The organism is Microcoleus sp. bin48.metabat.b7b8b9.023 (genome assembly GCF_013299185.1).
Taxonomy (GTDB): Bacteria; Cyanobacteriota; Cyanobacteriia; order Cyanobacteriales; family Microcoleaceae; genus Microcoleus.
On the sequence record NZ_JAAFKG010000010.1, the window covers coordinates 1 to 57,671 of the forward strand.

The 57,671-nt window shown below is 45.6% G+C and carries 47 protein-coding genes and 1 pseudogene (1 of these 48 running past the window's edge); 38 read left to right on the forward strand and 10 right to left on the reverse strand.

Annotated elements, in window-relative coordinates:
- The first annotated feature begins 167 nt into the window (after positions 1–167).
- Positions 168–689 (forward strand): tetratricopeptide repeat protein, encoded by a 522-nt coding sequence (locus QZW82_RS08125; RefSeq protein WP_293146880.1) that lies wholly within the window; start codon positions 168–170, stop codon positions 687–689.
- Positions 690–829: 140 nt separating this feature from the next.
- On the opposite strand, the gene QZW82_RS08130 is transcribed toward QZW82_RS08125, so the two are convergent.
- Positions 830–1,432, reverse strand: a complete 603-nt coding sequence (locus QZW82_RS08130; RefSeq protein WP_293146882.1) for a hypothetical protein — start codon at positions 1,430–1,432, stop codon at positions 830–832.
- Positions 1,433–1,575: 143 nt separating this feature from the next.
- Between QZW82_RS08130 and QZW82_RS08135 the strand changes: the two are divergent.
- The 10 genes and pseudogenes from QZW82_RS08135 to QZW82_RS08180 form a co-directional block, all read left to right on the forward strand.
- Positions 1,576–1,794: pseudogene (locus tag QZW82_RS08135) on the forward strand (FAD-dependent oxidoreductase); the annotation flags it as partial.
- Between the two features lie 536 nt (positions 1,795–2,330).
- Positions 2,331–4,130 carry an NFACT RNA binding domain-containing protein gene (locus QZW82_RS08140; RefSeq protein ID WP_293146884.1) on the forward strand — a complete coding sequence of 600 codons (1,800 nt, stop codon included), beginning with the start codon at positions 2,331–2,333 and terminating at the stop codon, positions 4,128–4,130.
- Between the two features lie 856 nt (positions 4,131–4,986).
- Positions 4,987–6,909: a response regulator gene (locus tag QZW82_RS08145; RefSeq protein WP_293146886.1), complete on the forward strand. Its 1,923-nt coding sequence runs from the start codon at positions 4,987–4,989 to the stop codon at positions 6,907–6,909.
- A gap of 119 nt (positions 6,910–7,028) precedes the next feature.
- Complete coding sequence (locus QZW82_RS08150) at positions 7,029–7,151, forward strand: hypothetical protein (protein WP_293146888.1); 123 nt, start codon at positions 7,029–7,031, stop codon at positions 7,149–7,151.
- A 179-nt stretch (positions 7,152–7,330) separates the two neighbouring features.
- On the forward strand, positions 7,331–12,484 hold the full coding sequence (locus QZW82_RS08155; RefSeq protein WP_293146890.1) for a PAS domain S-box protein: 5,154 nt from the start codon (positions 7,331–7,333) through the stop codon (positions 12,482–12,484).
- A 423-nt stretch (positions 12,485–12,907) separates the two neighbouring features.
- Positions 12,908–13,294, forward strand: a complete 387-nt coding sequence (locus QZW82_RS08160; RefSeq protein WP_293146892.1) for a response regulator — start codon at positions 12,908–12,910, stop codon at positions 13,292–13,294.
- Positions 13,295–13,399: 105 nt separating this feature from the next.
- Complete coding sequence (locus QZW82_RS08165) at positions 13,400–13,693, forward strand: hypothetical protein (RefSeq protein WP_293146894.1); 294 nt, start codon at positions 13,400–13,402, stop codon at positions 13,691–13,693.
- Positions 13,694–13,836: 143 nt separating this feature from the next.
- Complete coding sequence (locus tag QZW82_RS08170) at positions 13,837–14,226, forward strand: response regulator (RefSeq protein WP_293146896.1); 390 nt, start codon at positions 13,837–13,839, stop codon at positions 14,224–14,226.
- Between the two features lie 338 nt (positions 14,227–14,564).
- Complete coding sequence (locus tag QZW82_RS08175) at positions 14,565–14,747, forward strand: hypothetical protein (RefSeq protein ID WP_293146898.1); 183 nt, start codon at positions 14,565–14,567, stop codon at positions 14,745–14,747.
- 235 nt (positions 14,748–14,982) lie between these two features.
- Positions 14,983–15,237, forward strand: a complete 255-nt coding sequence (locus QZW82_RS08180; protein ID WP_293146900.1) for a hypothetical protein — start codon at positions 14,983–14,985, stop codon at positions 15,235–15,237.
- A gap of 65 nt (positions 15,238–15,302) precedes the next feature.
- Here QZW82_RS08180 and QZW82_RS08185 read toward each other — a convergent pair whose 3' ends face one another.
- Positions 15,303–17,555, reverse strand: coding sequence for an iron uptake porin (locus QZW82_RS08185; RefSeq protein WP_363318786.1), 2,253 nt, complete (start codon positions 17,553–17,555; stop codon positions 15,303–15,305).
- 231 nt (positions 17,556–17,786) lie between these two features.
- Between QZW82_RS08185 and QZW82_RS08190 the strand changes: the two genes are divergently transcribed.
- The 7 genes from QZW82_RS08190 (at position 17,787) to QZW82_RS08220 (ending at position 25,187) form a co-directional block, all read left to right on the forward strand.
- Positions 17,787–18,950, forward strand: coding sequence for a glycosyltransferase (locus QZW82_RS08190; RefSeq protein WP_293146902.1), 1,164 nt, complete (start codon positions 17,787–17,789; stop codon positions 18,948–18,950).
- 471 nt (positions 18,951–19,421) lie between these two features.
- Positions 19,422–20,153: a sugar transferase gene (locus QZW82_RS08195; RefSeq protein WP_293146904.1), complete on the forward strand. Its 732-nt coding sequence runs from the start codon at positions 19,422–19,424 to the stop codon at positions 20,151–20,153.
- Positions 20,154–20,379: 226 nt separating this feature from the next.
- On the forward strand, positions 20,380–21,411 hold the full coding sequence (gene gmd, locus QZW82_RS08200; RefSeq protein WP_293146906.1) for a GDP-mannose 4,6-dehydratase: 1,032 nt from the start codon (positions 20,380–20,382) through the stop codon (positions 21,409–21,411).
- A gap of 535 nt (positions 21,412–21,946) precedes the next feature.
- Positions 21,947–22,891, forward strand: a complete 945-nt coding sequence (locus tag QZW82_RS08205; protein WP_293146908.1) for a GDP-L-fucose synthase — start codon at positions 21,947–21,949, stop codon at positions 22,889–22,891.
- Positions 22,892–23,252: 361 nt separating this feature from the next.
- Entirely contained in the window at positions 23,253–23,747 is a 495-nt protein-coding gene (locus tag QZW82_RS08210) for a DUF4365 domain-containing protein (protein ID WP_293146910.1), read from the forward strand.
- Complete coding sequence (locus QZW82_RS08215) at positions 23,744–24,289, forward strand: hypothetical protein (protein ID WP_293146912.1); 546 nt, start codon at positions 23,744–23,746, stop codon at positions 24,287–24,289. The genes QZW82_RS08210 and QZW82_RS08215 overlap by 4 nt, the downstream gene beginning before the upstream one ends.
- Before the next feature lie 73 nt (positions 24,290–24,362).
- Complete coding sequence (locus QZW82_RS08220; protein ID WP_293146914.1) at positions 24,363–25,187, forward strand: peptidoglycan-binding protein; 825 nt, start codon at positions 24,363–24,365, stop codon at positions 25,185–25,187.
- A 488-nt stretch (positions 25,188–25,675) separates the two neighbouring features.
- Here QZW82_RS08220 and QZW82_RS08225 read toward each other — a convergent pair whose 3' ends face one another.
- Positions 25,676–26,536, reverse strand: a complete 861-nt coding sequence (locus QZW82_RS08225; RefSeq protein WP_293146916.1) for a fatty acid desaturase — start codon at positions 26,534–26,536, stop codon at positions 25,676–25,678.
- Positions 26,537–26,722: 186 nt separating this feature from the next.
- Here QZW82_RS08225 and QZW82_RS08230 point away from each other — a divergent pair, with 186 nt between their 5' ends.
- The 3 genes from QZW82_RS08230 to QZW82_RS08240 all read left to right on the forward strand — a co-directional run bounded on the left by QZW82_RS08230 (position 26,723) and on the right by QZW82_RS08240 (position 29,811).
- Complete coding sequence (locus tag QZW82_RS08230) at positions 26,723–28,114, forward strand: TetR family transcriptional regulator (RefSeq protein WP_293146918.1); 1,392 nt, start codon at positions 26,723–26,725, stop codon at positions 28,112–28,114.
- A gap of 105 nt (positions 28,115–28,219) precedes the next feature.
- Positions 28,220–28,819, forward strand: a complete 600-nt coding sequence (locus QZW82_RS08235) for a 5-formyltetrahydrofolate cyclo-ligase (RefSeq protein ID WP_293147123.1) — start codon at positions 28,220–28,222, stop codon at positions 28,817–28,819.
- Between the two features lie 218 nt (positions 28,820–29,037).
- Positions 29,038–29,811, forward strand: a complete 774-nt coding sequence (locus tag QZW82_RS08240; RefSeq protein ID WP_293146920.1) for a fumarylacetoacetate hydrolase family protein — start codon at positions 29,038–29,040, stop codon at positions 29,809–29,811.
- 240 nt (positions 29,812–30,051) lie between these two features.
- Here QZW82_RS08240 and QZW82_RS08245 read toward each other — a convergent pair whose 3' ends face one another.
- Together QZW82_RS08245 and QZW82_RS08250 are read right to left on the reverse strand one after the other, a co-directional pair.
- Positions 30,052–30,522 (reverse strand): Tic20 family protein, encoded by a 471-nt coding sequence (locus tag QZW82_RS08245; RefSeq protein ID WP_293146922.1) that lies wholly within the window; start codon positions 30,520–30,522, stop codon positions 30,052–30,054.
- 234 nt (positions 30,523–30,756) lie between these two features.
- Positions 30,757–30,954 (reverse strand): hypothetical protein, encoded by a 198-nt coding sequence (locus tag QZW82_RS08250; RefSeq protein WP_293133771.1) that lies wholly within the window; start codon positions 30,952–30,954, stop codon positions 30,757–30,759.
- A 168-nt stretch (positions 30,955–31,122) separates the two neighbouring features.
- Here QZW82_RS08250 and glyA point away from each other — a divergent pair, with 168 nt between their 5' ends.
- Positions 31,123–32,406 carry a serine hydroxymethyltransferase gene (glyA, locus tag QZW82_RS08255; protein ID WP_293146924.1) on the forward strand — a complete coding sequence of 428 codons (1,284 nt, stop codon included), beginning with the start codon at positions 31,123–31,125 and terminating at the stop codon, positions 32,404–32,406.
- A 237-nt stretch (positions 32,407–32,643) separates the two neighbouring features.
- Here the strand turns inward: glyA and QZW82_RS08260 are convergent, their stop codons facing one another.
- Complete coding sequence (locus tag QZW82_RS08260; RefSeq protein ID WP_293146926.1) at positions 32,644–32,958, reverse strand: hypothetical protein; 315 nt, start codon at positions 32,956–32,958, stop codon at positions 32,644–32,646.
- A gap of 35 nt (positions 32,959–32,993) precedes the next feature.
- On the opposite strand from QZW82_RS08260, the gene QZW82_RS08265 reads away from it, so the two are divergent.
- The 6 genes from QZW82_RS08265 to QZW82_RS08290 all read left to right on the forward strand — a co-directional run bounded on the left by QZW82_RS08265 (position 32,994) and on the right by QZW82_RS08290 (position 39,627).
- Positions 32,994–34,049 carry a glycosyltransferase family 4 protein gene (locus QZW82_RS08265; RefSeq protein ID WP_293146928.1) on the forward strand — a complete coding sequence of 352 codons (1,056 nt, stop codon included), beginning with the start codon at positions 32,994–32,996 and terminating at the stop codon, positions 34,047–34,049.
- A gap of 168 nt (positions 34,050–34,217) precedes the next feature.
- Positions 34,218–35,474 (forward strand): competence/damage-inducible protein A, encoded by a 1,257-nt coding sequence (locus tag QZW82_RS08270; RefSeq protein ID WP_293146930.1) that lies wholly within the window; start codon positions 34,218–34,220, stop codon positions 35,472–35,474.
- Between the two features lie 311 nt (positions 35,475–35,785).
- On the forward strand, positions 35,786–35,923 hold the full coding sequence (locus QZW82_RS08275) for a hypothetical protein (protein WP_293146932.1): 138 nt from the start codon (positions 35,786–35,788) through the stop codon (positions 35,921–35,923).
- A gap of 114 nt (positions 35,924–36,037) precedes the next feature.
- A complete protein-coding gene (gene aroQ / locus QZW82_RS08280; protein WP_293146934.1) occupies positions 36,038–36,478 on the forward strand; it encodes a type II 3-dehydroquinate dehydratase in 441 nt (146 codons plus the stop codon).
- Between the two features lie 248 nt (positions 36,479–36,726).
- Entirely contained in the window at positions 36,727–38,022 is a 1,296-nt protein-coding gene (gene iscB, locus QZW82_RS08285) for an RNA-guided endonuclease IscB (RefSeq protein ID WP_293146936.1), read from the forward strand.
- Positions 38,023–38,484: 462 nt separating this feature from the next.
- The gene (locus QZW82_RS08290) at positions 38,485–39,627 is read left to right on the forward strand and encodes an ADP-ribosylglycohydrolase family protein (protein ID WP_293146938.1); all 1,143 of its coding nucleotides are present in this window, start codon (positions 38,485–38,487) and stop codon (positions 39,625–39,627) included.
- A gap of 170 nt (positions 39,628–39,797) precedes the next feature.
- Here the strand turns inward: QZW82_RS08290 and QZW82_RS08295 are convergent, their stop codons facing one another.
- Entirely contained in the window at positions 39,798–40,139 is a 342-nt protein-coding gene (locus QZW82_RS08295; RefSeq protein ID WP_293146940.1) for a hypothetical protein, read from the reverse strand.
- A gap of 64 nt (positions 40,140–40,203) precedes the next feature.
- On the opposite strand from QZW82_RS08295, the gene QZW82_RS08300 reads away from it, so the two are divergent.
- Positions 40,204–42,753: an HDIG domain-containing metalloprotein gene (locus QZW82_RS08300; protein WP_293146941.1), complete on the forward strand. Its 2,550-nt coding sequence runs from the start codon at positions 40,204–40,206 to the stop codon at positions 42,751–42,753.
- 324 nt (positions 42,754–43,077) lie between these two features.
- Here QZW82_RS08300 and QZW82_RS08305 read toward each other — a convergent pair whose 3' ends face one another.
- Both QZW82_RS08305 and QZW82_RS08310 read right to left on the reverse strand, forming a co-directional pair.
- Positions 43,078–43,554 carry a nuclear transport factor 2 family protein gene (locus tag QZW82_RS08305; protein ID WP_293146942.1) on the reverse strand — a complete coding sequence of 159 codons (477 nt, stop codon included), beginning with the start codon at positions 43,552–43,554 and terminating at the stop codon, positions 43,078–43,080.
- Positions 43,555–43,697: 143 nt separating this feature from the next.
- The gene (locus QZW82_RS08310; RefSeq protein ID WP_293147125.1) at positions 43,698–44,564 is read right to left on the reverse strand and encodes a carbohydrate ABC transporter permease; all 867 of its coding nucleotides are present in this window, start codon (positions 44,562–44,564) and stop codon (positions 43,698–43,700) included.
- A 66-nt stretch (positions 44,565–44,630) separates the two neighbouring features.
- On the opposite strand from QZW82_RS08310, the gene rpsF reads away from it, so the two are divergent.
- On the forward strand, positions 44,631–44,966 hold the full coding sequence (gene rpsF / locus QZW82_RS08315; RefSeq protein ID WP_293146945.1) for a 30S ribosomal protein S6: 336 nt from the start codon (positions 44,631–44,633) through the stop codon (positions 44,964–44,966).
- A gap of 323 nt (positions 44,967–45,289) precedes the next feature.
- Here rpsF and QZW82_RS08320 read toward each other — a convergent pair whose 3' ends face one another.
- Positions 45,290–46,036, reverse strand: coding sequence for a creatininase family protein (locus tag QZW82_RS08320; RefSeq protein ID WP_293146947.1), 747 nt, complete (start codon positions 46,034–46,036; stop codon positions 45,290–45,292).
- Positions 46,037–46,791: 755 nt separating this feature from the next.
- Between QZW82_RS08320 and QZW82_RS08325 the strand changes: the two genes are divergently transcribed.
- From QZW82_RS08325 to QZW82_RS08360, 8 genes are all read left to right on the forward strand, one after another.
- Positions 46,792–47,532 (forward strand): response regulator transcription factor, encoded by a 741-nt coding sequence (locus QZW82_RS08325; protein ID WP_293146949.1) that lies wholly within the window; start codon positions 46,792–46,794, stop codon positions 47,530–47,532.
- A 386-nt stretch (positions 47,533–47,918) separates the two neighbouring features.
- Positions 47,919–50,177, forward strand: coding sequence for an alkaline phosphatase PhoX (locus QZW82_RS08330; protein WP_293146951.1), 2,259 nt, complete (start codon positions 47,919–47,921; stop codon positions 50,175–50,177).
- 434 nt (positions 50,178–50,611) lie between these two features.
- Entirely contained in the window at positions 50,612–50,767 is a 156-nt protein-coding gene (locus tag QZW82_RS08335) for a hypothetical protein (RefSeq protein ID WP_293146953.1), read from the forward strand.
- Positions 50,768–50,921: 154 nt separating this feature from the next.
- On the forward strand, positions 50,922–53,675 hold the full coding sequence (locus QZW82_RS08340) for an ATP-binding protein (RefSeq protein WP_293146955.1): 2,754 nt from the start codon (positions 50,922–50,924) through the stop codon (positions 53,673–53,675).
- A 20-nt stretch (positions 53,676–53,695) separates the two neighbouring features.
- Positions 53,696–54,088, forward strand: coding sequence for a response regulator (locus QZW82_RS08345; protein ID WP_293146959.1), 393 nt, complete (start codon positions 53,696–53,698; stop codon positions 54,086–54,088).
- Positions 54,085–55,395 (forward strand): adenylate/guanylate cyclase domain-containing protein, encoded by a 1,311-nt coding sequence (locus QZW82_RS08350; protein WP_293146961.1) that lies wholly within the window; start codon positions 54,085–54,087, stop codon positions 55,393–55,395. The genes QZW82_RS08345 and QZW82_RS08350 overlap by 4 nt, the downstream gene beginning before the upstream one ends.
- Positions 55,396–55,856: 461 nt before the next feature.
- Positions 55,857–57,302 carry a response regulator gene (locus tag QZW82_RS08355; RefSeq protein ID WP_293146963.1) on the forward strand — a complete coding sequence of 482 codons (1,446 nt, stop codon included), beginning with the start codon at positions 55,857–55,859 and terminating at the stop codon, positions 57,300–57,302.
- 228 nt (positions 57,303–57,530) lie between these two features.
- A protein-coding gene (locus QZW82_RS08360) for a response regulator (protein WP_293146965.1) crosses the window boundary here: on the forward strand, positions 57,531–57,671 show its beginning. 255 nt of this gene lie beyond the right edge of the window; the window shows 141 of its 396 coding nt (coding positions 1–141); its start codon is at positions 57,531–57,533; its stop codon lies off the right edge, out of view.

Genomic DNA, 57,671 nt, shown 5'->3' on the forward strand with positions numbered 1-57,671 from the left:
AATATCTCGCTACTTTTGAGCTTGGGAGATTCTAATAATAATTTTTTGTACGGCACTATACTTGATTTACTTTTTTATACATCATACCTAGTGTACCACTTGTTCGACCTTAAGTAAACCGTATTGATATATACTCTATTAATCCTCTATAGCGAATTATCAAAAACATGAAACAAATTCTCAGTATTATTTTAGTTTTGGGTGCGTGTTTGAGTCCTCTGACTGTGCCGGTGATGGTGCAACCTAGTTGGGCACAAAGTCAAGATGCACAGAGTGAAGAACTTCTGAAACTGATAGAGGAAGCAGATCGACTGCAAAAGCAAGAAAAACACCAACAGGCGATCGAAATATGGCAGCAAATTTTAGCCACTGCACAAAAACTTAAAAATAGAGAACTTGAAGGCATAGCACTCAATGCTATTGGTCTTAACTACTACGTTATTTCTAGGCTGGAAGAAGCTTTGAAATACTTTAACCAAGCTTTGCCGATCGCCCGAGAAGTCGGCGATCGCTCTGAGGAAGCTGATATTTTGGATAGTATCGGTTCAGTATACCAGACTATGGGACAGCCGCCTGAAGCTTTGAAATACTATAACCAAGCTTTGGCAATTGCGCGACAAATAGGCGATCGCGCGCTGGAATCTAGTATTTTGGAGAATATCAAAGAAGTCAACAAAACCAGTAAATAAGTCAGAGTTCACCAAGAAGAATGGGTTTAAAGCCTCCTCCTTCGAGGGGGGAAATAAAACAAAATTATTCACTGTTTCATTCCTCGGACTTAAGGGTAGAGGGCGGGCACGGGGGCACCGCCCCTACAACGGATCGACTGTCAACTGTCAACTGTTGAAACTCTCTGCCACAAAGCCAATCCGCCGCCCCTTCCCCTAGCAGCAATTATCCCAGGTTCTACCAGAAAATATGCAAAAAATGCCTGTTTCCCCACACTCAAACTAAAAAATTCCGCTTCCCGCGCTTCACCACCGCGAATAAATCCTTGATACACGGTTTTACCCAACAATTTCACCCTAATTCTGGTAAAATCAAATGCTAATATATTCTGATTGACCAAAAACTTCGTCGGCCCGGAAAGAGTTAATTCGATCGCACCAACGAGCACCGAATTCTCCACTCTGCCGGTTTCACTAGGCTTTTCGCCTTCAGCAACAGGTTCAACTGAGTAAGCAATTTGAATTTTCGCCACCCATTCGGGGATGTAACGTCCGGCGCCTAGCACAATTCCCGCTTTTTGTCGAGTCTTTTTGGTGCCAGTTATAAAGCACAAGCGCCAATTACCGATTAGTTGCTCTAAGGAATAGCGAGTTTTATTTTTTTTGGCGTTTTTCTCAGCTTCTAGGAGGGCTGCGACTACGGTGGTGGATGATGGTTTAGGATTGGATTTGGCGGCTTGTTCTAGAATTGATATGTTTTCCATTTAACTAACAGTAATATAGGAAGGTTCGTTTGCTATTGGATTTTTTTGAGGTAATGAACCGCAGAGGCCGCAGAGGCCGCAGAGGGAGAGGGAAAGAGAGGGGTTTGTAATAATATTAGGGGATGTAGGTAGCGGAGAACAACATGGTGACGATCGCCCCCACGGATACAGAAATCATCATCATCGGCAGCGGTATCGGTGGGTTGAGTTGCGGTGCAATGCTTGCCAGCTATGGCTTTGATGTGATTGTCTGCGAAAGCCATTCGATCGCGGGCGGGGCAGCACACGGGTTCAAAGATAGTCGAGGAGTGTCAACCTACAGCCCCTCTGCGAATCCGCTGCGACAAGTTCTTGATGCGCTGTTGCTGCTAGCGGGGCGATCGCAGCTAATACGATCGCACCCCTGCACAAACATTTAGAAATGCTGCGGGATCTCGGTCTAAAATCTTAGACTTATTGCATGAAATACCGCAAATAAACGTAGATAGGTTCGTAGTGAGGACTTTAGTCCGCATCCAAATCAGAGGACTCGCATTCCGAACGATCAAACCAGATAACCAATAGGTTCGTAGTGAGGACTTTAGTCCGCATCAAATTTAGATAGGACTAAAGTCCGAACGATCAAACCTATGTGTTGTGTCCTGTATTTGCTAAAATGCGATCGCACATTCTTGTGCTCGGATTTGCGATCGGCGGATTTTCAAAATATATCAAATCCGGTTGCATCGTCCTATATTAATCTCTTTATTCTCTCTCTGTGTCCTCTGCGTCCTCTGCGGTTAAATCATTCCGATCCAACCAGAAACGATATTAGGTTACAAAACTTTGATAGAATTTGTTAAATACGACCAATATCTGTCAGCATAGAAATACATAGATCGATCGCAAAGAGGCCACCGTGCAACCCGTAGACTTTACAACATTAACCGCAGCTTGCAGCGAACTGCGAGCCCAATGGCTGCCAGCGCGCTTAGAACAAGTCTACCAGCGCGATCGATTCACCGTGTCCCTGGCCCTGCGAACCATGAACCAACGCGGCTGGATCGACATTTCATCCCATCCAGCAGCCGCCCGCATCTGCGTCGGCGACTCCCCGCCACGAATTCCCGACACCTTCACCTTCAGCGAACAACTGCGGCACCAACTCAGCGGTTTAGCCTTAGTTTCCATCGCCCCCGTGTCGCCTTGGGAAAGAGTCATCGACTTGCAATTCGCCAAACGTCCCGGCGAACCCGCCCTCTGGCATCTCTACGCCGAAATCATGGGTAAGTACAGCAACGTCATCCTCACCGCCGAAGATAATCTCGTTGTCACCTGCGCCCACCAAGTCAGCGCCAAACAGTCCAGCGTGCGTCCCATCCAAACCGGGCAACCCTACGAATTGCCCCCATCTTTGACCGATGCAGTGCCAAGCGCGATCGAATCTCTCGATCGCTGGCAAGAACGAATTAGCCTGGTTCCCGGGCAAATAAAGACCAATCTGTTGAAGAATTACCGAGGGTTGAGTAAGGTCTTAGTTGTATCGATGATTCGATCGGCAAATCTCGACCCCGAACAATCCACCGACAGCCTAAATCCCCACCAATGGCAGCAACTATTTCAGCGCTGGCTGTACTGGTTGCAATGCCTAGAAAACTCCAAATTTCAACCGAGTTTTACCCCCGAAGGCTACAGCGTCATCGACTGGCCAAAACCAGACGAAAAACAGCCCGAATCTGAATCTGAAAACGAATCTAATTCCCCCAATCCGTTACATCCAGAACAAAATCCGCTGCCGAACCCTTCCGTCCAACAATTACTCAACATTTATTACACAGGCGAAATCAACCAACAAGTATTTTCCCAACTGCGACATCAGCTTACCCAAAAACTCAACAACGTTCTAGCAAAACTGCGCCTCAAAGCCAACACATTTAAAGAACGCTTGCAGCAATCGGCAGATGCAGATACTCACAAATCCCAAGCCGACTTGTTAATGGCAAACTTGCAGCATTGGGAACCGGGAATGAAATCAATTTCCCTCCCAGACTTTGAAACCGAAAAACCAGTTGTCATTCCGCTAAACGTGGAAAAAAACGCCGTTCAAAACGCTCAAGCAATCTACAAAAAACACCAAAAACTTAAAAGAGCTCGCATTGCAGTAGAACCTTTATTAGCCGCCGTACAAGAAGAAATCGACTATTTAGAACAAGTCGAAGCCGCACTTTCGGTATTGGAAACCTACCGCAACACCCAAGATTTGCAAACCCTCGCCGAAATCCGCGAAGAACTAATCCAGCAAAAATATCTAGTTGTATCAGATTACCGTGGCAGTGACAAAAATGCTGCGATCGAATTTCACCGCTACCAAACCCCCAGCGGCTTTGAACTATTAATCGGGCGCAACAACCGCCAAAACGACCAACTCACCTTTCGTACAGCCAACGACTACGATTTGTGGTTTCACACCCTAGAGATTCCCGGAAGTCACGCCTTGCTGCGCCTCACACCCGGTACAGTTGCTGAAGAAACCGATTTGCAATATGCGGCAGACATGACTGCATACTACAGTCGCGCCCGTCACAGCGAACAAGTTCCGGTGGTTTATACCGAACCGAAATATGTTTACAAGCCCAAGGGTGCTAAGCCTGGTATGGTTGTGTACAAGCAAGAGCGCATTGTCTGGGGTCGGCCGCAGCAAGCCCCAGCAAGTTCGTAGTGAGGACGAAGAGTCCGCATCCAATAACGGAGGACTGAAGTCCGAACCATCGAAGATAAAAATCTGTCTCCCATGTAACGTTTTATTGCAAAAAATAAATTTTCTTGCTAAAATACCGCTGAAGAGGGATGATATTGCTCTTGTAACCCGCTGCAAAGAAACGTGCAACTTGGGTTTCCTCACTGTGAGAAAAACACTGTGGGAAAAAACACAACGGATTTAACTATTTTGCAGACCAGCTTTGCTAAAGCTGGTCGTTTCTGTTTAAACTTGAAACTCAAGGTCGCATTCTACAACAGACTTGAATACCTCTTCATTCGCTTTATCTTCTAGAAATTATTTGCCTTAATCCGCGGTTTTCTCTTCCTGCATCAAAGATTTACGCAACTCAAATCTAAATTTTATGTAATTTGCCGTCATTTTTTCCTATCTAATCGCTGCTGCCCTTCTTGCCGCCGATACTAGCTAAACTACAATTAGTGCGATCGCTTTTTCTAAAAAAATTCGCCCTAAAAAAGAATTATTACCTATTGACTTTGCTCGACTTCCGGGGTATATTTTAGATAATGGAAGTGGTGACTTAAAATTTAATTTTGCCAATATTTCCATTATTTAATTATACTTGATTGAATGCTCGCAGTCAAGGTGTGAACCCTAAAAAAAAGGCAATTTTTTTTAATACAATCAATTAAAATTAATCTGACCCACAACTAATTCTCTCTTAGCATGAATAAATTGTCAATAAGTCCGATCGCCCGAAATATTCTAAAATTCAAACCTACGATTGAATGAGAAGACAGGCCTATACCTTACACAACAAGCCTTGAGCGCATCGGAATTGCACCCTACAACCACAATGAACAAGTCTCCGATCAGAATTCTGCTAGTAGAAGATGATACATTACTGAGTGCGACACTGGCAAAGGTGTTGGAAGCAAATGACTACACGATCGATCGCGCCAGCGACGGACAAGCGGGCTTAGACTTGGCAACATTGATTGAGTATGACCTGATTTTGCTCGACGTGCAGGTTCCAAAACTAGATGGAATTAGTCTGTGCCGGCAACTGCGATCGCAAAACTACCGCAAACCAATCTTGTTACTGACAGCAAACGATTCAGATGCCGATGTGGTAGCAGGGTTCGACGCCGGAGCCGATGATTACATCAACAAGCCTTGCGGTACGGAAGTATTGCTAGCAAGAATCCGCACATTATTGCGGCGCTCTAAAGCAGTTTCTCCTGGGAGTTTTGCTAAAGACTCATCCACTACATTGACTTGGGGAAATCTTTGTTTAGACATGGATTCAGGCCGAGTAACCTTTGGCGAACAACTTATTTCACTGACAGCGAAAGAATACAACCTGCTGGAATTGTTTATGCGAAATCCCGATCGCATCTTCAGCCGCAGCGCCATTCTCGATCGCCTGTGGGGATTTGACGATGCACCAACCGATCGCGCCATAAACACTCATATTAAGGATATCCGAAAAAAACTCAAAGCAGGCGGCTTGACTGAAGAAATGATCGAAACAGTTTATGGCATGGGCTATCGACTCAAGACACGTCCCCAACCCGCACCGCTGCTTTCAAACAATTCTAGCACCAACAGCACCAACAAACAGAAATCTCGCGCTGGAGATCCGTCTGCGCTCGACAAAGTGCTAGAGCGGTTTCGAGGAGTATTTCAGCAACAAATTGCCGTCTTGTCGGAAGCAAAAACCGCTCTGATTGCCGGAAATTTGGAACTCGAATTATATCGAGCGGCTAAGCAAGAAGCGCATAAATTAGCAGGCTCTATGGCATCCTTTGGATATCCAGAAGGATCGAAATTAGCGCGATCGGCAGAGCATTTACTAATCTCCGTTAGCCCAGTCAACCCCTCTGGTGTTCTTCGCCCTTTCACTGCTGAAGAAATCACACGATTTTCGGAACTGGTGACAGGATTAGAGCAGGAATTAGCCAAACCAACAGTTACGTCAACCACTTCACCAGTGCCTACCGCAGTATCTCATCGAGTGCTAGTAGTTGACGATGATACTGCTTTGACGGAATGCTTAAAAGCAGAATCCGAAAGTTGGAAAATTCGGATGAAAATTGCTCCGAATGTTGCTACTGCCCGATCGCGCTTGGCTATGTCAATGCCCGATCTGATTTTAATAGATTTAAGCTTTCCCGACACCGAAGAAGATGGATTAACCCTGCTGCGAGAGCTCAACGAGCGATCGCCCAACCTACCCGTAATTGTATTTACAGGGCGCGACAGTTTGGGCGATCGGCTAGCAGTATCTCGCCTAGGTGCCAAACAATTTTTACACAAACCTGCCACCACCGACCAAATTTTTCAAGCCATATCCCGTATCTTAACCAAAACAGAAGCATTACAAGCCAAAGTATTAATTGTTGACGACGATCCTGCGATTTTAGCTCACTTATCTGCACTGCTAACACCTTGGGGTTTGGACGTGGTAAAATTAACCGATCCTCAAGGATTTTGGGAAGTGCTGGTTACAACTTCACCCAACTTAGTCATACTCGATTTGGAGATGCCACAAATTAGCGGGCTAGACTTGTGCCAGGTGGTGCGGCAGGATACGCAGTGGGGAGATTTGCCAATCTTAGTTGTAACTGCTCGCACCGATGCAGATTCCCTCAGCCAAGCCTTTGTAGCCGGAGCCGATGACTTCATTACCAAACCAGTGCTAGGGCCAGAACTCGTGACACGGGTACTCAGCCGCATCAAACGCACCGCTCCGAACCTGAAGTCGCGAAATAATTAAACTTACTAAAACCATTCATTCTAACATTTTTCGACTTTCTCAGTAATACCAACATGAAAAAATCATGCAACATTATTAGTAGGGTAAACGACTGTTGACAATTCACCAGAAATAATTGGTTGCAAGCCTCTGGGTTTGGCGTAGAAATTAAAAGAAGAGGATTCATTACTCCAATCCTCGGAATTCCAGGTAGAGGTTGCTGTCAACTGTCAACTGTCAACTGTCAACTGTCAACTGAATGAACTAGACTTACCTAGATGCTACAAACAAGGGGCGAATGGTTATATTTTGAAACAAATGGGGATCTCTGCTTTGACCGAGACGATACACACTTTATTTCGATATTGGTTTGAATTTCTCATTTGACCGGAATTATCATAATTTGATTTATTTATCACCACTTTAAAAAACAGCAAGTAATATGCAAGATCGGGACAAAACTAAAGACGAACTGATTGCTGAATTAGAGTTGTTGCGCTCAGAAGTGGCGGCTCTCCAGCAGGCTGGACGATCGCAATCCGCAACTGGGCTACCGCAGATAGCATCGGGAGTGGCAACCTTAACCCTCCCGGACTCTCTGGGTTTAGCCACCCGCCCTGAAGCAACCGGCCAATACACCATTCTGTTCGTAGACGACTCAGAAGTCGATCGCGCTACCTACCGCCGATTTTTGTTGCAAGATAGCGATCGCACCTACAATATTGTGGAATTTAATAACGGTGAAGATGCGCTGCAATGGTGCCAGCACCAGATCCCAGATATTTTGCTACTAGATTACTATTTACCCGATATAGATGGGTTAGAGTTGTTGGAGGAACTGCTGCAACAGAGTGGGCGAAATACCCTTCCCGCGATCGTGCTTACAGGGCAGGGAAATCTCCAAATTGCCGTTGATTTACTCAAAAGCGGCGCTCAGGATTATTTAGAAAAAAGCCAGATTACCCCAGAAGTTTTGCAGCGTTCCATTAGCTATGTCCTGCGACACAGCCAACTAATGAGAGAGCGGGAATGGCAGCGACAGCAACAGCAAATCCTGGCTAAAACAGCACTTGCTATCCGCGATTCCCTGAAATTAGAAGATATTCTCAACACCACGGTAACAGAAATTAGAAATATTCTGCTCTGCGATCGCGTCATTATCTTTCAATTAGCCCCAGACTGGAGCGGCAGGGTTGTGGTAGAGTCAGTTGGTTCAGAAGCGACACCAATCCTATCCACTCAGATACACGATCCTTGCCTTAGTGAAAGCTATTTTGAACCCTTCAGACAAGGCTTAGTCACTGCTAAATCAGATATTTATAAGGCACAAATTGCAGCCTGTCACCTAGAATTGCTGACAAATCTCCAAGTCAGGGCAAACTTAGTCGTGCCGATTCTCCAAGGTGAAAATCTTTGGGGTTTGCTAATTGCTCATCACTGCGTCGCGCCGCGAGAATGGCAAGCTTCAGAAATAGAATTGCTGCGACAGTTGTCTGCACAAGCTAGTATTGCCATCCAACAAGCTGATTTATTGGAACAGCTACAAACCGAACTTAGAGATCGCAAACAAGCAGAACTAACATTACAGGAGACTCAGGAAAAACTGCAATTGTTCATCAAATATGCTCCCGCCAGTATTGTGATGTTCGATCGCTCCATGTGTTACCTAGCCGCCAGCCAGCGATGGGTTGATGAATTTCAGATGGATGACCTAGGATCGATAATTGGGCGATCGCACTACGAGCTTTTTCCGAATATTCCAGACGAGTGGAAGCAATTCCACCAGCGCGGTTTAGCAGGTTTCATTGAAAAATGCGATGAAGATCGGTTTGTGCACTCAGATGGCTCGCAGCAATGGTTGCGGTGGGAAATTCACCCTTGGTATCGCAGCAATGGCGATGTTGGTGGCATCATTCTCTTCACTGAAGATATTACCGATCGCAAACAAGCACAAATTGCCCTCCAACAAATCAATACCGAACTCGAAAAACGGGTAGCATCAAGAACAACTGAACTCACCGAAGTCAACGATCGCCTGCTAGTTACCTTACTCGAAAAAGACCACGCCTATCAACTGCTCAAAGAACAAGCACAACTGCTCGATCTCGCCCACGACAGTATTATCACCTGGGATTTAAACTCAGTCATCAGCTTTTGGAATCAGGGAGCCGAGTTGATGTATGGCTGGACAAAAGCCGAGGTCTTCGGACAAGAGTTGCACAGTTTGTTCAAAACCCAATTTCCCCAGCCCTTGGCAGAAATTAAAGCAGAACTGTTTGAAACAGGTTACTGGGAAGGAGAACTAATTCATTGCACTAGGGACAAGCACCAAATTACTGTATCTAGCCGTTGGGTCGTCCAAAAAGATGATGCAGGTAGACCAATTAAAATCCTAGAAATCAATCATGATGTTACCCCAAAAAAACAAGCAGAATTAGTCTTACAGCAATATATCCATGAAATAGAAGACCTCTACAATCAAGCTCCATGCGGCTATCACTCCCTAGACGCAGTAGGAACTATAGTTCGGATTAACGATACGGAACTGAAATGGTTGGGCTATGACCGCGATGAAATCGTGAATAAAAAGAATTTTTTAGATTTACTTAAGCAAGATAGCAAAAAGATTTTTTACGATAACTTTCCCTTATTCAAAAAACAGGGATGGATCGATAATTTGGAGTTTGAGATCTTGAATAAAGACGGCTCGACGCGCTGGATCAGCCTAAATGCCAGCGCCATCAAAGATGATGCAGGTAACTTTTTAATGAGTCGCTCCAGTATGTTTGACATTAGCGATCGCAAACAGATCGAAATCGAGCGAAAACAAGCCGAATTAGCTCTAAGAGAAAGCGAAGAAAGCCGCCGACTAGCACTAGATTTAACTAATACTGGCTTTTGGGATATGGACACAGCCACCAAAAGCCAAATCTGGAATGATAATCTCTTTAAATTACTGGGTTTTACTAATGATAGGGAAGCAACCTATCAGCTTTGGCGCGAGCGCGTACATCCAGAAGATTTGAGTTGGGTCGAACAAAAGTTTTTAGAATCGTTGGAAAACCGTACTTATTATGAAGCCGAATATCGAGTGGTGCATCCCGATGGCTCTGTTCATTGGATACTGGGGCGCGGCAAAGGCATCTATGATGAATTGGGGAAACCCGTGCGATCTCTAGGCGTGCTCCTCGATATTAGCGATCGCAAACGTGCTGAAGAAGCCCTCCGAAAATACGAGCGCATTGTATCCAATACCAAAGATGGGATTGCGTTGATAAATCGCAACTATATTTATCAGATAGCTAATCAAGGTTATTTGACTTGGTGCAACAAATCCGCAAGCGAAGTTGTGGGAAATTTCGTTAAGAATATCCTGGGTGCGGACTTGTTCGATAACTTCATTCAACCTTTGTTAGATCGATGTTTAGCGGGAGAAACAATTCAGTATGAAAGATGGTTTGACTCTCCCAATTTAGTCCCGCAATTTTTGAGCGTTACCTACACGCCTTTCTGCGATGCAGGCGAAAAAAATTCCGGCGTTATCATCAGTCTGCGCGATCTAACTCAACTCAAACAGGTACAACAAACGCTAGAGCTTCAGGCTGTGATTACCCGCAATATGGCGGAAGGTATTTGCTTGGTGAGAACCGATAATGCAGCCATTGTTTATGCTAATCCTAAATTTGAGCAGATGTTTGGCTATGACTGCGAGGAACTCAACGGTAAGCACGTTTCGATTCTCAACTATGCCCGCGAATCGCTAAGTCCTGAAGATGTATATCAAGCCATTAGATCTGCTGTTTTACACGGCGGTGAATTTAGCTATGAAGTCGAAAATGTCAAGAAAGATGGTACTTTGCTTTGGTGCAGTGCAACTTGCTCTGTATTCAAGCATCCCGAATACGGGGATGTTTTGGTTGCAGTGCAACAAGATATCACTGAAAGCAAACAAGCCCAAGCAGCATTACTACAGAAATCTCGCCAGGAAAATTTGCTCTGGACTATTACTCAAGCGATTCGCCAATCTTTAGACCTCAATGACATTCTGAATACTGCCGTCACAGAAGTCAAGCAAACATTACAAGTCGATCGCGCTGCGATTTATCGTTTCACTCCCGATTGGAGTGGAGATTTTGTGGTGGAGTCAGTCGATCCGCAGTGGGTAAAACTGGTGGAATGCAATATTCAAAAAGCTTGTGAAGATGTCTACCTGCAAGAAACCAAAGGAGGTCGCTTCCGCAATCACGAAACCTTTGCGATCGCCGATATTGACGAAGCTGGACTTCATCCCTGTCACATCCAACTCTTGCAACAATTTCAAGCCAAGGCATATTTGGCAGTTCCCATATTTTCGGGAGAATTGCTCTGGGGATTGTTAATCATCTACCAAAATACTGCACCTCGCAATTGGCAATCTTGGGAAATTGAATTGCTCGAACAGATTAGCAGCCAATTGGCGATCGCCATTCAGCAATCCCAACTCTACACCCAACTCGAACTCGAATTGCAAGAACGCCAACAAGCCACCGCCGTAATCCGAGAAGCCGAACGTCGCTGGCGATCGCTTTTGGAGAATGTGCAGTTGATTGTTGTCGGACTCGATGCGTCGGGAAATATCAATTACGTAAATCCATTTTTTGTCGGTCTCACGGGGTATACTAACGAAGAAGTTTTAGGCAATAACTGGTTTGAAAACTTCTTGCCTAGCTCTAGTCAACAATCAACTGAAGCCGACTTCTTGGAACTCTTGACTCACAATGCTCATCCCTATTATCGAAATGTCATCTTGACCAAATCCGGCGAAGAACGATTCATTGCTTGGAACAATACAATGCTACAAGATTCAGATGGAACCATCATCGGCAGTATCAACATTGGCGAAGATATCACCGAACGAAACAAAGTCGAACAAATTAAGGATGAATTCATCGGCATTGTCAGCCATGAATTGCGGACTCCTTTGACAGCAATTCAAATGTCCTTGGGACTATTAAAAACAGGAATTTACGATAAAAAACCAGAAAAGTCCCGGCGCATGATCGAAATTGCCCTAATTGATACCAATCGTTTGGTAAACCTGGTTAATGATATTTTAGATTTGGAACGGCTGGAGTCCGGGCGAGCATTTTTGGATAAAACCGTTTGCAAAGCCGCAGATTTGATGCAGCAAGTAGTAGATGCCCTCCAGGCGATCGCCACTCAAAACCAGATTTCATTAATTATTACCCCCACCGATGCAGAAGTCTGGGCCGCAGCAGATGCCATCCTCCAAACCTTGACAAATTTACTTAGTAATGCTCTTAAATTCTCGGATGTCGGTTCCGCCATTTACCTGAGTGCCCAAAAGCAAACAGACTGCGTGCTCTTCCAAGTTCGCGATCGCGGGCGGGGCATTCCAGCCGATAAATTAGAACTCGTTTTTGGGCGATTTCAGCAAGTCGATGCCTCAGATTCTCGCGAAAAAGGAGGAACCGGGTTAGGATTGCCCATCTGTCGCAGTATTATTGAGCAGCACGGTGGAAAAATCTGGGTTGAAAGTATCTTCGGTGAAGGCAGCACGTTTTTCTTTACACTACCCTTACCTGCGATCGAATAACTGTCACCAAAAAGGTACGTTGTTGCGCTTGGGCGCTCTTTCATATAGATCCCTCCAGCGCAGCCAGATACCAAAAAGGTACGTTGTTGCGCTTGGGCGCTCTTCGATCCAGATCCCTCAATCGCAGCCAGATACCAAAAAGGTACGTTGTTGCGCTTGGGCGCTCTTCGATCCAGATCCCTCAATCGCAGCCAGATACCAAAAAGGTACGTTGTTGCGCTTGGGCGCTCTTCGATCCAGATCCCTCAATCGCAGCCAGATACCAAAAAGGTATGTATAGCCTTTCTCAAAAATATGAGGTATGACAGACAGCTTACAAAACCACTAAACCCAGAGGGCTAAAGCCCAACAACGTACCTAAACCATTTAGTGCCAGTTGCGATCGCAACTTTCTAAAATCCAACATCTAAAATCTAAAATTTCATGAGTGACAGATTAATTCTAGTAGTTGACGATCAAGAACACCTCCGAGAATTGGTGCAAGCGTGTTTAGAAGATCTCGGCGGATGGGAAACGCTGGTAGCCGGATCGGGAGAAGAGTGTTTACAAATAGTCCAAACACAACAACCATCAGCCATTTTGCTCGATGTATCTATGCCGGGAATGGATGGGATTGCTGTCTACGAGGGCCTTCAATCCGATCCCAAGACGCGATCGATTCCGGTGATTCTGCTGACAGCAAAAGTCCTGCCGAGCGATCGGGCAAAATTTGCCGAAATGGGCGTCACAGGCGTAATTGCCAAACCAATCCAACCCACCAGCCTGACGGTAGAAGTCGCAGAGATTTTGGGGTGGGATGAAGAATTTTAAAATGATTTGTCAAGTTTTGTAACGATAGCAGAATCTTTACCAATTCCTTACCGTTACTATCTACTCTCCTACTATCGAACCAAAAACAGGTGGTATAGGAGAAAAGTGAATGAATGGTTTTCAGGCATCGAAGGAGCTGAACCCGTATCTGGATGGCCTATTTTCCAGTTTGCTCAATCGTACTCAGCAATCAACACTTTGGATTGGCAATACAGAAGAAACGCCGATCGCAGCCATTACGATTCACGCAAGGGAAACAACCCCGATGGTGTGGAAATTCAGTTTGCTAAGGAATGGCAATTTAATAACTTAAGCAATCTCGAACTTTCAATCCTTGCCTGCAAAGCTAGCGGGCGTAAAGATGCTGAAATTATTGAATTTTCATTCCTAAGCAGTTGAGAGTTCCGCAATCCAAACTTTCGATTGAACTCCCAACTGCCAATTTGGTCGATCGCTAAAAAAAGTGAACACAACACTTAAATTAGCAACCCAACACTTTATATTTGAATGCTAATTCAATGAAGGCTTTGGAAGTGGTTGCTATGACCACCAAAACAATTTTACTGATTTACAAAGAACCAAATATGCAGGAAGTAGTAAAAGCTTGTTTAACCGATTTAGGAGGTTGGAACGTGCGAGTTGCCAATTCAACCCTAGAAGGCTTGCGACAAGCAATACTCTACCAGCCCGATAGCATAATTTTGGATATTTCCACCGGCGCCATGGATGAATTCCTATTTCTCAAAGAACTAAGAACACTACCCACCACCCAAGGAATTCCGGTTGTGCTGTTAACTCTCAAAGCGAAATGGGTCGATCTACAAAAGACCTTGTTCCCACAAGATAAAATAGCAGCAGTGATTGTAAATCCCCTCGATCCAGCTATGCTGTCCGTTCAGATTGCTCAGGTATTAGGCTGGGACTTACACTAAAATCTCACATCCCTCAGCCTTAGGATCGCGAATTAAATAATTTACACATATTTGTGGGACGGGCCAGAAGAACAATAAAAATTGTAAGTTATTTAATTCTCATTCCTTAGTAGCCGTAGGGTGCGTCGCCAGTAAAAATCTCTCGCCTAAAAATCAACAATTTCATAGCGACGCACCTCTGCTGTGCGGGAGCCGAGTCAAAACAACCCGGACATTCACTTCGCCCAACAATTATGTTTTAGCAAGACTTGACAGAAATGGTATAATGACGCGCTTTAAAAGCAGAATCTAAATTGCGGATAATTCTCAAACCCCAGAGGTGACATTACCAGAAATAATTGGTTGAAAGCCCGCCCGCCGGAGCGGGAGAAATTAAAATCAGACTATTCATTACTCCAATCCTCGGACTTAAGGGTAGAGGTCGCTCTCCCATGGTCAACTGTCAACTGTCAACTGTCAACTGTCAACTGTCAACTGTTGAAGCTCTGCCGATGTGGGAGACAATACCATTTGAGATTTGAGAATAGGGAATGACTTACTGCATAAGAGTTTGAAGCTTCCCTCAACCTGCATTTTTTTTTAACAAGTCTGACTATTGTTGCGAAATATTTAAAATCAACTCAATTCCTTAACAACCTTATATTTTTCACCAAATCTTTACTTTTCACTTTTACAGTGATGTCGTTGGTACTTCAAGCCAGCTTACAGCACTTTCGCACAACAGTGAAATAAATCTGAGTTAAAAAAGAGGTTTTTATGATAGACAACGCAGGCAGCTCAAATCAAATCCTCGGTCAAGTTAACCAGAATACAGACTGTCCCTGCTGCTCCAATCCGATGCTTCGTCACTTTCGCCAGCATCAGGTGTACTGGTTTTGTCGCGAGTGTTGGCAAGAAATGCCCGTCTACAATCTTAACCAATATTGTTTATTGCCATCTATAGCAACTCTCAATAAAGCACGGGTGCCACAGAATCTGAGTTTTTCAACCAGTTTGAAATTGGCGGCTTGAGATTTGAGATTAAAACTGCCAATCCCAAATCCCAAATCCCAAATTCCAAATTCCAAATGCTGAGCCTAGAAAGTAAACGTAGTTCTCACCACCCCAATCACCAGATCAGAATTATTCTTATTGTGATCGGGAGCAGTCAGCCAAATCAGACCAGGAGTGATCGAAATATTGTCACTCAACTTAAACTGATAGAACCCTTCAATGTGAAGGGAAGTATCCTTATCTTCCGGCAAAGTCCGATTAGTAGAACTTGTTACTCGCGGCTCCATACCTACGAGAAAGCCCGCCACATTTCCCTCTTTCAACAAATCGGGAAAAGCCACAGTAACAGCCCAGTTCCAGATTTTTTGGTCTCCGCGCTGCACAGAACCGGTAGGAGTAGCCAAGTTAGATAAAATGCGCTGGTTAGTGTAACCAGCCCAACCGCCAATTGCCAATCCAGGCCGCACTCTCCACGAAGCCTGTGCGCCGTAGGAATTGCTAGAAACTGGCAGATTGCTGTCGCTGTCGATGCCGAAGGAACCGAGACGTACCGGGAAATTAGAAGCGTTGCTGCCCGTACCGGTGACGAAGTTGTAGGAATTGACGTAAGTTAAACCTAGAGCCATAGTGCTTGTCGGTTTGAAAGTCAACTGAGCCAAAGCGCCGTAAGAACCGTTGAACAAACCGTTACCCTGCGTCGGGCTTGCAGCGTTGCCGGCCAAATATCCCAAACTCAGCTCAAGTTTTTCTCCCAATTGCTGCCGCACAGCGATACCAGTACCCGCAGTCAAATAGTAAATCGGGTTGCGAGTGCCGAAGTTAGAAAGAGCACCGCTGCCGCCATCTCCGTCAAAGTAAGGATTGACAGTGTTAGTAAAATCGTCAGCGGCACCGGCATTGGCTTCGAGAATTACAGTAGTGCTTTTGCCGAGGGGAAATTGATAAAACAGCGCATCTAAACCGACTGTATTGCTAGCTGTTCCAAAAGGCCCAGCATTAAACCGCAATTCCCCTTCAGCAGTTTTAGTATTATTAGTAGAAAACGCACCTAGATTCAAAACTTGCAGTCGAGTTCTGAGCAAATCTTTGCCGGTAAAACTCGTGTCGAAATTGAGACGAACCCTGCTACCAAAAGCCGTGCTTCTATCAGCGTCGCGGCCGTCAGCATCCTCTCCCCTGGCGATACCTGTCAATGCAAATATGACTTCGCCGTTGAGTTTAGTCGTAGTCGAAAACTGATTGGCTTCTAATTCGGAGGTGCGCGCTTCCAAAGCATCGACGCGGCCGCGCAAAGTTGCCAATTCCGCTGCAAACTCTTCTTGCAGTTTTTGCACAGCAGCCAAATCTTCTTTGGTTGCGAGATTTCTGCCACCGCTTTTAATCAGTTCGTTCACCTTATCCAAACAGGCATTTAAACCCGCTGCAAACTCGTAGCGAGTCATCGCCCGGTTGCCGCGATAGGTGCCGTCAGGATAGCCGGCAATGCACCCGTAGCGCTCTACTAGGGATTGCAAAGCTTGGAATGCCCAATCGGTGGGCCGAACGTCGGAAAGTTGCGAAACGGAGGTTACTTGGCCAACTGCATCTTCGCTGGTGCCTTCTGCGCTGTATTGGTTGATTTGTTCTAAAACATTTGACTGCGCTTGAGGTTGCGGAATGGGAGGAGTTGATTGGGAAATCTGCTGGGGTTGTGGGGCTGCTTTTTCGGCGCTTAAATTAGTCGGCGTGGCGGGTAGCCTTTCGCTGGAGTTGGCGGGCGCGACTGCGGGTATTTGCTCCGCGACAGGTGGTTCGGTACTTAGGTTGGCGGGCGCGACTGCGGGTTTGGTTTCGCTTAAGTCTGCTGCTGCAACTGCGTTGTTTTCCGCTGATGCGGCTGGTTCGGCAACTGGGGCTACTTTCGCTGCAATACTTTTTTTATCAATAGTGTCAACAGTTAAGTTGGTAGCTAGTGACGTTTGTTCGGCCGTCACTGCTGCTATTTCAGGCTGTGCTGCCTCGGTTGCAGCACCTGCTAATTCCAATTGATTGGCTTGAGCTGCGGCAATTTCTACAGGTTGCTCTGCTGCTAGGGCAGTTGAAGAGACTAATAAACTTGCTGCTAGTACAGCGGGACTTGCTAAAAGTCCTTTCCACAAAAATTTGGACATTTTTTCCTCACACCACGTTAGTTCGATCGCCCGTTCCACACATTTGGGCGATCGCAAATCCCTTACAGTATTCCGCCTAATAGTATTTTTTGTCAACAATCGGCGGGAAATTGTCGCAAAGTTGGGTTTTGCTATCCCCGATTTGACAAAAACTGGTTGCTGCCAAAAATTATTGGTTTGAAGCACCAACAAAAATTCCTACAAACACGCGACGCTCGTGAGTGTGGAGTCGAAAATTTAAGACTTATATTCAAAATCCCAGATTAATCCATCGAGTAAATCTAAGATCTAAAATCTAAAATCCAGTTGCCTGCGTAGAAACACGGTTGATGGCTTGAGGGTGCGTAAGCGATCCCTCGGTAAGACTAATATTGACAGAACTGGCGCTCACAAATCGTTCGATCGACTACATAACAAGTGAAAAAACTCAAATACGCCCTAGTTCATGAATGGTTGACGCCCTTAGCTACCGGCGGTTCAGAACTCGTAGTTGCCGAAATCCTCAAATACATAGACGCTGATATCTATGCCCTCATTGACTTTGAATCGACGAATCCCGAAAGCTATCTGTTCGGGCGACAGATTGGCACGACATTTTTGCAGCATTTCCCTAAGGCCCGCAGCGGCGTGCAAAAATATTTGCCATTCCTGCCGATCGCGATCGAACAAATCGATCTGCGAGAATACGACATCATCCTCTCATCCTCCCACGCCGTCGCCAAAGGCATCCTCAGCAGTCCAGGGCAAATGCACGTCTGCTACTGCCACACGCCCATGCGCTACGCCTGGGACTTAACTTTTGACTATTTACGCAGCAGCAAAGCCGGACGGGGCATCCCGGGCTTGCTGACGCGATATTTGTTGCACCGACTGCGGCAGTGGGATGTACTTTCAGCCAACCGCGTCGATTATTTCATCGCCAACTCCCAACACACCGCGCGCCGAATTTGGCGGTGCTACCGACGGCGCGCCGAGGTGATTTATCCGCCGGTAAATATCGAGAGATTTTCCTTGATGCGGCAAAAACAAGACTTTTACGTGACAGTGTGCCGATTGGTAAGCTACAAAAACGTAAGTGCGATCGTCCAAGCATTCAATCAACTCGGGCATACTCTCATTGTCATCGGCACCGGGCCAGAATTAGACATGATTCGGCAAATCGCCAAACCCAACGTGCAACTACTCGGCTGGCAGCCCGCCTCCGTAGTGGAAAAGTACATGGCCCAAGCAAAAGCCTTTGTGTATGCAGCTTGCGAAGATTTTGGCATCGCTTTAGTAGAAGCTCAAGCTTGCGGGACACCAGTAATTGCCTATGCAGCAGGCGGCGCTTTGGAGACAGTGCTCGACATTCGCCAACACCCAGAGACTGGGACAGGTTTATTTTTCCCCTCCCAAACCGCAGCAGCAATAGTCGAAGCTGTCGAAGAATTTGAGCAGTTGCAAGGCAAATTTGAGCCAGAAATGGCACGCTGGCGCGCCTCCCAGTTTGCCCCAGAAGTCTTTGAGCAGCGCTATCTAGCTTTTGTGGAACACTCCTATCAGGAATTTCAATCAGTCAACTTTACCAAGTCTGGGAGGTGAGAGAGGGGTTCAACAGTTGACAGTTGACAGTTGACAGTTGACAGTTGGGGGAGAGGGGGGAGAGGGGGAGAGGGGGAGAGGGGGAGAGGGCAACACATTCATTGTTCAAAATGGCTTCAGAAGCGCTCAAAGTCTGTCTGTATAAGTGCTTTATCGGTTCTATCACCTTCGTTTTTACTGATTCCGAAGCCTGATTCCGAAGGTCTTCAGAATCCCTGAAAACCTCTCCGCATAATTGCTTTGTCCATTATTCCGACTTCCAGATTCGTGATTCCGAAGGTCTTCAGAATCCCTGAAAGCCTCTCTGCATAAGTGCTTTGTCGGTTCTTCCGGCTTCCTTCTGCCTGATTTTTTCTTGCTACTTGCTTCTTCCGAAGACAGAAAATTGAGTATTGGAAACATAATTCAGAGAACAAAGCGTCTTGAGGCTTTATGATCGTGACTGTGTGTGGTGTGAAGTGAAGGAGTAAGATGACTGCCGACAGCCAACTAATCTCCGGCAAGGTAATTCGAGCGATCGCAAGACGCGGTTTTGCGCCTGTCCTGCAAGGAGATAGACTTATCAGTCGTTCTCTAGAGAGACTCGACGGAGAATTTTTCAAGCGGTTATTTGACATTCTCTTTTCCTTATCGGTTCTAATCCTGTTTGCTCCGGTTTACCTGCTTTTGGCTCTCTCAATCGCCTTAAGCTCGTCCGGGCCTATCTTTTACGTACAGGAACGAGTAGGCAAAAACCGTAAAATGTTTTATTGCCTTAAATTTAGAACGATGGTGGAAAATGCGGACGACATATTGCTGGAAATCATGGAAAAATCTCCGCATTTGCGTCAAGAGTTTGAGGACAATTTCAAACTTAAACAAGACCCTCGAATTACCTGGATTGGAAGATTTTTACGAATGACCAGTTTAGACGAGTTCCCCCAGTTTTGGAATGTATTAAAAGGAGATATGAGCGTCGTCGGGCCGAGACCTTTAGTTGAAGAAGAACTGCCGAGATACGGCCGTCACATCAACAAAATTCTCACCATCAGACCTGGAATTACAGGCTTGTGGCAAGTGTCCGGTCGCAACGACATTCCATATCCCCGGCGAGTCCAAATCGACCTCTATTACGCCAATGACAAAAACCTTTGGATGGATATGTGGATTGTTTTCAAAACAATTGGAGTTGTGATTTTCCCCAAAAATAACGGCGCATATTAATTTTTGTCGGCAGTCAGCCATCGGTAGTTAGTTTTGTTTGTTACTGACCACTGATGCTGACTACTGACAGCAAGCGGCAAACTCTTTACTCAAACAAAACACTTCCTTGATGCCGATCGAAGAATTGTGAGTTAAGGTAGAGCTTGAGCATACGACGGGCAGGCAACAACAGCCTCTACCCTAAAAGTCCCAAGTGAATTAACACAGCCTGTCAAAGGAAAATCAGATGACGCAACGCAAGCGAGCGCTAATAACAGGTATTACAGGTCAAGACGGCTCCTACTTGAGCGAATTACTGTTAGAAAAAGGATACGAAGTTCACGGCATTATCCGGCGCAGTTCTAGTTTCAATACCGATCGCATTGACCATATCTATGTCGATCCTCACAGCGAGGATGCAAAGTTGTTTCTGCACTACGGCGACTTGACCGACGGCACTACTCTCCGCCGAATATTGGAACAAGTTCAGCCTGTAGAAGTTTATAACTTAGGCGCTCAATCCCACGTTAGAGTCAGTTTTGACTCGCCGGAATATACGGTTGATGCCGTAGGGATGGGGGTACTCCGACTACTAGAAGCAATTCGGGACTACCAGAATCGCACAGGCATAGAAGTGCGGTTTTATCAAGCAGGTTCTTCTGAAATGTTTGGCTTAGTGCAGGAAGTTCCGCAGAAGGAAACAACTCCCTTTTATCCCAGAAGTCCCTACGCTTGTGCCAAAGTTTACGGTCACTGGCAAACAATAAATTATCGCGAATCCTACGGACTTTTTGCTTGTAACGGCATCTTGTTCAATCACGAGTCTCCGCGCCGTGGCGAAACTTTTGTAACTCGCAAAATTACTCGGGCTGTTGCCAGAATTGTCACAGGCCAGCAGAAAAAACTTTATTTGGGCAACCTCGATTCCAAGCGGGACTGGGGCTTTGCTAAAGACTACGTGCGGGCAATGTGGCTGATGCTGCAACAAGACAAGCCTGACGATTACGTAATTGCTACCAACGAAACCCATTCCATTAAAGAATTTCTAGATTTGGCCTTTACTTACGTCAATTTAGATTGGCAAAAATATGTGGAGTTTGACGAACGTTACTTGCGTCCGGCAGAAGTTGAACTGTTGATTGGTGATTCGACTAAGGCGCGCCAGCAATTAAATTGGGAACCTTCTGTAACTTTTGAGCAGTTAGTGCATTTAATGGTAGATGCTGACATGAAATCGCTCAAAAAGCAAGAACGAGGTTCTGGCAATGGATTTGATTGATCCACAAAACTAAACCGTCAGTCGATTTTAGATTTTAGATTTTAGATTTTAGATTTTAGATTTTGGACTTACTCCACAGATGAATCTGAAAGTTGGAACTCTTAGTCTAAAATTTTTGACACTCCCCGAATCCTGTCACGTGCTTGTATCCGTTTCCAGGTGTGGTGACTGCTAACAATTTGTATGGGTAGCGTCCCGTCTGTTACCCGATTCGCGTACCGGGCATTACCCATACAAACAGTTTACAAGTGATGAGAGGATTGTTGTAGCTATTAGTGCGGGCATTCCAACAACCAGCTTAACTGCTGGCCAAATTTTCGCCTGTGCGGGCCAGCAAAAACATTAAAATCATCGTTGAGGACTCGCAAGCCCATAAATCTCACTTTCGGGTACAAACTGAGCAATTTTTCCCTATCTGGGACAGCTAAAACTGACTTGTTAGCGCCTGCTGTAGCGGAAAGCTTTTTTGCTAAAGTAACAATTTTAGACTGGAAATTGTCGATCGACCTTTATTGCCAATCCCGAGGATAAAATTATGACAAGCTTGGATTTAAGCAACAAACGCATTCTAGTCACGGGCGGCGCCGGTTTCCTCGGCCGTCAGGTAATCGACCAATTAGTCAAAGCAGGGGCCGATGCTGATAAAATTTCAGTTAGTCGATCGCGCGACTGCGACTTGCGCGTCATGGAAAACTGCAAGCGCGCCGCCGACCAACAAGACATCATCATCCACTTAGCAGCCCACGTCGGTGGCATCGGTTTAAACTTAATCAAACCAGCAGAACTATTTTACGACAATTTGATGATGGGCGCGCAACTAATCCACGCAGCCTACGAAGCAGGAGTCGAAAAATTCGTCTGCGTCGGCACAATTTGCGCCTATCCCAACTTAACCCCAGTTCCCTTCAAAGAAGACGACATCTGGAACGGCTATCCCGAAGTAACCAACGCACCCTACGGAATAGCAAAGAAAGCCTTATTAGTGCAACTACAATCCTACCGCCAGCAGTACGGATTCAACGGTATCTATTTGCTACCAGTTAATTTGTACGGCCCAGAAGATAACTTCGATCCGAAAAGTTCCCATGTAATTCCCGCATTAATTCGCAAAGTCCACGAAGCCCAAGAAAGAGGAGACAAAACATTACCAGTTTGGGGAGACGGCAGCCCCAGTCGCGAGTTTTTGTATTCCACAGATGCCGCGCGCGGGATTGTGATGGCAGCTCAATCTTACAACGAATCTGACCCAGTTAATTTGGGAACCAATAGCGAAGTTAAAATTCGCAATTTAGTAGAAACGATTTGCGAATTGATGGGATATGAGGGAGAAATTGTTTGGGAAACAGACAAACCAAACGGTCAGCCGCGCCGCTGTTTGGACACCCAAAGGGCTAAGGAAAGGTTTGGTTTTGTAGCCGAAGTCGAGTTTAAGGAAGGCTTAAAAAATACGATTGATTGGTATCGAAAACACGCAGTTTGAGTGTAAAAAAATCCGGTTTCTTGAAGAAACCGGATTTTTTTTAGAAAATTTCTTTATAATACTCGGCGGTTGAAACCGCTACTACACAAACAAAGTCCGCCTTCGCGGACTAAGAATAAGAAATTAGGCTCGCATTGCGAATTAAATAATTTACACATATTTGTGGGATGGGCCAAAAAAGCCGGTCTAGAAAGGACGGGTTCTTTGGGCCCATCCCACAAGAACAATAAAAATTGTAAGTTATTTAATTCTCATTCCTTATATCAATCGATCGCCTCTCGGGTAGAACTCTCCTACAATAATTACTTGTGCAACACCTTTATTGTAAAATATATGATTTTCCCCAGATGTTTATTTCAGAATGGAACTGAACCAGCAGAAAGAACTTTTCAGCAAAGCTTATGTACGTGCCGTTGCAGCCGTAGCAGGTTTCTCTGTCAGTCAGCCAGAGGTAGATGACGACAGCATTGATTTAAAAATCGTGGCAAGAGGCGGTGAGGGAGTAGTTTTTTCCCCTGAGCTTAACTTACAATTGAAATGTACCTCAAGGGATTTACTGGACGGGCAGTTCATCCGATATCCGGTAAGGATAAAAAACTACAGGGATTTGATAATCAATTCCCAGGTTCCGCGCCTGTTAGTGGTAGTTTTAGTGCCGGAAAATCTAGAAAACTGGTTGCAGCAGTCTGAAGACGAAATGTGCATGAGGTATTGCGCCTACTGGGTGTCGCTGCGGGGACAGCCAGAAAGACTCAATACAGCGAATGTAACAGTTGAGTTATCCCGCTCTAATCAGTTCACTGTACAGGCTCTCAAGTCTATTATGCAGCGTCTCAGTCAAGGAGATTTACCGTGAAAGTAACTGTAAAAGATAAGGAAATTTTCCAAACTATAGATCCAAATGTGCTAGGGGAACACTTAGAGGCAAATGGTTGGCAAAAAGTTGCTTTAGTATATGAAAATACTTGGATTTGGCACAAAAAGAATGATGCTGGTCAGGTTTTTGAAATCAAGCAGCCTGTGAGACAAGAATTTGATGCTCCTCAGCTTATTGCTGAAGCTTTCAAGACGCTAGAAGTGGTAGAAAATCGCTCTCAGCTAGATATTCTCAGCGATTTAATCACGGTTTTACCTAATGTTGCAATCTCGGGATGGATTAATAAAGTACACGAGGAAGAATCGGCAACCTGCAAAATTATATTAATGGGATTTGTGGTGGGGAAACTGAGAAAAATTAATCTGGAATTGAGCGACTCAGATTATCAGTTGGCCCTCAAAGCTTATGAAGCCCGATCGCCTGTCACCTGTTTTGGTGATTTAATTAAAGAAAATGACGGTTTCGTGTTAAACAATCCCCGCGATTTTGCCCTGCTGACTGAGGCAGAATTAATCTCATAGTTTGGGAAATCCTGGTTGTGGTACAATATCAAGCAAAAATTATTGTGCCGATCGCATTACAGGAAAACAGGTTGTGCAAACTCTAAAATTAGGTGCATCGGGTTCCGATGTTGTGAAACTTCAAAAACGCTTGCTGGAGTTAGGGTTGAATCCGGGGAGGGCAGACGGCAAGTTTGGGCCGAAAACAGAAGCCTCTCTCAAACAGTTTCAAACCAATCAAAAATTTTTGGCAAACGGCATAGTGGGCCCGGAAACGCTAGCTGCTTTGTTCCCTGGGGAACCTTTGGGGTCGTCACTTTTATCATACAGGGCGATCGAGCTAATCTTAGAATTCGAGGTCGGCGGCGGGCGGAAATATTACGAAAAGCTGTTGCAGCGTCCAACTTGGCCGGAAGGAGCATCGGGAATTACGATCGGCATCGGCTACGATCTAGGTTACAACACAGTAGAAGTTTTCAACCAAGATTGGCAGAAATTAGGGGATGTTGAGCGCAAGCGTTTGAGTGACTGCTGCGAGTTAACAGGAGAAGCTGCGAACAACCTTTTAGATAGTGTTCGAGACATTATTGTTGCTTGGGAATTAGCATGGGATGTTTTTAATATTGTCACAGTACCGAAATTTTACAATCAGACAAAAGCAGCCTTTCCAGGTTTAGAAGAATTGCCGGTAGATGTTCAGGGAGGATTGGTAAGTTTGGTGTTCAATCGCGGCCCGAGTATGGAGGGAAACCGCCGCCGGGAAATGCGTGCAATCCGCGATTTAGTGCCGAAAAAAGATATCCAGGGAATTGCTGCACAAATCCGGGAAATGAAACGGATTTGGGTGGGTACGAGCATTGAAAAAGGTATCGGGAGACGGCGGGATGCGGAAGCTGATTTAATTCAGGAAAGTGCTTAATTACCAATGAATAATGACTAATTGGGAACATCTCATTTTTGTAAAAAGTATTTTTTATTTGAGTGCTGTCCGCGCTATAAATGCAAAACTGAGATGCTCCCAACTCATTTAACAACTTTTGCAGGATGACAAATATCTATCTTGAAGAAATTTGGTGCGTCGTCAGGAGTTGAATATTGAAAAAAAGAAGGACTGAAGTCCTTACTACGAACCAATCTGTTTGAGCGTCAGGAGTTGAATATTGAAAAAAAGAAGGACTGAAGTCCTTACTACGAACCAATCTGTTTGAGCGTCAGGAGTTGAATATTGAAAAAAAGAAGGACTGAAGTCCTTACTACGAACCAATCTGTTTGAGCGTCAGGAGTTGAATATTGAAAAAAAGAAGGACTGAAGTCCTTACTACGAACCAATCTGTTTGAGCGTCAGGAGTTGAATATTGAAAAAAAGAAGGACTGAAGTCCTTACTACGAACCTTGTAAGTCTAATAATTAAAACTTTGAACTGGCAGCAATTCGCGGTGGTAGCACAACTTTCTTAGCTAAACCCAGCACTTTTAAAATTTTAATTGCCCACCAAGTCATGTCAATTTCCCACCATTTCCATCCAGCTTTTGCTACGTTCGGATAAGCGTGATGGTTGTTGTGCCAGCCTTCTCCGTAGGTGAGAATTGCTGCCCACCAAAGGTTGCGAGAATTGTCTTGGGATTTGAATGTGCGGTAGCCTGTCATGTGGCTGGCAGAGTTGATTAACCAAGTGCTGTGCCACAGCAAAACTGCCCTGAGAAATACGCCGTAAATCACAAATGACCAACCGCCAATTAGGTACAGCAAGATTCCTAAAGGAAGTTGCAATATCAGAAAGTTACGATTTAACCAGCGGTAAAAAGGATCTTTAGCTAAATCGGGAGCGTACTGTTTGTAAGTTTCGTAATTAAAAAACTCTGGGTGCGGGTAAAATATCCACATCATGTGACTCCACCAAAAACCGCGCCGCGCGGAGTAAGGATCTTTATTGTTATCTTCTGTGTAGAGGTGATGCTGGCGGTGTCCGGAAACCCAAAAAATCGGCCCGCCTTGTAATGCTAAAGCACCCATTGTGCCGATCGCATATTCTAGCCATTTAGGCACTTGCAAACTGCGGTGAGTTAACATTCGGTGATATCCCAAGCAAATGCCAATGCTGCCAAACAGCCAGTGCAGAAATATCGCTACACCTAAAGCATACCAAGAAAAAAACCAAGGGGCTAATAAAGCTAGGCCGTGTATTGCCCCAAAAAATGCCGCAGTCGTCCAGTCAAACGCGATCGGCTGTTTGCCCTCAAGGGCAGTTTCGACGGAATTAGAATTCATGAAAGTCCTTAATTTTAGATAACGGCGATCTGCTGACAAAACATCGATCGACCTTCCCTGTACACTGGTTAAAACTGACGCTTGTGAAAGCATACGATTACAGGCCGAACGCTGCGTGCAAGTTTTACTTACATATTTAGCTTAACAGGCGTTTCTTTTTTGTGCAAGTACAACTTGCAATATATTATGCCCGCTCAACGAAATCCAACTCGACAGCGTTTAATCGGTGCAGCGCTAGAGTTATTTGCCTCTAGGGGAGTTACCGAAACCACCACCAAGCAAATTGCAGAACTAGCAGAAGTTAATGAGGTAACTCTGTTTCGGCAGTTTGGAAGCAAGCAGGGCTTGCTTTTGTCGGTCATTGAAGAGGCTGCTGTATTTGCTAAGTTGGGTCAAACTTTGGTCGATCGGGCAAATCAGACTAGCAGCATCCACCAAGCGCTCAATGACTACGCTATTGCCTGTTTGGATGCCCTAGAACGGGTTCCGGAAGTCGTGCGATCGGTGGTGGGCGAAGCGGGACAGTACCCGGCAGAAAACCGTGCGGCGCTGGGTAGAGGCTTTACGGAAGTCAACCGCTACGCAGCGGAATATTTTGCTGCTGCGATCGATCGCGAACAGTTGCACGCCCATGTGACTGCCGAAAAGCTGGCTAGTTTGCTCAACGGAATCTTGCTGGGATACGCGGTGATTGAGTTTACTAGCGAGTTTCACGAACTTTGGCAGGATCGGGAGGATTTTTTGGAGAATTTGCTCGCGCTGTTTTTGCACGGGGCTGTATCGTCTTCCGATCGCGTCCAGTCTGAAGTTGAGTTCGATCGAGTCACCGCAAAGGCCCAAAGAGAACAACAGGAGAATGTTAATTTTTTGAGTGCGAACCAACAGGTGGAATCTGAGATTTGGCCAGCATCTGGAGGGTTTGGCGCCAAAATTCGCGACAGCCCGGCCCAAAATCAATTTGCTGTCAAATCGGAGTTAGCGATCGAAAAAACTGCTGGGGAAAATGTGTCGGATGTGCCCGCAAATTTAGTCGCTGCCATTTTGCAGCGGGCTAAAAAGCTGGGAATGCAAGAATATGCTTTAGCATACGTTTTGTTTGGATCGGGATTGAGTGCCAATGAGATTGTTGACTTGGGACGATCGCACCACATTAGCGATTCTCGCCAACAATTGCTGCAAGTCACCCAAGGTTTGGGGCGGCAAGTTCCCGTAAATCAGTGGATTTTGGGCAAGCGCTACGGTTCTTATACTAACAACCCGCTAACTCAGTGGTTGAAAAGCCGCAAAGACAGCGAATCAGCTTTGTTTTTAAATCGAACTGGAAAACGGCTGTCGGAAAATGAGTTAGTGCAGTTGTGGGAAGAAATGACTGCGGGATTGCTTGGTGTTGAAGCAGAGGCGATCGCGATCGAACAAACTCAACAAACCTGGTGCGTGGAGATGTTAATGCGGGGTATGAATTTGGAAGATATGCAGATATTGACTGGGTGGGATGCTGCTAAGTTGCAGCCTTACGCGCGCAGATCCAGGGAAAAAACTGCTTTAGAACAGGCGATTCGTCTCGATCGCAAAGCCTAGACAAATCAAACTACCATCATAAGATTGGCTCGATCGTTCGGAATGCAAGTCCTTAAAATTCAAGGACTAAAGTCCTCACTACCAACAATTTTTTATGACTGTATGATGAACACTCCTGAACCTTCATTAACTAAAACCGAATTAAGAAAATCGCTCCTAAACACCCGCAAATCCCTACCAGCCCAAGAATGGACACAAAAGAGCGAGATCCTTTGCAACCACCTGCACAACTCGCCCCTATTTACCCAAGCAAAAACAATCCTCGCCTACTTTAGCTTTCGCCAAGAACCAGATTTAAGTCCCCTATTTGCCACCCCTAAAAAATGGGGATTTCCCCGCTGTGTCGGCAAAGAGCTATCCTGGCACGTCTGGCAGCCCGGAGATGCTTTACATACTGGAGCTTATGGCATCCTAGAACCACTGCCGGATGCTCGGAAAATCGATCGCTCAGAAGTAGATTTAATCCTCGTACCCGCTGTTGGTTGCGATGTTCGCGGCTATCGCTTGGGCTACGGTGGCGGCTATTACGATCGAATGTTCAGTTTAGCTGAGTGGGAATCAAAAATGGCGATCGGCACAATCTTTGAATTTGCCTTGCTAGCCCAGCTACCAGTAGACTCCTGGGACAAACCGCTGCACGGAATTTGTACCGAAAGTGGGTTAAAAATGATACACGAGAAATCCCAAAGGTCGATCGAGCCATAAATTTTCAGTAATCATATCATATCCGCTAAAACAACCACAGTAAAATTGGTTCGTAGTGAGGACTTCAGTCCTCATGAAAATCAGAGGACTGAAGTCCTCACTACAAACTTACAACAGTTATTTTACGGGACATGATATTATCCCTAGATCCGTGTTTATATGTATCCTACTGAAAGTCCTATTTAATCTAAAATCCAAAATCTAAAATCTAAAATATTATGGCCCAGCGCTACGTTCGAGTTAAAACAACACAAGGACACATCCATTACGGTTTGCTGCAACTTAGCCGCAGCGTTCAAGTATTTGATGCACCACCCTGGTTAAAAGGACAACCAACAGATTTGGAACTTTCACCAGATAGTTACCAAATTCTCGCCCCGTGCTCTCCCTCAAAAATTGTAGCCGTCGGCAAAAATTATGTCGATCACGCCGCCGAGATGGGAACGCCAGTACCCGAAGAACCGCTGCTGTTTTTCAAGCCTCCCAGCGCTGTCATCGCAGCAGGTGCAGCGATTCGCTATCCGCAGCAGTCGGAAAGGGTAGACTACGAGGGAGAATTGGCCCTGGTAATTGGCGAACACTGTACCAACTGCACTCCCGAACAAGCACATGGCAAAATTTGGGGTTACACAATAGCCAACGACGTAACAGCCAGAGATTTGCAAAAGCGAGACAACCAGTGGGCGAGGGCCAAAGGGTTTGATACGTTTTGTCCTTTGGGGCCTTGGATTGTGCGCGAATTGAGTCCTGCTGCACAGTTACAGACTTTTGTCAATGGGAGCGATCGACCGACACAGTCATCTCAGATCGATCGCATGGTATTTTCCCCAGACTTTCTCGTCTCCTATATCAGTCAAATCATGACCCTAAATCCCGGCGATGTGATACTAACTGGAACACCCCAAGGAGTTGGGCCGCTGCAAATAGGCGATCGAGTTCGCATTGAAATTGAAGGCATCGGCAGTCTTGAAAATACAGTCATTAGTCATTAGTTATTAGTTATTAGTTATTGGTCATCAGTCATGAGTAAGCGCAAAAACCACAATATCTTCCACGGACTTTTCTGGTTGGTTTAGCGATGATTCGGACTACTGAACGAGCCAACAATTTGACGCACCTACTATCCCCACTAATGACAGTTGACAGCAAACAGGTTGACAGTTGACCGTTACCAATGCCCAATTCCCAATTCCCAAGGACAACTGACTAATGACTAATGACTAATGACTGATTTATGGTACCTGCATATAAACAGCATCGGAAAGCGGAGGAATCTCTGCATAGCGTCCCAATGCCGACTGAACGACTGCATAAACAAATGCAGCTAAAACACCCAAAAACACCATGTTATACAGCGTCTCTGCAATAAATGCGACTTGGAATCCTGTAAAAATCTTCAAAACTAGACCGCACAGCATCAAAACAATGTCTAAAAGAATCGCTTGCATCGCATTAAAACGAATGAAGTGACAGATGCTTTCGTTTCTAACTACTGCTAAATACAGGGCAAAGAAAATAATTAAGCTAGCGAAGGGCAAATTATAAATTTGCATCAAAGGATCTAGCGGTAGGAACAACAGTTGCAGGGCAGGAAACTGTCTAAACAGATACCCGCCAAAGGCAAGCCCGTCAATCAGCGGCAGCAAATAAGGCAAACAAGCAAAAATCCGGTCTGGAACAGTCGTAGATCCGCGCCAAGTCATAATGAACTCTCCTGAGTCGATCGACTAAATATCAATTCCCATTAAACTCAGGATAACGCAGCAGCAGGCAAGCGTTCCGACTCGCCCGGAATTTGCCCACACCCACAGCCGAGTAGATTCAGGGGTACTTATATCAAGTCGGGTTCAATAGTCACCATTCCTGATGCCCGATGCCCGATGCCCAATTCCCCATGCCCTGTTTGGCCCATGCCCCATGCCCTGTTTGGCCGATGATTATTTAATATTGGCAATGACGAAGCCCATTTGACACTCGTATCGATCGGGCAAATTTTCCGTAGGTTTGGCAACTGGATGACCGCAGCGAAGCTCTCCACCGCTCCAGCGCGGTTGGCCAGTGCGATCGGCAAGCACACAACTTTGGCAAACACACTGAGGGGCAAGCATCTGATTTTCCATTAGAATGACTAACATTTGATACCTCCGGCAGGTTTCACACCAGTAATTTCATTGTATGTCAGGAATTTGGGACAAACGGCTTAACCTGAACACAACGTAATATTTCTGTCAATGGTGCGAAATCCGTAGTAGGCTAAAAGATCCCCAATTCCCAATCCCAAAATTGTCAAAAGGTTGATTATTGTGACGGACACTAACTTAGACTTCCTTTCCAAAACCGATCCGCTAATTGCCGATTTAATCGGGCAAGAGCTCCAGCGGCAGCGAGATCACCTAGAACTGATCGCCAGCGAAAACTTTACCTCCGCAGCCGTAATGGCAGCTCAAGGCTCAGTGCTGACCAATAAATACGCCGAAGGGCTGCCAGCAAAACGCTACTACGGCGGTTGCGAATTTATTGACGGCATCGAGCAAATCGCGATCGATCGCGCTAAAGAGCTGTTTGGCGCAGCCCACGCCAACGTCCAGCCCCACTCCGGCGCTCAAGCTAACTTTGCAGTATTTTTGAGCTTGTTAGAGCCTGGTGACGGAATTATGGGCATGGATTTGTCCCACGGCGGACACTTGACCCACGGTTCGCCCGTTAATGTATCCGGTAAATGGTTCAAAGCTTTTCACTACGGCGTCAACCAAGAAACTGAACAGCTCGACTACGACGAAATTTTGGCACTGGCTAAAGAAAACCGACCGAAATTGCTGATTTGCGGCTATTCAGCATATTCGCGAATTATCGACTTTGAAAAGTTTAGAGCGATCGCCGACGAAATTGGAGCTTACCTGCTCGCCGACATCGCCCACATTGCCGGGTTAGTCGCCACAGGCCACCATCCCAGCCCCCTCGCCCACTGTCACGCAGTCACCACCACCACTCACAAAACCCTGCGCGGCCCCCGTGGCGGCTTGATTTTGACCAATGACCCCGAACTGGGCAAAAAGTTCGACAAATCAGTATTTCCCGGCACTCAAGGCGGCCCCTTAGAGCACGTGATTGCGGGCAAAGCTGTAGCTTTCGGCGAAGCATTAAAACCGGAATTTAAAACTTATTCCGGTCAAGTAATTGAAAATGCGCGGGCTTTAGCTGCACAGTTGCAGCAGCGGGGTTTAAAACTCGTTTCCGGCGGCACCGACAATCATTTAATGCTAGTAGATTTGCGATCGGCAAACATGACAGGCAAGCGAGCCGACCAATTAGTTAGCGGTGTAAATATTACTGCTAATAAAAATACTGTGCCTTTCGATCCGGCATCGCCTTTTGTCACCAGCGGTTTGAGACTCGGTTCGGCTGCGATGACGACGAGGGGAATGGGAACTCCAGAATTTACCGAGATTGGTGATATTATTGCCGATCGACTCCTGAATCCCGAAGATGAAAGCGTCGCCGCTGAATGCCTGCGACGAGTAGCAGCACTGTGCTCACGCTTCCCCTTATACCCGCACTTGTTCTTAAAAGTGCCGGCATTAGCTTAATTTTCCTGATCGGCAATGGGGAATTGGTAGTTGGAAGTGTACGGTTCATCAGTTGACAGTTGACAGTTGACAGTTGACAGCTACCTCTTCCATCGATAGAAGAGGATTGGATCAATGAATCATTTTGTTTGATTTCCCCCGTTTAGGGGGAGGCTTTAGACCTAATTTTTAGGGGTAAAAGAGTAAAAGATCTGAAAAAGATTGAGAGTTGTTCGTTGCGATCTTGATAAGCGGTTTTTATCGAAAATCTCGATCGCAAAAGGCAGTTTTTACTAAAAATATTTGTCGAGCGGGGCTGGTTTGATTAACGGTATTTGTCGATCGCGAAAGATACCGCTCAACTCGGCTCGCTTGGCAAGTATCGATATCGAAAAAGTCGATCGACATTGCGATTGAAAGACGATTAATTCGAGAGTCATCATTTAAAAACCGGACAATTCCCGTCCCAGCAACTTCCACTCCGGCAAATCTCCGCCTCCCAAACCCCCAGTCGCTCTTAAAGATGTTTGCTTGTGATAAGCCATCCCAAATGTAGTAGACTCTGCCTGACACCCTAATTGCCCCGCACTATTTAAAATTGATTTCAGATGCCGTATCAGTATCTGTACCACGTAATAGCTTTTCTGGTTTCTGCAAGCGTCGTCCTCTGGAGTACGCCAATAGTTAAAAAAATTGGTCTCAAAAGCGGGCGAGTCGATCGGCCAGGCGAGCGAAAAGTCCACCAGCGCCCCATGGTACGCTTGGGAGGAGTCTCTATCTTTCTCGGCACTCTGATTGCCCTGTTATTTGTCTGGCTCTGTGGAGGCTTCATCGATGCTAACGGACAAGTTCTCAATCCCAAAGACGAATACGAAATTTGGGGAGTCACCCTCGGCGGCATCGGATTCTTCCTCATCGGTTTAGCAGACGACCTATTTTCGCTCTCGGCCATAAAACGCTTGCTCATGCAAGTTGGCGTATCCACCATCGTTTGGATGGCAGGAGTACAAATTGAGTTTCTAACAGTTCCTTCCCTGGGACTGACGGATCTTGGCTGGCTGAGCTTGCCCATTACGGTGATTTGGCTTGTCGGTATGGCCAACGCCATCAACTGGATTGACGGTTTGGACGGTTTAGCAGCCGGAGTTTCTGGGATTGCAGCAGTTGTAATGCTGATTGTCAGTTTGTCGATGCACCAACCGGCGGCAGCCTTAATTGCAGCCGCTTTAGCTGGGGGGGCATTGGGATTTCTGCGCTACAACTTCAATCCGGCTCAAATCTTTATGGGAGATGGTGGGGCTTATTTTATCGGGTTTACTCTGGCTGGAGTCGGAGTAATTGGGTTAGTTAAAACTACGGCTGTTACTTCTGTGTTGCTGCCATATTTAATCTTAGCTGTACCGATTTTAGATATGTCGGCGGTGATTCTCGATCGACTCCGTAACGGCAAATCACCCTTTATTGCTGACAAACGCCACCTGCACCACCGACTCTTAGAAGCCGGACTATCCCATAGATTTGCGGTTTTATTTATTTACTCGCTGACTCTTTGGGTAGGAAGTTTAGCCCTAGCTTTTTCGGTTCCAAGCGGCATAGTTTACGCTATGGGAGCTACAAGTTTGCTGGGATACGCTAGCTGGAAAGTTTGGAGACACGCAAGATAGTTGACAGTTGACAGTTGACAGTTGACAGTTGACGGTTGTTAGTAAGAATCACCAATCACTAATAACTAATGACCAATGACCAATGACCAATGACCGATGCCCAATGCCCAATGCCCGATGCCCGATGCCCGATGCCCAATTCCCAATTCCCCAATCTAAAATCCAATAATGGTTGCTGAAATTATTTGTGTTGGTACAGAATTGCTATTAGGCGATATTCTTAATAGCAATTCCCAGTTTTTAGCGAAAGAATTAGCGAGTTTGGGAATCCCTCACTACTATCAAACAGTGGTGGGGGACAATCCCGATCGCATTAAACAGGTGATAGAAATAGCTATAGGTCGATCGCAACTTTTGCTCTTCACCGGAGGCCTCGGCCCAACACCAGACGACCTCACAGTCGAAACTATCGCCGATTATTTTGGTGTTCCTCTCATCGAAAGGCCGGAAATTATCGCCGATATCGAACAAAAATTTGCTCAGTACGGACGCACCATGAGCAAGAGCAACCGCAAACAAGCCTTAATCCCCGAAGGTGCGGACATTCTATCAAACCGCACAGGTTCTGCACCGGGGATTATTTGGCAGCCGGTTCCCAATGTCACAATAATGACATTTCCCGGCGTACCGACGGAAATGCACTTGATGTGGCAAGAAATAGCTGTTCCTTACTTGAAAAATAACGGTTGGTGCAGCTCAACTATTTGCAGTCGCACGTTGAAATTTTGGGGAATTGCTGAGTCTGCACTCGCGGAAAAAGTAGATAGTTTTCTGAATTTAACTAATCCTACCGTGGCTCCCTACGCCAATCACGGCGAAGTCAAACTGCGAATTTCGGCCCGCGCTGAGTCGGAAGTGGCGGCGAAAAAGTTAATTGAGCCGATCGAACAACAGTTGCTCCAGATTGCTGGCCTAGACTGTTACGGTGCCGATACCGATACCCTCGCCTCCACTGTCGGTAAATTGTTGCTGTTGGCTGGCGAAACTCTTAGCGTGGCTGAATCCTGCACGGGAGGTGGGTTGGGAGCGATGCTGACTGGTGTTGCCGGCAGTTCGAGATATTTTTTGGGCGGGGTAATTTCCTATGACGATCGGGTTAAGGAAAGATTATTAGGTGTTAATCCCCAAGATTTAGCCGAATTTGGGGCAGTCAGCACCAGCGTGGCAAAACAAATGGCTGCGGGAGTGCGCGCTAGCCTTAACACTGATTGGGGATTGAGCATTACAGGCATCGCTGGGCCAGGAGGCGGCACCGATGCTAAACCTGTCGGACTGGTTTATATCGGTTTAGCGGGCCCCAACGGCGAGGCTGAAAGTTTTGAATACCGCTTCGGCTATGCCCGCACTCGCGATTGGATTAGAAATCTCAGTAGCTGTACCGCGCTCGATCGGCTGCGGCGTAAATTATTATTGGCAAAAGCATAGAAAACCTCTAACACTTTGTCAATTGTCAATACTCAGCCGTAAGCTTAAGCTTTATTTAATAATTGCAATCCGAGATATTTCAGTAATTTTCCCCTTGCCTATTGATTATCTGTAAAGATTCGTTATGATAATAAGATAGGGCTGATTGGCAAATATACTGACTCTCTGCTTTGCTTAAAAGCGTTGCTCCCAACAACCAGCAAGCGAGAAAGCAAGTTTGACCTTGGATTTCAAAGTCGTGCTTGCTTATTTTCAGGGATTTAGCCGTCGGTTTAGCAATCTAGACTATAAAAAAAGGAGCTATCCGTTCAATGGAAGACATTGAAAAGGTGCTGGAACAAATTAAAGAATGGGTTCGCAAGCTGATAGAAGGACTGCTGAATCCAGAAGCTCAACCGGAACTCGAACCGATTCCTATTCCAGTCAACCAACCCAGGCATCGCCGGTAGTCGGGACTAGATGTGAAATCTGAGGTTTGAGGTTTGAGGTTGAAGGCTGGTTCTAAATCCCAAGTCAAAATTCTGATAAATCTCATAAACTTTGTTGCGCTGGAATTTTTAAAATTGTTAAATATCCTGGTACTTCACGGCCCTAATCTGAATCTATTGGGTCAGCGAGAACCTGGAGTTTATGGTTCTGCGACTTTAAATGATATCAACAAGTTGCTAGAACGAGAAGCGCAAGCCCTCCAGGTGCAAGTCTCTATTCAGCAGTCGAATCATGAAGGGGTTTTGGTGGATGCAATTCACTCGATGTTAGGGCAGCACCAAGGCTTGTTGATTAACGCTGGAGCTTATACTCATACGAGTGTGGCAATTAGAGACGCGATCGCCGCTGTGAATATCCCTGCGGTGGAAGTTCATTTGAGCAATATTTACCGACGGGAAGCTTTTCGGCACCACTCGTATATCGCAGCGGTGGCGATCGGGCAAATCAGCGGTTTTGGCTCAGAAAGTTATCGGCTGGGGCTGCAAGCTCTAGTTAGTTATCTGATTAAAAATTAAAATTTCACCGATTTTTGCTATCCACCAATCACCGGACATAACTGGACAACCATTAACTAAAGGTGAAGAGATAGCCAGCCTCAGTTACAACTACGTTTTCAGGGTGATGACACCTACAGGTACTTTCCAGCCTGTGGCTCTGTCGTCAATCGTTAAACATCTGTATTTGGTTAAAGAAGTGCGGTTGACTCAACAAGCCCTGAAAACATTGGCGAGGAAAACATTACCCGAGCAATCGGAGGACGATTATGTCTAATTTTGTCTTCGTTTTAGACACAAACAAACAACCGTTAGATCCTGTAACTTCAGGTCTTGCCAGACGGATGTTAACTCAAGGTAAAGCAGCAGTTTACAAACGTTATCCGTTCACAATAATCCTGAAGTATTCCTGTGACAAACCGCAAACAAAGTCACACGAAATTAAGATCGATCCCGGCTCGAAAACCACAGGATTAGCACTACTGCAAGGTGACGAGGTAATCTGGGCAGCCGAGTTAGCTCATCGGGGAAATCACATCACTGGTGACTTAGCATCCCGATCCGCAATTCGTCGCAACCGCAGGAATCGCAAGACTAGATACCGTCAACCTAGGTTTCTCAATCGTACTCGCACTCCCGGATGGTTGCCACCTAGTTTAGCCTCAAGAGTATCGAATATTGTGACTTGGGTGAATCGATTGCGACGGTATGTTCCTGTAACAGCTATATCTCAAGAGTTAGTTAAATTCGACACCCAAGCCATGTTGGCTCCTGAAATATCAGGAATTGAATATACTCAAGGCGAACTAGCAGGTTATGAAATCCGACAATATTTGTTAGAAAAATGGGGCAGGAAATGTGCTTACTGCGGTGTAGAAAATACCCCTTTAGAAGTCGAACACATTCACCCTAAGTCAAAGGGAGGAAGTTCGCGGGTGTCGAATCTGACTCTTGCCTGTAGAAACTGCAATCTGGCTAAATGCAATCGAGATATCAAAGATTTTCTCTCGGAAAAACCCGACATTTTATCGAGAGTTTTAAAATTTGCTTGCTTGCCATTGAAAGATGCAGCAGTAGTGAATTCTACTCGATGGTCGCTGTTTGAGAAACTCCAACAAACAGGCTTGCCAGTAACAACGGGTACGGGAGGGCGCACTCAGTACAATCGAACTCGAATGGGACTGCCTAAAAGTCACTGGCTGGATGCTGCCTGTGTAGGTGAAGTCGAACAACTGGTGATACTGACAAGGCAACCATTACTGATAACCGCTAAAGGATGGGGTAACCGTCAAATGTGTACGCCCAATAAATACGGGTTTCCCAACAAGCATAGAACTAGGTGTAAGACTTTTTTTGGGTTCCAGACTGGAGATATGGTGAGAGCAGTTTTGCCGAGTGGGAAATTTGCAGGTACTCATGTTGGTAGGTTGGCAGTTAGAGAGAGTGGAGTCTTTGATTTAAGGACAGCTTGGGGAAAAATTAGCCCCATGCGTCACAAATACTGCAAAACTGTTCACCGCAATGATGGTTATATGTATGGGTTTTCCACTCTTGTCCGCTATTAGAGGCGATTAGAGGCGTACCGATCGGATGAGGGCCGGTTTTAGATGGAAAACCAGCCCTTATATGTTTGGGTTTAATTAAAATTAATCAGAAGAATGGTTCAACAGTTGACAGTTGACAGTTGACAGTTGACAGTTTGAAGGCAACCTCTACCATTAAGTCCGAGAATTAGAGTAATAAATAGTCTGATTTTAATTTCTCCCTCAAAGACTTGGGGCTTTCAACCAATTCTTTCTGGTAATGGGCATCGGCTAAAGAGGGCATCGGGCATCGGGTAATGGGTAATGGGTAATGGGTGATAGTTACTTGTTAGTGATTTTTATAATAACCAATTCGCAATTCCCTGTTTGACCAATTCGCAATTCCCTATTCCCAATTCCCTGTTTGACCAATTCGCAATTCCCTATTCCCAATTCCCTACTAATTACCGATTACCAATTACTAGCAACTTGAGTTGAATTCAAATGCGGCATTCCCTGTTGAGCAAGTTTCAAGGAACCATCCTGGGGGCACTTTTAGGAGACTCTATAGGCCTGCAATACCAGAGGCAGCTAGCGGGTATTCCCTCCCAAACAGAAGACTTGCAGCCGATTTTACAACTGACGAAACACCAACTATTGACCCTGAGTGGGGCAACATTAGCCCTGAATTCTCCCAACACCAAAATACTCAGGGGCAAATACTCCGAATGCGGGAGACTTGCAGTAGCGTGGACTCAAAGTTTAATTCGGTGTAATGGTTTAGATTTAAAAGATTGGCGCGATACTTGGGAATTATTGGCAAAGTCCGAAATCTACCAGTCTCCAAATAGAGAGTTTCAAAGCCTGCTTAACCCTAGTGAAGCTGCGGTTGCTGCTCTGCCATGCGTGATGTTTTTTCACGAAAATAAAGCCAAGCTGCGAGAAAAAATAATGCTGGCGACAGATGTTTTGCCCAAGGAAAATCAGGCAGAATTGCAGACAGCAGTGTTAGCTACAGGATATGCGATCGCCCGATCGCTCAAACAAAGACTTGACCCCGCCACAGCGATCGAACAAACCATTGCCTACCTAAACATAGATACTGCCTTAACCGAGTTGCTGCGGCAAGTGCAAATACTACTAGAACAGGGAGCAGATTTAGAAACAGCCACCACTCACCTGTGCAAAAGCGCCACAGCGTTGCGAGAAAAACCAGAAGAGGGCGAGAAAAAAGCAGAAACTCACTCAATTGTCAATCCAGGAAATTTTATTCCCATTGCCCTAGCTTTCTACTGCTTCTTGAGCACCCCAGAACACCTACGCTTGTCAGTAGTGCGGGCAGCCCGCTGCGGGATAGCGGGACAACTCACCTGCGCTTTGACGGGAGCTTTGTCTGGAGCATACAACGGCGCTGCTGCGATTCCTGTAGAATGGCGACAAGTATTGTCGGCGGTTGAATCGCAGCCGCTAGTCGAGGGCCGAGAACCCTCCCTGTGGGGAACGGGCAGCGATGCAAAAATTTTGGAGTTAGCAAGCAACCTGTTTGCTGTTTGGGCTGGAGTTTACAACCCTTCGGCGGAGCCGGATTCCGCAGCCCTAGCCCGCGCAGTGGCTGCACCTTATGTCATTAGACCTCGAAACATATAAAGTTGGGAGCTTTGAACAGGAGGGGAAAGCAGAAACTATAGCCTTTCTCAAAAAGATGAGGTATGGCTGACAGCTTACATAACCGCTGAAATCAAGAGGGCTCTCTTCCCAACAACGTCCGCGAATCTTTGTGAAAACCGCTATAGCAATTAAGAATTAGCAGTTAACAATTAGCAATTAGCAATTAGCAAGTCACAAGTGACAGCCAAAGGAGAGCGACAATTAAAAATTAACAAGTAACAACTTAAATTGGAGGCGCTTGCTTCCTCAAACCAGATTTCTAGGAGAGTATAGGATTGGGAAACTAGGAATCGACCGAGAAAGCGGGTTTTTAGCCACACCGCACGAGAGCTGTTTGAGATAGACAAAGGCAGGAAATAAGCAGCAGAAGCTTGAGGACACTGCTGGCGTTGTTGGCGACACTTAGATAGAAAATCGATCGGCTGTCGAGTGTCTGGTAAATTAGCCTGCTTGTTTAGAATATTCAGGTACGGTAGTTCGGATAAACTCAATCAAGATGCACAGTCAGAATTTCTGACAAAGCTGCTGAGTAACAGTGATATATCTTCGACACAAATGAATACGCTCTCCTCATTAATGCGACAGATTGAGCAGTTAGGGGCTACGCGCTCGCTGCGCCAACACATTGCTCAAGTGCAAAATGGTGACAGTAAAACAGCCGATCGCCCTGGCGGGCCTCTCCTGAGCCGTTTTTTGCGCCAGAAATGGCCTGGGCCCGAGACTTTTATTAGATTGACAAGTAAAACCTCAAAATCTAGCCTCAAAAATCAGGCTCGTTCCCCGATGTTGGCCCTGGTAGCAGTAGTTTCCCTCAGCAGCACTCTTGGCCACCGCTTCTACAACCAGCCGAAATTGGATGTGGGGACGAAAGCTCCTCAGACGATTAAGGCTCCTGCTAGTGTTAGCATTCCCGATCACAAAACTACTGAAGAACACCGTTCATCAGCACGAATCGGGGCTGTACCGATATTAATGCTCGATCGCGCGGTCGATCGACAAATCGAGCGAGAATTGCAACAATTTTGGCAACAGGGGAGCCAACTCCGGCGGGCGGTAGGCCCGTTTCCGTTTGCGACGCCCTCGGCGCTCTCAAATGCGGCTCAGGTTTACTTGAGGGGGTGTCCGGAGTGGGAGTGGCGAGCGATTTTGGCGCAAGCAGGGGACAACAGTGCAAATTTTGAGCGGTTGAATTTGAATTCCCCGGCAATTGCTGCACCGACGGATAACAAGTCTCAGCAGGATGCGATCGCTCAATTGCAAGCTTACAGCCGATCGGTCCGGGCAGCAGATTTTCAAAGCCTGACAGATAGTATTTCCGAGGCTCGCCGGCGCTATGCGAATGCTGTGGAGGCGCTTGAAAAACCGTCGGTTTCCGCGCTCCGAAAGATTTATGATACTTCCCTGTTTGATTTGTCGGATGCAGCTTGGCAGAAAACCCAAACGGGTATGAGTCGGGTGGCAAAAATGATGCTGGCTCAAGGTATCCCGCAGGGGTTGCCAAAAGAGATTTTGAAAGAAGCTGTGAAGCTGCAAGTCGCAGAGGAAGTGCCGTTAGAGTCCCAAGCTTTGGCGGTTGAGGCTTTAAGTGCGATTTTGCAGCCAAATCTGGTGAGAGATCCCGAGGAAACCAAACAGCTAGCGGAATTGGCAGCGCAAAAGGTGAAACCGGTGACGATCGCCGTAGAGAAGGGCGATATTATTGTTGCAGAAGGAAAACTTATCGCGCAGCAAGATTTCGTATTGCTGGACTATTTTGGTTTGAGCCGGCGGGGTGTAAATTGGTTGGGGCTGGCGGGTTTTGTTTGTTTAGTCGCGGGGGCTATTGCGATCGTGTTGCTGGTAGAAAGGCACTACCGCTTGCGCCGGAGAGATCATTTGCTGTTGCTGCTGCTGACGTTGAGCGCGCCGGTGCTGGTGAGTTTGGGGCTGCCTTGGACGACTTTACCGGCGATCGGGATTTTAGCAGGCGGCTTCTACGGTTCGGCGGTGGGAGTGACTGTGGTGGGGCTGCTGTCGGCGCTGCTACCCATTGGCTTGGATGTAGAGTTGATTCATTTGGTGGCTAGCGCGGCGGGGGGATTGCTGGGCGCTTTTATGGCCGGAAGATTGCGATCGCGCGAGGAATTGGCTCTTTTGGGCGTGGCTGTCGGCTTGGCTCAGGGCAGCGTCTATCTGGTGGGGACTTTGATTGCTAGCGCTGCTGCGGGTGCGATTTGGTACGTCGTACTGGGTACGGTGGGTTGCCAAAGTTTGGCTGGTTTGGCTTGGAGCGTGGTGGCGATCGGCATCAGCCCTTATTTAGAACACGTTTTCGACTTGATTACCCCGATCCGGCTAGCGGAACTTGCCAATCCCAACCGCCCGCTGTTAAAGAGGTTGGCTGCCGAAGCTCCGGGGACTTTTCAGCACACGCTGTTTGTGGCTAGTTTGGCGGAGGCTGCGGCGAGGGAACTCGGCTGCAATGTTGAGTTAGTTAGAGCTGGTACGCTATACCACGATATTGGAAAAATGCACGACCCAAGCGGATTTTGCGAAAATCAAATGGGCGGCGGCAACAAACACGATGAAATTAATAACCCTTGGGCGAGCGCCGAAATTATTAAAAAGCACGTTAGCGAAGGGTTGGTAATGGCGCGGAAGCATCGATTGCCGAAGTCGATTCAGGCATTTATTCCTGAACATCAAGGCACAATGTTAATTGCTTATTTCTACCATCAAGCGCAGCAAATTGCTGTAAAAGAACCTGAAAATTTAAATATTACTTTGGCAGATGCGGATAATTCAAAGTTAGCAATCGAAACCCGGGAAGTGAGGGAGCAGGATTTTCGCTACGACGGGCCGATTCCGCAGTCGCGGGAAACTGGAATTTTGATGTTGGCAGATTCTTGTGAAGCTGCTTTGCGATCGCTCAAGGATGCCACTCATGAGGAAGCTTTGAATATGGTTAATCGGATTTTGCGGGCTCGCTGGCAGGATAATCAGTTGCTAGATTCGGGTTTGAATCGGGAGGATATGTCTTTAATTGCGGAGATTTTTGTGCGGGTTTGGGAACAGTTCAATCACAAGCGGATTGCTTATCCTAGTGCAGTTTTTACTCCGAGGTAGAGATTTGTGAGTTAGATTTTTGGAGAGATATATTATAGTAAAAATACCGTTATTAGGTTCGTAGTGAGGACTTCAGTCCTTGGATTTTATGCGGACTGAAGTCCGAACGATCGAACCTATTTAATGGTTATTAGGTTCGATCGTTCGGACTTCAGTCCTCTGATTTTATGCGGACTGAAGTCCGAACGATCGAACCTATTTAATGGTTATTAGGTTCGATCGTTCGGACTTCAGTCCTCTGATTTTATGCGGACTGAAGTCCTCACTACGAACCTATTTTAGGTTAAATTATCCCCAATCCCTAAATCTAAAATCTAAAATGGTTTAAGATGTACCGCGCAGCGCACCGTGAACCTGAGGATTGCCGGTAACAATCACCACGGTTTGCTTGATTCCGTCAATCAGCCAATTTCCGTCTGTTGTTTGAATCAAAGAGTGAAAATAGTTTCCTGCTGTATCCAGCCGATTTTGTCCTGCTTCGCGACTGGGGTCAAGTCGATAAATTTGGTATGCAGAATGACATTTGGCTGTATTGTGGTGAATAGTCAATTCATGATTCGTGCTGACGTGCAGCGTTCGCAAACCTGCAAGTCCCTCTACCCGCTGTTTTATATATTCTTCTGCGGTTACTCGTCGGGGAGTTTCACCCCGAAATTCCGAATAGTCGATATCTATTTCGTCGGCTAGATGCGATCGCAATTTGTCCCAGTCTTTAGCATCGATCGCATTGGCGAATGCTACGATCGCATCTATGACAGCAGCGCGGTCAACAATCCCCCGGATGTCTGGCAGTTCGTACATAACAAATAAATTTTGTGAGTTGTATGACGAAGGAAGAAGGAAGAAGGAAGAAGGAAGAATTTTAGACTAACAATGCCCAATGCCCTGTTTGCCCAATCCCTCCGCTACGCTCCGCCCAATGCCCAATGCCCAATTCCCTAATTCTATCCCTTGACTCCGGCGGCAGTTTCGGTCGGCACAATGTATTTTTGCAACAGCAAAAACAGTCCTAAAACTGGAATTATAGAAATAATCGAACCCGCCGCCACCAAACGCCAATCTAAAGAAAATGTCCCGGCTAAATTAGCTACGCCTAAAGGTAGCGTATAATATTCGGGTCTGTCTAAAACTAGCAGCGGCCACAAAAAGTCACTCCAAGAACCGATAAATACAAAAATCCCTAAAGTAACTAAAGCTGGCTTAATTGCGGGAATCATTACGTGCCACCAAATGCCTAATTCGGTGCAGCCGTCGATGCGGGCGGCTTCTTCTAATTCCTTGGGAACTGCTAGAAATGCTTGTCTCAATAAAAATATGCCGAAGGCTGAGGCTAGTCCGGGAAATATTACGCCTAAATAGCTATTTTTTAATCCGAGTTGTACTGTCAAAATGTACAGCGGAATCATGACTATTTGGAAGGGTATCATGATCGTGGAAATAATCGTAATTAAAATGGCTTCGCGGCCGCGAAAGTTAAGTCTGGCTAAGGGGTAAGCCGCAAGCGCGCAAAACAAAACGTTGATGCTGACTGTGAGGCCTGCAATCAGGGTGCTGTTGAACAGGTAGCGCCCGAAGGGGTTGGTTTCCCAGACTTTGATGAAGTTTTCGAGGGTTGGCTGTTGCGGCCACAGTTGCGGGGGATATTGAAAGATGTTTTCGCTGGGGGATTTGAGGGAGGTGCTGAGCAGCCACAGCAAGGGGAAGAGCATTAAAAGTGCGATCGCCCCCATCATCCCATAGATCCACAGCGTCTTCCAGCGCGATCGACTGCTATTTGGGGAATTAGGTTTTTTAGTTTTGAGATTGTTCATTGTTGGGATATGATGATAAGTCCTTGCTTCGTGAGAAGCCTTGTTGTCCATAAGGGAATTATTGCCATGAAACCGTTTATTTACGAAACAATGTACATTCTGCGCCCTGACTTGGGTGAAGAAATGACTGACCAGGCGATCGCGAAATATCAAACCATTTTGCGCGATCAAGGTGCTGAAAATATCGAAACTCAGCACCGCGGCAAGCGTCGCTTGGCTTACGAAATCGGCAAGCACCGCGACGGGGTATACGTTCAAATGAACTATACAGCTCCGGGCGCTGCAATTTTTCCTATGGAACGCGCGATGCGTCTGAGCGAAGAGGTGATTCGCTATTTGACGATTAAGCAAGATGTGCCAGATGCACCTGAAGCTGAAGCTGAAGAGGAAGCTGCTGCGTAGCATTCGTGTCTAAGGTATGTTGTTGGGCTTGGGCCCTCTTTAGACATATATATAAAGAGGGCTAAAGCCCAACAACGTACCTTTGGGCTAAAGCCCAACAACGTACCTTTGGGCTAAAGCCCAACAACGTACCTTTGGGCTAAAGCCCAACAACGTACCTTTGGGCTAAAGCCCAACAACGTACCTTTGGGCTAAAGCCCAACAACGTACCTTTGGGCTAAAGCCCAACAACGTACCTTCTATAAAACCGCCCTGCTTTTTAAGGGAGATTTAGGGATATCTGGCCTCGGATCGAAACCAGATTTATCAAGTTCACGCAATTGTTAATCTGAGTTCAAAAACTCCAAATAATTATTAGTCAATTCTTTGACTGCTAAATCGTGAAATTGTTGGCCGTGTTCGGGAGTTGCTAAGGCTGGATTTGAACCCATTCTCCCGTCGGGAAATCGGCGGCGGAAGTCAGCAGCACTATAAATTTTATGCCCAGATCCAACTTCTTCCGAAAGCGGTGCTTGCTTGATTGCTTCTGGATAAAGGTACTGGGTTACGGCAATTTCGCTGGGGGTGGCGTGGGAACCTTCTTGGTTTCCGTACAATTCTTTGGCGAGTTTGTAGACTGAACCGCACATGAACCAGTTGCCGATTTGACACTGGATTCGATCGCCATTTGGTACATTTAAGTCCGACAAATGCGCGTATGTCTCGGAAAATGCTGCTTTCATCGTGGCAATATTGCCGCCGTGACCGTTAATAAAGAAATATTTCTCAAATCCAGCTTTTGCTAAAGATGTGATATAATCTCTGATTACCAAAATTAGGGTCTGCGGTCGGAGGCTGATGCTACCGGGAAAGCTGGTGTGGTGCAAAGCCATGCCGACATTAATTGTCGGGCCGACTAAGGCATTGGCTGCTTCGCCGACACTCTGGGCGATCGCACCAGCAGTAATCGCGTCAGTTCCGATTAAACCGGTGGGCCCGTGTTGTTCGGTGGAGCCGATCGGGATAATTATGCCTCGGGAGCTCTCAAGATAAGCTTCAACAAGAGGCCAGGTACTCAAATGCAGCAACATTATAGGCAATCTACAGAATTTTTACTTGTAAGTTCGATCGTAGCGGGCCTGGGTCAGTTGTAGCTCGCGTTCAAAACTCCTCGCCTTTGCCCCCGCTTGCGTCCGGTTCCTGTCTAGTGCTCGCGTCTAACCCACGACACCCGCTCGCGTCTAACCCACGACACCCGCTCGCGTCTAACCCACGAAGCTCGCGTCTAACCCACAAAACACTATTCCTCAAAAACCCGTTAGATTGCCAGATTTATCGTTAATTTAGCGCCATATTTTTAGAGTTACCAGGTTTCGGAGCGTAAATTCGATCGGGGTAGTATCTTCAACCAAAGCTGTAGGGTTCGGTTAAACTTTAAGAACAACATTACTAATCTTTAATAAATTAACCATTTATTTACTAAAACTTTACCTTTTAATAACCTTTTGCCTGTACGATAAAGCCATCTCCCTATATATTGGGTGTAACCTGGTCAATCACAAGCGGGCAATGTTTTACAAAGTAATACCGACCCCTAACAATGACCAGGCTTCTAACGCCTGGACGGAGGCAGACAGCGCAGCTATCGCAACTGCTCAACGGCTATATTTCTTGCACGAACAAGTAAAAAAAGTCGAGCGTATGTCTGTCGGATGGACTGGCGAAAGATTATAAGTGATTGAATAGTCGATCGTTCATAAAGAGCGATCGCAGCGCGAAAGTGCCTCAGCTACTGAAGAAGGCACCTCCCGCTAGCCACATACAAACATAACCCCCACTGATATTTATGTCTTCTGCTGAATTAAGCGAAAGTCCTTCAAGGCTGGCTGTTGGACAAGCCGGCCGCATCTTGTTACTGGAAGGTGAAGACCTGTTGCGGGAGATGCTAGCTTTAGCTCTGAAAGAACAGGGCTATGAGGTGGTGGTTACTAGCGACGGGCGCAACGCTCTGCCTTCTGTGCAGGCTTCCTCGTCTTACCACAGTGAATTTGGTTTTAACCTGTTAATTATGGACTCAATTAACGGTTTAGATCTGTGTCGAATGTTACGACATCAAGGAAATCCCGTTCCTATTTTGATTATCGGTGCTAGAGGAAGTGCAAACAACTGCGCTTTTTATCTAGAAGCCGGATCGGATGATTATCTCACCAAGCCTTTTGGAATGCGGGAGTTTATCGCCCGGTGTCGGGCACTGATGCGGCGCCAGCGCCTCGGTCAGTTGCCACAACCGATGATGCTGCAATATAAGAACATAACTCTGTATCCTGAAGAGTGCCGCGTCTTGGTTCACGGCATTGAAGTAAAATTTTCTCCTAAACAGTTTCGCTTACTAGAACTATTTATGAGTAATCCCCGGCGAGTTTGGTCTCGCGATCAGTTGCTGGAAAAAATTTGGGGTCAAGATTTTATCGGAGACAGCAAAACAGTAGATGTTCACATCCGCTGGCTGCGCGAAAAGTTGGAAATCGATCCGGGTCAACCGGAATATATCATTACAGTACGGGGGTTCGGCTATCGATTTGGTTGATTGTTTTAATCTGTTGTATGGTTACCAGTTCGAGTTAAATATGACATAGGTAGGGATACAACAATGTTGTGTCCTTATTTGTATGTATAGGGCAATTATTGATGAGGTACGTTGTTGGGCTTGGGCCCTCTTGAGACGTATAGATAAACGGGGCTAAAGCCCAACTACATACCTTTATTAAATTGGAATATATCCTTAAGTCCAGCAAATTGTGTTACAAAAAGCTAGAGATTAGTGTTCGAGTGCATAGGTACGTTGTTGGGCTTGGGCCCTCTTGAGACGTATAGATAAACGGGGCTAAAGCCCAACTACATACCTTTCAAAAAAATGACCGTCAATTGAGTTTATAGTCTGCGGATAATTAGTCCTTAACCATTTTTTTACCTATGACTGTCAAGCGTCGAGAATTCCTAATTTTCTTGGGTGCAACTGCCGGTGGTGTTGCACTCAATTCTTGCCAACAAAAATTTACGATGCCCTTCTCACCGCCAGTTAACTCTGCCAAGAGTGTGGATAATATGGCACGAGGCATAAACTTCCAACCAGTCAAAGGGCCGATGCCTTTGCTAACCAGCAGCACCTTGACAGAAACTGGACAATTCATCCCCATTAGCAGCGCGTCCACCCAGCAGCAAACGCAAGCTTACAGCGCTTACGAAGTAGCAGACGACCTCCTGCTTCCAGAAGGCTTTACCTACGATATCGTAGCTGCTTGGGGAGACAAAGTGGGCGATTCTCACTTCGGCTACAACAATGACTATCTCTCTTTTGTAGAAACTGGCAAAGGTGAGGGATTGTTGACCGTTAATTTCGAGTATATCAGTGCCAAGCCTTGGATTCAAAGTTATCAAAAAGTTATTGGCAAATCTCTGCCTTTTGCTAAGTTAGAAGCGGCAGTTACCTCCGCCGGAAAAGTAGGAATTAATGCCTTTTCTGCGTCGGACAAAGACCAGACAAAAAAAATGGTTGCGGAAGTGTCGAAAGCAGCTTTAATTGAGGTGGGAATGGGGGTAATTTCTATCAAAATAAATGATGATGGCAAATGGGTAAGAACGCATTCTCCAGCCGATCGCCGAATTACGGGTATTTCCGGCCTAGAAGACGGGCGCTACCTCAAATCCACCGGCCCGGGGGTAGCCGTGTTTAACAAAAAAGGTAAAGGCTACTCGGACAAATTGGGATCAAAAATCATCGGCACCTTTCATAACTGTGCGGGCGGGACTACGCCTTGGGGAACGGTTTTTAGCGCTGAAGAAAACATCCAGAATTTCGTACCGGAACCTGTGTTTGCAGACGGTACATCTTTCGATCCAAGCAAGAAAAATTTCTACATCGATACGGAAGAAATTGGCGGTTTGGGGAATGTCTTCGGCTTGGCGGGTAATAAATACGGCTGGATGGTAGAAGTAGATCCGGCTAACCCCAAGGACTACGGCACCAAACACACTTGGCTGGGACGCTGCCGCCACGAAGCTGTAGGCATTCGCGTAGTAGCCGGAAAACCATTAGCATTTTACTCGGGGTGCGATCGGCGCAGCGGACATATTTACAAATTCGTCAGCAAAAACCCTGTTAAAAACCCCAAAGATAAAGCTAATTCCCAGCTATTGACAGACGGAATGCTTTATGCTGCCAAGTTTAACGCTGACGGCACCGGTAGGTGGATTCCATTAAAAACTGACACCCCTGTGAATCCAGATTTGCCTAGCTTGCATGGAGGCGGAATGATTAATTTGCCGCTGCGTCCAGCAGGTGGTTTTGTCAAAGTCGAAAAAGATGCAGAAGCAGTTGCTTTCAAACAAAAATTCAAGACTTTAAATGACCTCTACGAAGGCACAGCTAAGGAAAAACAAGGTGCAATTTTAATAGACGCTCATTATGCCGCCAGCGCCGCAGGAGCTACTTGCACTGCTCGTCCCGAAGACACTAAAATTGCTCCTGACGGTTCTCTATACATTACCTTTACTTCCGGTTCTGCCAGCGATAGCGACGGCGGGCCGGATTTGCGAATTTTTCAAGGCAAGGATGGCAAATCTTACGAATATGGCTGGATTATGCGCTTAGTTGAAGAGGGTAACGATCCCTCTGCAATGACTTTTCAGTGGAAAATGTTTGCGACGGGTGGCGAACCGGCTGAGGGCGGATTGGGTTTTTCTAATCCAGATAATTTACTGATTGACAAGGGTGGCAATGTTTGGATGGTAAATGATATGTCTTCTGACAAACTGAATGCGCCTGTTGCTGCTGGCAGAGTTGATAAAGATGGGAAACCGATTAGCCAATCTAATTTGCGCGGTTTGTACGGTAACAATGCAATTTGGTTTTTGCCGGCTTCTGGCCCCAATGCTGGGGAGGCTTTTTTGTTTGGAATTGGGCCGATGGAGTGCGAAACTACTGGGCCGTTTTTTACTGAGGATGAAAAGACTTTGTTTTTGGCGATTCAGCATCCAGGAGAAATTAACGGGATGCGGCAGGATATGGCGGCAGACGATCGCAATTTTGCCATGAAGACTATTGATGGTAAGGAATTTTTGCAGGCTCGAAAAGTGCCGGTAGGATCGAATTGGCCTGGGAAAACAGTTAATAATCCACCTAAACCTGCGGTGGTGGCAATTCGGCGGGTGAATTCGCAGCCGTTGACTTAGTTTCAATTTGAGCGCAAAGGGCGATCGCCCTTTGCACTCAAATCCCTCAATCCAAAACCTAAGTATGTCGGGTGCTTGTGTCTGCACCTTATATCGTTTCCGGGTGGTGCATCGGAATTATATAGTGCGAGCGTCCATAGCGAACGAACCAATCGCGAGCGAGACGCTCGCACTACATAATTCAAATATATTATTCCGACGCTAGCGGATTTGATATTACTGCTATTGGGCAAAACCATGCAGGCGATCGCTTATGGCTTATGGCTTCTGCTCTGAATTTGTACGATCGATAAATTACCACCACAGCCCGAAGCTTGCACTCCCGGCACTTTCACTTAAAAAGTGCAACAAATACCCCAGCGCTCGCAATATTACCTCTATGTATTGTAGAATCGAAAGCAAGCGTTTGTATTTATTCATTCATTCAATAAAAAATGTTGTACAGTCGTGCGGTGCACGCTGCTGTTCAAAAGTTGCATCTCAAAAATCAGCAGGCTCAGGCAACACTGAATAACCAGAATAAAACTTACGAAAAGAAACCGGGTTTTTACAACAAATCTTGGTTTGACAGCGACGAATCTGCTTGCTAAATCCGTTTCTCAATTCCTGTGCATCCCAAAGAAAGGGAAATACCGGATGGCGATTTGGGCGGGCCGTCAATTTTTTCCAGGTGGATGTCGCCCGCCTGCGAGTATTTTTGAACTCAAAACAATCCCGATCCTAATCAGATCCAGCACTAACGTTGTGAACAAAACCCCATCTACTACCACCGAAGCCGCAAAAACGGCTGGCTCCCGAACCCTCCGAACAGTTCTGATAGTTCCCTTCGTCTTGCAACTGTTCGCGGCGGTGGGACTGGTAGGATATCTCTCATTTAAAAACGGACAGAAGGCAGTCAACGAAATTGCCGATCGACTAATGACAGAAGTAGGCAGCCGCGTCCAACAGAATCTCGGTGCTTACCTGACTGTACCCCATCAGGTCAACCAGATCAATGCTGCTGCGATCGATCTCGGCACCCTCAACCTGGAAGATGTACCTCTTTTACAGCGTCATTTTTGGCGGCAGCTTCAGATATTTAACACCCTCACTTTTACTGGTTTAGGATTAGAACAAAGAGACAACTTAGGGGCAGAAAGGCTCGACAATGGCTCGCTGACTTGGAGAGTATCGACAGCAGCAAGTAACTATGATTTCCGCACCTATGCCACCAATGAATCCGGCGAAATCGGCGCAGTATTAAACAACAAAATTAATTTTGACCCGCGCACTCGCCCCTGGTACAAAGCTGCGGTAGCTGCTGGTAAACCCACCTGGAGTCAAATTTATCCCAATACAGCGGGTATTACTGCCTATCTCGGCGCGTCTATGCCTTTCTACGACAAACAAGGGAAATTGCAAGGGGTATTGCTAACTAATATTAATTTGTCCACCATTGGCAAATTTTTGCAAAGTTTGAAAATTGGCGAAACCGGACAGGTTTTTATTGTAGAGCGATCGGGAATGCTAGTCGCAACTTCGACAGGAGAAAGACCGTTTCATACCATCAATAAAGAATACGGAGCAGAACGAGTTAAAGCAATTGACAGTAAAAATACTTTCACTCAAACCACGGCTAAATATTTACGATCTAATTTTAACGAGTTCCAATCTCTAAAAACGGCGCAGTCACTAGAATTTGATGTTGAGGGGAAAAAACAATATTTACAAGTTCTACCTTGGCAAGATGACAAAGGATTGGATTGGTTGATTGTGGTCGTTGTTCCAGAATCTGATTTCATGGCACAAATTAATGCCAATACTAAGGCGACAATTTTGTTGTGTGCTGCTGCGGGACTCGTGGCGATAATTGTCGGAGTTGTTACAGCTAGATGGGTGACAAAACCAATTTTATCTTTGAACGAGGCTGCCAAAAATATTGCTAAAGGTGAATGGGGCAAAAGTGTAACGCTCAACCGATCCGATGAAGTCGGGGAACTTGCCAATTCATTTAATAGTATGGCGGCACAATTGCAAGTATCCTTCACGGAAATGCAAGCTTTGAATGCCGAATTATCCCAGAGTGAAAGCAGACTCAACCAAATTTTAGAAGCGGTGCCGGTGGGTATATTTGTCGCCGAGTCTAGTGGCAAACCTTACTATGTTAATTCTCGCGCTCAGGATTTATTGGGGAGGGGTATAGTAGCTAATACTTCGGGGGAACTGCGAGAGATTTATCAAGCTTATTTGGCAGGTACCAACGAACTTTATCCAGCAGACAAAGAACCCCTTGCTAATGCTTTTAAAGGAGCCAGCGTTAACGTTGATGATATGGAAATTCGCCAGTCTGACAGGATTATTCCGATCGAGGTTTGGGGAACGCCCATTTATGATGATAAAGGAAAGGTGAGTTATGCGATCGCAGCTTTTGCCGATATCACCCAGCGCAAACAAGCCGAGAAATTGGTAGCGGAATACAACCGCACTCTCGAAGTCCAAGTCACCGAAAGAACCCAAGAGCTCAAAACAGCCTTAGACAACCTCCAAACCACTCAAGAAGAGCTGATTCAATCGGAAAAAATGGCTGCTTTAGGCCAATTAGTCGCCGGAGTTGCCCACGAATTGAATACTCCTCTGGGCGCAATTCGATCGACAGCCGGAAGTATGACTACTTTTTTAGAGCAAACCATCACCAATTTGCCCTCACTGTTTCAGTCGCTTTCCCCCGCAGAATCTGAAAGTTTTAACACACTACTGTATCGTTCGCTACAAAAAGATCTGACTTTAACAGCTAAAGAAGAAAGGAAGTTAAAGCGGGCTTTGATTAGTCAACTCGAAGACGAAAACATTGACGAGGCGAATGCGATCGCCGACACTTTGGTAGATATGGGGATTTACGAGGCGGACGACTTTCTGTCTCTGCTGCAAAAGGTCGATCGCGATCGTATCTTAGAAATGGCTTACAAACTCTCCGAAATCCAGCGAGGAACCCAAACAATCAACACCGCAGCCGATCGCGCTTCTAAAGTCGTATTCGCCTTGAAAACCTATGGCCGTTACGACTCATCAGAAACGATGGCTGCATCTAATATAACCGAAGGCATAGAAACCGTACTCACCCTGTATCAAAATAACCTCAAACACAACGTCGAAGTCATCCGCAATTTCCAAACAATACCGCCCGTAATGTGCTATGTAGACCAACTCAATCAAGTATGGACAAATCTGATTCACAACGCCCTGCAAGCGATGGACAATCAAGGCACATTAACTCTGGATATCCTTCAGGAAGGCAACAATATCAAAATCGGCGTTACAGATAGCGGCGCCGGAATTCCATCCGAAGTAATGCCCAAAATATTCGCTCCATTCTTCACCACAAAACCCCCCGGAGAAGGCAGCGGTCTGGGTCTCGATATAGTCAGAAAAATTATTGACAAACATCGCGGTAAAATAGAAGTTGAATCTGTTCCAGGCAAAACTACTTTTACAGTTGTTCTACCTGTCAATCTCTCCTAAAAATTAGTTAATTAGCAAAAATGTCTAAACCAATTATCCTGTGTGTTGATGACGAGAAAGTAGTTTTAAAAAGTCTGAAAACGCAACTAAAATCTGCCTTTGGGAATGCTTATCTTTACGAGATAGCAGAAAGTCCCGCCGATGCTCTAGAGTTAATTGATGAATTCACTGACGACGAAATCTCAGTTATCTTGATTGTATCGGATTGGTTAATGCCAGGAATGAAAGGAGATGAATTTCTGATTCGAGTTCATCAAAAATTTCCAAAAACAGTAAAAATTATGCTGACAGGTCAAGCCGATGAAGAGGCAGTCAAAAGGGCTTTTGACGAAGCCAACCTCCATCGGTGTTTGCAGAAACCTTGGTCGGAATCAGAGTTGATCGAAACCATTAAAACAGCCTTATCGTTATGACCAAACAAGTCATTATTTGCGTTGACGATGAAAAAACCATTCTGAAAAGTCTTAAAACAGAATTAAAAGAAGCTTTAGGCAATACTTATGAGATTGAAATTGCCGAAGGAGGTAAAGACGCCCTAGAGTTAATTGCTGAATTGCTCGAAGACGGCTATGAAATTCCTTTGATTATCTCCGATTACGTGATGCCTGACATGAAAGGCGATGAATTGTTGCGGCTAGTTCACGAAATTTCCCCCAAAACTCTCAAGGTGATGCTGACGGGTCAGGCGACTATTGAAGCGGTAGGAAATGCCATCAAACAGGCAAAACTCTACCGCTACATCGGCAAACCTTGGCAAACTGAAGACTTAAGATTGACTGTGACAGAAGCCGTACACAGCTACAGTCAGGATAAAAAACTAGCAGAACAAAATGCCGAACTTCGGAAAATAAATCAGAAGTTAGAAGTTGCTCTGTCACAGCAATTAAAATTAACAGAAGCGGCTAAACGCTTTGTGCCAAATGAATTTGTATCCCTCCTAAGCCACGATAGCTTGAGCGAAGTTCGACTCGGCGACAGCGTGGAAAAGGAAATGTCAATATTGTTTTCCGATATTCGGGATTTTACGGCTCTTTCTGAGAGCCTGACACCTCAAGAAAATTTCAATTTTATTAATTCCTATTTGAGTCGAATGGAGCCAAACATTATTAAAAATCACGGCTTTATTGATAAATATATTGGCGATGCAATTATGGCTTTATTCGGTCAGAGTGCCAGCGATGCCGTGAATGCTGCAATTTCTATGTTGCACAGTCTCGCTGAATACAATCAACATCGCATGAGTTGCAGTTACGCACCTATTAAAATTGGGATTGGCATCAATACGGGTTCATTGATGTTAGGAACAGTTGGGTCAACTAACAGGATGGACAGTACGGTGATTGGCGACGCTGTAAATTTAGCCTCGCGGCTGGAAACTATGACGAAAAGTTACGGGGTGTCGATGTTGATCGCTCAAAATACTTTTTTGCAGTTGACCGATCCCACAAGTTACTCAATCCGAAATATCGGCTGTGTTCGAGTAAAAGGTAAATCGGATTTGATGACAATTTACGAAGTTTTTGATGCCGATCCACCTGAATTGAAAGAGCGTAAGTTAGCAACTTTACCCGTATTTGTCGAAGCACTGTATAATTACGCTGCTGCTAAACATCAAGAAGCGGCAGAACTGTTTGCGGATTGTGTACGCAAGAATCCCCTAGATAGGGTGGCGCAAAATTATCTGCAACGCTGTCACGAAATGCACGCAATATTGCCCTAAAGTAATTCTGACTTTATTTAATATAATAAATTGAATACATTCCGGTCAGTACCAACTATAAATGAACCGGAAACAGGAAAGAAAGCTTTGGGTTTGAGTCCATAATCTTATCTCAAAAACCCGGTTTTTTTACTCTCAGAGTGAGAAACCAGGTTCCTTTCAAAAATCCTGGGTTGAGCAACAAAAAATACAGTAATACAGCGGGTTGATGAGCGTCTAGTGCCTAGCAGCGTTCTCTCTTCAGAGAACAGTCTCATACGATTTTCCATTTTCCGATTTGAGATTTGAGATTCGTAATGACTGGCATGAGGGTTGGGATCCTGCATAGAGTTGCATTCTTTTTTTGAACTGATATCAGTTGAGTGAAAGTCGCGACTATCTTGGCAAATCAGTTGAACTGCGGTAAAATAGTGATTTTAATTGACAGCTCTAAAAAATAACACAAGAGAGTTTAAGCGATCGTGAGCAGCCAGCAAATAGTCCCACCAACGGCGAATATTCTTGTAGTTGACGACACTCCAGCTAATTTGCGCCTTCTCGCTGGGATTTTGACAGAACAAGGGTACAATGTTAGACCCGCACGGGATGGAAACCAAGCTATATCAATTGCCCAAACCATTGCTTTGGATTTGATTTTGCTGGATATTAATATGCCGGTGATGGACGGCTATCAAGTATGCGAAAAGCTCAAAGCGGACGATCGCACTCGCGGCATACCCGTGATCTTCATCAGTGCCTTGAGCGATGTACTGGATAAAATCAAAGCTTTTGGCGTCGGCGGAGTAGACTACATTACCAAACCTTTTCAAGTAGAAGAAGTTTTGGCTCGTGTCGCAACTCACTTGAGTTTACAAAATCTGCAAAACAATTTGCAATCTAAAAATGATGAGCTAGCGGAAACTAATGAGAGATTGAATGCTACTTTGCTAGAATTAAAGTCTACTCAAAACGAACTAATTAATTCAGAAAAAATGGCTGCGTTGGGACAATTAATCGCAGGAATTGCTCACGAAATCAATACTCCATTGGGAGCAATTCGCTCTTCGGCGGGGAACATTTTTAAGTTTTTAGAGCAATCTCTACAGCAGTTGCCTGCACTATTTCAGTCTTTATCTATAGAAGAAGCGGAAATTTTTTTAGCATTAATCAATAGGTCGCTCCAAGAAAAACCCAGTTTCTCTGCCAAAGAAGACCGCAAAGTGAAAAGGCTTTTTATCAGTCAATTTAACTCCGAACAAGTTGCAAAACCCGAGGATTTGGCTGATACGATTGTGGACATGAGAATTTATGACAAAATAGAGCCTTTTTTGCCACTGTTCAAAAGATCTGATAGTTTGTATATCTTAGATAGTGCTTATAAAATATCCGGTATGCAAAGAGGTATGCAAACCATAGCAATAGCAGCAGATAGAGCGGCAAAAATAATATTTGCTCTCAAAGAATACACAGGAGGTCAACCGTCGAGCGATAAGAGTTTAGCCAAGATAGCTGATGGTATCGAAACGGTGTTGACTCTGTATCACAATCAAATCAAAAATCGAGTGAATATAGTGCTGAACCTTCCAGAACTACCCCCTGTACTTTGCTATCCTGACGAACTCAATCAGGTGTGGACAAATATCGTCCACAATGCTTTACAAGCTATGGACTATCAAGGTACTTTAACTATTGACGCGATTGAGGCAGGTGAGCAGATAAAGATTACTATTGCCGATACAGGCAAAGGTATACCGTTGGATATTCAAGAGAAAATATTTGAGCCTTTTTTTACAACAAAATCCTTAGGGGAAGGTAGTGGTTTAGGGTTGCATATTGTTAAACAAATAATTGACAAACATCAAGGTAAAATAGAAGTAAAATCACTTCCCAGACAAACCACGTTTACAGTTTATTTACCGAGGAATTAGTAGCACAAAACTGAAGTCATACCATTTGAGATTTGAGATTTGAGATTTGAGATTGGGAATGACTGATGACTATCAGGGTTTGAATCGCGGGCTTACATTTGCATTCTTTCTTGAAACTGGTATTACGGATCGACGGGTAGCTGTTTCTGCTTTCTTTTTCTCCCAATTCCCAATTTCCAATTTCCAATCTCCAATTCCCAAGTCACAATTTCTAGTGTAAAGAGTAAAATGCCTAAACCAGTAATTTTATGTGTTGATGATGAAATCGCTGTATTGGAGAGTCTCAAAGTGCAACTCAAGTCAGCTTTTGGTACTGAATATTCTTATGAACTGGCCGAAAATGCGATGGATGCTCTAGAAATGCTAGAG

What these genes read in the sequence shown, in the direction of transcription:
- QZW82_RS08125 (WP_293146880.1), top strand. Translation starts at nt 168, where the DNA reads ATGAAACAAATTCTCAGTATTATTTTAGTTTTGGGTGCGTGTTTGAGT.
- QZW82_RS08130 (WP_293146882.1), bottom strand. Translation starts at nt 1,432, where the DNA reads ATGGAAAACATATCAATTCTAGAACAAGCCGCCAAATCCAATCCTAAA.
- QZW82_RS08145 (WP_293146886.1), top strand. Translation starts at nt 4,987, where the DNA reads ATGAACAAGTCTCCGATCAGAATTCTGCTAGTAGAAGATGATACATTA.
- QZW82_RS08155 (WP_293146890.1), top strand. Translation starts at nt 7,331, where the DNA reads ATGCAAGATCGGGACAAAACTAAAGACGAACTGATTGCTGAATTAGAG.
- QZW82_RS08160 (WP_293146892.1), top strand. Translation starts at nt 12,908, where the DNA reads ATGAGTGACAGATTAATTCTAGTAGTTGACGATCAAGAACACCTCCGA.
- QZW82_RS08170 (WP_293146896.1), top strand. Translation starts at nt 13,837, where the DNA reads ATGACCACCAAAACAATTTTACTGATTTACAAAGAACCAAATATGCAG.
- QZW82_RS08180 (WP_293146900.1), top strand. Translation starts at nt 14,983, where the DNA reads ATGATAGACAACGCAGGCAGCTCAAATCAAATCCTCGGTCAAGTTAAC.
- QZW82_RS08195 (WP_293146904.1), top strand. Translation starts at nt 19,422, where the DNA reads ATGACTGCCGACAGCCAACTAATCTCCGGCAAGGTAATTCGAGCGATC.
- gmd (WP_293146906.1), top strand. Translation starts at nt 20,380, where the DNA reads ATGACGCAACGCAAGCGAGCGCTAATAACAGGTATTACAGGTCAAGAC.
- QZW82_RS08205 (WP_293146908.1), top strand. Translation starts at nt 21,947, where the DNA reads ATGACAAGCTTGGATTTAAGCAACAAACGCATTCTAGTCACGGGCGGC.
- QZW82_RS08210 (WP_293146910.1), top strand. Translation starts at nt 23,253, where the DNA reads ATGGAACTGAACCAGCAGAAAGAACTTTTCAGCAAAGCTTATGTACGT.
- QZW82_RS08225 (WP_293146916.1), bottom strand. Translation starts at nt 26,536, where the DNA reads ATGAATTCTAATTCCGTCGAAACTGCCCTTGAGGGCAAACAGCCGATC.
- QZW82_RS08230 (WP_293146918.1), top strand. Translation starts at nt 26,723, where the DNA reads ATGCCCGCTCAACGAAATCCAACTCGACAGCGTTTAATCGGTGCAGCG.
- QZW82_RS08235 (WP_293147123.1), top strand. Translation starts at nt 28,220, where the DNA reads ATGAACACTCCTGAACCTTCATTAACTAAAACCGAATTAAGAAAATCG.
- QZW82_RS08240 (WP_293146920.1), top strand. Translation starts at nt 29,038, where the DNA reads ATGGCCCAGCGCTACGTTCGAGTTAAAACAACACAAGGACACATCCAT.
- QZW82_RS08245 (WP_293146922.1), bottom strand. Translation starts at nt 30,522, where the DNA reads ATGACTTGGCGCGGATCTACGACTGTTCCAGACCGGATTTTTGCTTGT.
- QZW82_RS08250 (WP_293133771.1), bottom strand. Translation starts at nt 30,954, where the DNA reads ATGTTAGTCATTCTAATGGAAAATCAGATGCTTGCCCCTCAGTGTGTT.
- QZW82_RS08265 (WP_293146928.1), top strand. Translation starts at nt 32,994, where the DNA reads ATGCCGTATCAGTATCTGTACCACGTAATAGCTTTTCTGGTTTCTGCA.
- QZW82_RS08270 (WP_293146930.1), top strand. Translation starts at nt 34,218, where the DNA reads ATGGTTGCTGAAATTATTTGTGTTGGTACAGAATTGCTATTAGGCGAT.
- QZW82_RS08275 (WP_293146932.1), top strand. Translation starts at nt 35,786, where the DNA reads ATGGAAGACATTGAAAAGGTGCTGGAACAAATTAAAGAATGGGTTCGC.
- iscB (WP_293146936.1), top strand. Translation starts at nt 36,727, where the DNA reads ATGTCTAATTTTGTCTTCGTTTTAGACACAAACAAACAACCGTTAGAT.
- QZW82_RS08290 (WP_293146938.1), top strand. Translation starts at nt 38,485, where the DNA reads ATGCGGCATTCCCTGTTGAGCAAGTTTCAAGGAACCATCCTGGGGGCA.
- QZW82_RS08300 (WP_293146941.1), top strand. Translation starts at nt 40,204, where the DNA reads ATGAATACGCTCTCCTCATTAATGCGACAGATTGAGCAGTTAGGGGCT.
- QZW82_RS08305 (WP_293146942.1), bottom strand. Translation starts at nt 43,554, where the DNA reads ATGTACGAACTGCCAGACATCCGGGGGATTGTTGACCGCGCTGCTGTC.
- QZW82_RS08310 (WP_293147125.1), bottom strand. Translation starts at nt 44,564, where the DNA reads ATGAACAATCTCAAAACTAAAAAACCTAATTCCCCAAATAGCAGTCGA.
- rpsF (WP_293146945.1), top strand. Translation starts at nt 44,631, where the DNA reads ATGAAACCGTTTATTTACGAAACAATGTACATTCTGCGCCCTGACTTG.
- QZW82_RS08320 (WP_293146947.1), bottom strand. Translation starts at nt 46,036, where the DNA reads ATGTTGCTGCATTTGAGTACCTGGCCTCTTGTTGAAGCTTATCTTGAG.
- QZW82_RS08325 (WP_293146949.1), top strand. Translation starts at nt 46,792, where the DNA reads ATGTCTTCTGCTGAATTAAGCGAAAGTCCTTCAAGGCTGGCTGTTGGA.
- QZW82_RS08330 (WP_293146951.1), top strand. Translation starts at nt 47,919, where the DNA reads ATGACTGTCAAGCGTCGAGAATTCCTAATTTTCTTGGGTGCAACTGCC.
- QZW82_RS08335 (WP_293146953.1), top strand. Translation starts at nt 50,612, where the DNA reads ATGTTGTACAGTCGTGCGGTGCACGCTGCTGTTCAAAAGTTGCATCTC.
- QZW82_RS08345 (WP_293146959.1), top strand. Translation starts at nt 53,696, where the DNA reads ATGTCTAAACCAATTATCCTGTGTGTTGATGACGAGAAAGTAGTTTTA.
- QZW82_RS08350 (WP_293146961.1), top strand. Translation starts at nt 54,085, where the DNA reads ATGACCAAACAAGTCATTATTTGCGTTGACGATGAAAAAACCATTCTG.